Below are 57,671 nucleotides of genomic sequence, written 5' to 3' on the forward strand. Positions count from 1 at the left end.
ATGATGGCAAAGAGGACGGTCGTAATGACTAAAAACACTCAAAAAAGGGGAAAAAGTCCCTTTTTGAGGTCAAAAAAGCGGATTAACATTTGTTTTATTTCGGATGTCTTTCGAACCTGAAAAATACGTTTTTTACAATAAGCTCCCTCTGCCGCAGGCTCTCTTTTGCCAAATAATGAATTTATTTATCCCCAATGATTATCGGGTGAGCCGAAATAATCTCTGTTAGATAGACTAATTGCGTCATTTGGGATTATTCTCAAAAAGAGGTGAACAAAATAACCTCCACATACATTTACTGTAAAACAAGAATTATTTCAACACCTCATCTATGATCTTATGCTGTTTATTGAAAAACAGGCGCCTTTCGATACGTCCGCCTTCGGAGAGCAAGGTGGAAAGCTTACAGAATGACCGGACCCACTCCTGCATCTTCTTAAAGTTACCACTGGTATCTGTAGACATGGAAAAGCTGAAATTCGTTTTAAACAAGGCCAGTGACTGCTTTTCGGAAGTAAAATAACCGGTTGTAAACCCCAGGTTCATAGCTGAAACATAAAACTTATAATCCGGCGGCAAGGCAAATTCCGGAGTATAAGTCCCGTTCAAAAACATTTCTAACTTGACCAAAAACTCTTTGAGTTCATTTTTGATTTCGTCTTTCTCTTGCGTACTGATAATACGCATCCTATGGAAATTATATATTTCCGTACTTATATTCCATATCAAGGCATTATCCCAGACGTAAAAACCTTTCTGGAAATTATATATATCATAGAATTTCTCCACGATCTTAAGCAACCGGCCTGGTGGTTCCCTGCAGGCAAAATCACTGAATTCTTCCGATTGTACAAAATAACTGCCCCATTTGAAAAACACAAACTTCATAAGAATCGGAGAATGCACATAACATTCCAACGGCAAGGCATGGTACACATTGCCGGTTTCACTTTCTTCATCCTGACCGATTTCCCTCACTTTCTCGATATTGGAATCCAGCAAGTCATACAACGGATCCATAGATTGATATGCTGACGGCAGCCCCAAGATGACAGGCACCCATTGAAGTCCTAAATCCTGGTACAAAAGACTGTCCAAGGAAATGTTCAAAGCTTTAGCCAGGATCCCCATTTCCCTGACAGAGAAGTTTACTTTGCCTGCCAGCCTTCTATAGGCAGACTCCTTCTCCAGTTTGAGAATGTCAGATATGAGGTAGACAAGATCAGCTTTCTTTATTCCCCTATTCTGCAATTCTTCGATAAATATATCATGTAGATCTTTCTTTTTCATATTTGTTACATTATTATATATGAATAGAAAACACAAAATTACGGGTATCGAAATATAAGAAAAATTATCAAAAGGCACAAGGTCCAAACTGCTAAAAAAAGACAGAGTTTCAAACTTAGCCCCATCGCCCTGAGTTTTTCTCCTTTTCTGTCAATATCCGGACAGGCTTCCTCCAAAAAGTCCATAAACAACATCTTTATTCCCATCGTTTTGCAGAATAATCTATGTTCAAACATCTTCCTCCTCAAAAAAGGTTCTAACCCTTCATTTTCACCTGATAAAGTTGTCTTTTTTCGCACTTCACAATAGCTGAACTTTGCCCTTGAAAACAAAAAGAATTTTATGCGTATGCAAAAAGTTATATTATCATTTACTTAATCACAATTAAAAAAACAAGACAATGAAACTGAGAACTATTTTTATGTCAATGTTGGTGATAGCCGCCTTGACCAGTTGTAACAACGATGACGTAGATCATCACGGCGGTCCGCAGATGGCAGACGTAGACGTGGCGTATCTTTCCATCAAAATTGAAACGCAGCCGACGACCCGCGCTTCCGGTTCCACCGAAAGACCCGGGACAAACGAAAGCGATCTGAAAGCTCTTTACCTGATTACTTTTGATGAACATGGTATGGTTGTGGGAATCCCCGGAACGACCAATTATGTCACGATGCTCTCTACATCCTCGACAACACCAGAAGCGATCAAAGTGTCGAAAAACGCAAAACAACTATTGGTGATTGCCAATCCTGACGGAATGCTTAAAAACGCAATCAACAGTATCAGCGTGACATCGAGCTTCAGCTCTATCAATGCTGCAATCACCGGTACGACAAAAAACGAGGTTATAGACAACCCCAACAGTATCAGCAAAGGTTTCACGATGATCAACAGTGGCCCCGATGAAGAGGCAGAGGGTAAAGTAACCAACCTGCTCATCGACATCTCAAACAGTCTTAAAGATAATGAGGATGAAGCTGAAGCCAACAGAGTGCCTGTCAGCCTTGAGCGTCTGGCAGCCAAACTCGACTTGCAGGAAAAGCCGGGTGGAGCCACAACAAAACAAGAAGGAGCGTCTTTTACGTTCGGTCGATGAACACTCGACGCAGTGAACTCGACCTACTTCCCATGCGCCGAAAAATACATACTTGGAAGTACGCATACCCAGGGTACCTATAAAAAGAATTTCTACACATACGATCCAAACTTCAACGGAGCTTCCGGACTTGTATTTGCAACAATCGATACAAACAACGATTATAGCCCGTTGCTGGCTGAAACTTATAACTGGCAGGAGAAAAACACAACCGCTTATTGCATCGAAAATACAATGGATGCACAAGATCAGCTGTTTGGAAACGCAACCCGTCTGGTGATAAAAGCAACCTATTTTCCACAGGGTTTCAATACCGATGGTGACTGGTTCAACTATGCCGGTAAGAATTATAACGGTCTCGAGGAGTTGAAAGAGGCTTATAACGAAGCCGGAGATGACTCAAACTTAAAGAAGGCTTGTGACAAAATGTTTGATAAAATCAAAGCGTATCCAGGAAGCAATATCTCTGTGAGTAAATTCAGTGATCTTACAGAAGGTGATTTAAATGGGATACCTAACGGCGGACAAGTGATCAAAGATGGTAAGGACGACGTGATCCGCTGGTATCAGGAAGGCCTCTGTTACTACTACTACATGATCCGTCATGACAATACATTAAACGACGAAATGGTTTTTGGAAAATACGGTGTTGTGCGCAACAACTGGTATTCGCTGACATTGAATTCCGTCGGCGGACCTGGAAGCCCCTGGTATCCGGAAGCAAACAACCCGGGCCCGGGTGATCCGGACCCGAAAGATCCTATCGATGAAGCAGCAGGTTATCTGGGCATCACCGTATCGGTTGCTCCATGGATTGTATGGGAAAATGAGATTGATATTTAAGACTGTCAAGTCCTTGATGTAATAATAGTTTCATTCGGAAGAAACTTTAGTTCCACCCTCATGAAACAAAGGTTTCTTCCGAAAATACTTTTTAATAATAACACAGGAGTATGAACACGAACAGAACATATCGGAATTTTAGTGCATTGGCCTTGACAGTCTTCGTGTCTGTCTTCCTGTTGTCTTGCATCAGAGAGTATATAGATGAATGCAGGACATACCTCGAGTTTATCTACGACCATAATATGGAGTACACAGACTCTTTTGATCCGCATGTCGGCTCCGTCGACCTGTTTATCTTCGATGCGCAGGATAAATACCTGTTCACTATGAAATCTTCGCAGGAAGAACTTATTGGAAACAAAAGAATGCCTTTTGGCTACAACCTCCCTTTCGGGAAATATAAGATATTGACAGTCGGCGGACTTTCCGACAACTTCCGTGTCACAGGAAAAAACGGAAGCCGGCTTATTCCCGGAGAAACAACGCCATACGAAACACAAATAGCACTGGCGCGTAACTCGAATACCGTTTCCCATGAATTTCCTCCGTTATGGATCGGGACAACAAAGGAAATCGATTACCAGGCAAATGAGACCGTTCATCCCATACACCTCATAAAAGCAACCAATCTTTTCAATCTGGTGTTGGCAAGTTCGGACTACGGGCAAGAGACAAAAGCCGATACGAATGCTGCCGCTTATACATTCGAGATCATTACTCCCGAAGGCGCAGTCTACGGACATGACAACAGCCCGAAAAATAAAGAAACAGTGAAGTACACCCCCTATTCCCTGACAGCCGGCGATGCCGCATCCGGAGCAATAGCGGAAGCCCATATCAATACCGGGCGGCTACTTCATGAAGAAGAATATGATTACCGACTCACCGTCTGCAGTACGGAAACCGGAAAGGTCGTATGGGATTACGACCTGATGAATTTATTGGAACATACCAAGCCCGCTTCGCGCCCTGACGGCAGCCCGTTGCCCATGCAGGAATATCTGGACAGACAAAGCGAATGGCATATTGTAGTTATATATAAAGGAGATGAGCCGGGTGGTCCTGAGAACTTTGTCGCTGTCAAAGTGATTGTCAACGACTGGATCATATGGCTCAACGATATAGGAATTTGAATATTTGAAAAAGGAATTTTATGAAAACGATATTGAACCTGATATACATAGTTATTGCGACCATAACCCTTTATGCTTGCACAGCAGAGCACGCAATAGGCGAACCTGTCCTGCAAGATACAAAGGGGATGATGGCTATAAATATCATTACAGGCGATGTGCAGGTCGATGAGTATGTATATTCCGCCCGCTTTATTGTATTCGATAATGTATCGACTTATCCCACTGTCGATATCAACCAAATGGTAATACTGGACAAAAACAACGTCTGGTCATTCAATACCTATTTGAAAGTTCGCCATAACCAGGACAAAGCGCTCATCGTCATCCTGAACGAACCGGATGCATTAACCAGGACATTAGAGTCGGTAAGCTCTCCTTACGATCTGCATACGATAAAATTCCAAATGGCAGATATTTTCAATCAAAACCATACAGCTATCGGGACAAAAGGAATACCGATGACGGGCATCGTCCATAACATCTCCATAACAGAAAGTCATGCAGACGAAAACAGCGCCCTTGCACAAGAATTAAGGGTCGAACGTGCAGTCGCTCGGGTCGATATTTGGTTCAAAACCTATCCGTGGTTTGAAGCAGCTGTTACAGAGAATACTAAAATCACCTTGTCGAGATCATACGACGAAGGCTATCTGGTTGGTCCCGACATATTTTTCGGTTCCGATATGCAGACTGTCATACCCAATAAGGAGGTTGTCTGGCAGCATACGGGAGTTCCTTTGAATATCGGGTATGAAGCAAAACGATATTGTTCTTTCTATACACCGGAAAGAACCTGCGACGCGGCAAACCATAACGATAAACTAATCTTGACCATTGAGGGCATAGACACCGAAGAAGGACAAAGAAGAGCCGTTACGACCTTGTTGGACTTTACCGATATGACCAACTTAGAACCCCTGACCATGCGAGAGGTAAGGCGTAACTATGTCTATAAAACAACCGCAAATATACATAGAGAAAAGATAGAGTTTTACACCGCTATCAGTCCATGGACAAATGTCAAGCAAGACGTTATTCTCGATCCTCAATATTTCCTGACCGTAGATATAGATAACCTTTACTTGCCGAATTACCAAGATAGAGCCGAAGTGATTGCGACAACCAATTATGACCATTCCGACCGGGATTATCCGGATGGCATCTGTATTGGAGAAACACGATATTATACTAAAACAGGCGAACCGGTCACCGACACCAACAGCCTTTTATATGGTTGGCTGCAGGTAGCTCTTGACGAGAAGGAGGGCTATCTCCGCCGGGAAATAGAATACTCGAATATGCAAGAGATAAAAATTCCAGAGCATAACGGTTGCTATGCAATAGCAGAAGTCAAAGCCGGCAACCTGACAAAGCTGATCAGGATCAACCGCTAAAATGATTTACAATTAAATACATATAACAGTATGAAACAATATAATATCCTGACAAGAATAATAAGCGCAATCATCCTTTTGCTGTGCATAATGGGATGTACCGACGAGTCCATAATCAGTGGCGTTATACCGGCAGAAAATAAAATAACGGTAAAAATGACTATTCCCGGCTTGGAAATCCCTATGTTGACCCGTTCAGGTGAAGATAGAATTTGGGAAAGAAAAATTGAGGAGGTAGACCTGATGTTCTTCGACGATTCATCTCCAAGCGAATTAATCAAACACGTTCATATCAATCAATTTTCAGAGGAGACGTGGGGTGATGATCGCTTCGTCTTATTCCATTTGGCATTAGGAGAAAATGAAGATCTCAGCCATGCCCGCACCGTTGTCACAGTTGCCAACGCTCATGACAAAGTAATGGATGTATTGGGAAAATTCCCTCCCAATACCATATCCAAAACAGATTTATTGGATAATCTGATATTCCAGAGTTCCAGTCAATGGGACACTTCCGCCCTGATGCCTATGTATGGAGAAACATATGTATATGGCATCTATAAAGGAGTACCGGTACCCAATATCGAAATGAAACGTATGCTGGCGCGAATCGATGTAGAAAACAAGGTAAACGGAAGTATTTTCAAATTGGAAAAAATCCACTTGGCAAACTACCGTACAAGCGGATTTATCGCCCCCGCCTGGAGCCATCATACCGGACTGATAATCGGAGAATGGGAGCATACATATCCTTATTCGAGAAATATGGACCCGATGGTTCCGTCGGGCTTTACAGTAAATCCCCCTATCGAATACAGCTATTCGCAGTACGATAATCTCCCGGGACCGCTAATGGAAGGACTAATATATACATACGAAGCTCCAAAAGCTACTCCAAATGAAAAAGTATGCCTTGTGTTGGAAGGTCTTTATAAGGGAGTGCGCACCTATTACCGTGTCGATTTCACTTCAGACCGGGAGGCGCATGAAGATTATGAAGTCTTTCGCGGAGACGATGTCCCGCTATATCGCAACCATAAATATGTCGTAGCGATTACCGCTGCCGAAGGAATCGGTTACCCGAGTTTTGATGAGGCAATTAAGGCCTCATCCGTACTGTCGAACCTGAAGACCTCCATCCTGATTGTGGATATGGCAGGAATAAATAACATTGTTTACGACGGGCAATACTTCATGGGAACCGAAAAAAAGGTAATCGACGTGCCCTGGAAGACAAGCAAAGAATTAAAGGTCAAGATTGTTTCTGATTATCAAGGTAGCTGGGAAGCTGAAATCCTCGACCCGGAAAAAGCATACTGGCTAAAGTTTGCAAACGGCACGACTTCCGACAGAGGCGAGAATCTCTCCGGCTTGGACCTTCTTGTAGCAGAGTCTACCCCTCCTCTTGAAGATTATTATGCAACCGGCCAAGTCGTATTCTCTACCGGAAGACTCCGCGATACCCTTACTATCCGAAGAGTCACATTGGCAGAAATGTTTGCGCACAGTAATATTATGATTATCGACAAGAGTTTGACATTCGCCACTTCGGATATAGATAGAGAGAGACTTAGGCCGACTGCGCAAGGAGTACTCTTCAAATGGGGATCGCTTTATCCGATCAGACCGGCCGGCAATCCTTACGAATCGCACGAATACGAGAGGTGGGAGGATATACCCTATGCCCACTGGAGTTTCAATTTCACGACAACTCCGACAAATAACAAAGATGCCGATGCATTCAAAACATATAACAATAACCTGGGTTTCAAAAAGGAAGCCGATATTGGCGATATATGCCGCTATATTTCAAGCCAAAAGACCTGGGGCGGAGGCAAATGGCGTTTGCCGACTAATGAAGAGCTAAGGTCACTGCTTGCAGAAACGACAAAAGACCCTCATATATATCGTTTTGGTGAATTCGGAAATATAACGAATAGCCTCAACAATGCGGTCGACAGTGTGTTTTTCAATATGGTCATGACAGGTACTTTTACTTATTTGAGCGGATTACAATTAGGAATCACAGCAAAAGACCATGTTAATGATACAAATTATCCGCCCGCCGGATCTATTATGCTTCCTGCTTCCGGTGGCCGGTATTTAGACGGCGATGTTCAATATATTGGAGAGATAGGTGTTTACTGGTCTTCAACACCCGGCATTAATAATGAGACCGTCAGTTGCCTTCATTTCAAGCATGATGAGATTGAGTTTTACGATATAAACCGTTCATGTGCATTTCCGGTCCGCTGTGTCAGGGACTATTGATTGACGCATACGATTTTTCCAGCATCCGCGCCTGGAAATTTATTCCGTATTTCTCCGCTCCTGTCCCATATTTTCCCGGACAGGGGCGGTTTTTTTTCGGACAGGAATGAAAAAAGGGGCACGAGGGGCACGTTAAAAGGCTTTTTCCGTAACTTTTATAAATATACAAGACGAGATATACTCTTCTGTAGCATATCTCGTCTCGCGTTATGATAAATGTTTAGAAAAAGGCCTTTTAACGTGCCCCTCGTGCCCCTTTTTACTAAAATGGAATAGATGAATTTGAGTCAGCATGCTCTTTTTCAACAGTTTGACTAATCTCGTCTTTCGGTAGTGTTTCGTCTGTAATTCCCATCTGACGGGCCTAAACCTGGTCAAAAGTCATCTCTATGACCGCAAAAAGGCGTCTGACGTTCCGCTTTAACTGTTCAAAATCGCCCCTTTTTAGCATCTTGCCCAGGTTATTTACGTTCAGATTAGTGATAAACAGACGTGTTTTTCGGCTAATTTGGCCCATATTTCACTGCTCGAGAGATATAATGGCGCATCGAAACAAAAAGTGTATATTTGCAACAAAATATACAAATATGACCGCAAATAACAAGCAAATGTATCGCTTTCACTTTCTGGCAATCCTTACCGTTATAATATGGGGTACTACTTTTGTCTCGACTAAAATACTAATAGGCAACGGACTGACGCCGGTCGAGATTCTCCTCTACCGCTTTGCACTGGCGTACGCCGGTATCTGGTTCTTCTGCCCGCGTAAGCTACTGGCCAAATCCTGGCGGGACGAACTGCTCTTTCTCGGGTTAGGGCTTTGTGGTGGTTCCCTTTATTTCATTGCCGAGAACACGGCGTTAGGGATTACCCTTGCATCGAATGTGTCGCTGATTATTTGTACAACCCCTATCCTGACCGCTCTCCTTTCACGCCTGTTCAATAAAGGGGAACGGCTGAAAAGGCATTTGATATATGGCTCCCTGATGGCATTGCTCGGAGTGGCGCTCGTCGTTTTCAACGGTAGCTTTATCCTGCAAATTAACCCGCTGGGCGATATGTTGACCTTATTGGCTGCCCTGATGTGGGCGTTCTACGGGTTAATACTGAAACGGCTGGGAAACCGGTATCCGACTCTTTTTGTCACCCGGAAAGTATTCTTTTACGGAATCATCACCCTGATTCCCGTCTTGATAATCTCTCCTGTTCATCCGCAAATGGAAGTACTGACAGCGCCTGCCGTTATCGGAAACTTACTGTTCCTTGGCGTTATCGCTTCCCTGCTCTGCTATATCATGTGGAACACCGCCGTGAAAGAATTAGGGGTTGTCCGCACGACAAATTATATTTATGTCGTTCCCTTAGTCACCCTTCTGACTTCGGCCATCGTCATCAACGAAACCATTACGGTGATTGCGCTAATCGGTTCCGCTTTCATCCTTTCGGGTGTATATGTAGCAGAGAAAGGATTCACACTGCGGCGAAAGTGATTGAATCAAAATTAATTCACTATCTAAATATGACATCCATGGATTTAAACGCGGAACTGTTCCGCCAGCTAAGCATTATTGCAGAGGACGAAGGACTGATGAAGAAAGCAGTCAATGCCCTCAAAAGGATTACGGGCAATGGTAAGACAAAAACAGCTATTGCATCAAAAGAATTTGCACCATACACAATCAGTGAACTTCAGGCACGTATTGCACGTTCCGAAGCAGATATTGCAGAAGGACGTATATACACAGAAGATGAACTGGATGAAATTGAATTAAAAGAGATGCCATGGCTTACCGAATAGCATGGACTAATGAATAAGACGGTCTACGTTGTCGATGTTTGGGATACCCGTCGGGAACCCGATTCCCTTTCAAACCGAATCAAATAGCTGACAAAAAAAGGGGATGTGTCAAAAGTAAGTTCTAACGCTTTAGCGTGTCATTGCGGGCTTGACCCGCAACCTCATACTAAACTGATTGACAGCAATTAGGATGAGATGGCGGGTCAAGCCCGCCAGGACACAGACGCTATAAATAGGACTTTTGACACATCCTCTTTTTTATATATTATTGCAACCGACGAAGCCCCACAGCCTTGTTATATTGGGCAAGGGAGGCTTTCTGCTGGTACCAAGTTTGGATCAGGCTGCTGTAGGACTGAATCCAGGAGAGTTGGGCGGAAAGCACGTCGAGGATCGGAAGTTTACCTTCGTTGTAACTGAATGTATTCAGGTCGAGGTTTTCTTCGGCAATCTGACAGGCTTCTTCGGCCATATTGATCTGCTTGGTATTCTCCGTCAGGCTGGTCCAGGAGTTGGCCACTTCCTGCGAAATCTGGTCGCGGGTGTTGTCCATTGCATATTCCTTACTGCGCAGGATCGCTTTCTGCGAATTGACTTCCTTGAAACGGGCGCCCCAACGGAACAAAGGTATCTTCAACGAGGCAAATACGGCGGGTGTCCAAAGCTGGTCGGAACCTTTTACATTCAGCATCGGAGTACCCCAGGTTCCCTGGAAACCGATTGCCAGTGTCGGGTTGTATTTAGCCTTTGATAAATTGATCTGCCGCTTCTGGTACTCGATATTCAGTTTGGAGATCATAAAATCCGGACGGTTTTCCAAAGCAGCCTCCTCTCCTATATGCAACGGTAAAGGCTGAACCTTTGTGATGGAATCGGCTATATCCACCGGAGTCATAGGAGGAAGCCCCATCAGAATATTCAAGTTTTGCAGAGCAATCTGGTAATCCTTATATGCAGAACTTTTATTCAACTCGGCTTCTTTCAGGCGAGATTGAACTTGCAGCAGGTCTGTCTTACTGATCTGCCCGTCCTCAAAACGGGTAGTCAAGACATTCGCAAGCGTTTGCACAATATCAACATACTGGCACATCACATCGTACATGCCTTTACGGGCAGCGGCAGACCAATAGTTCAAGTCGGCGGCATAAATAACATTATCCGTCGTCAGTTCTTCGGCCTCGGAAGCGATCTGCCCCTGGACCTGGGCGGCTTTGTAGTTATTGTAAATCTGTCCGCCGGCATAGATCGGCTGGCTTACCGTAGCTCCCAGGCTATAGGTGTTATGGTCCATTTCAATACCGGGAATACCATCGCCCATTGCTAAGTCGTACTTATTGATACGATACTGATAACTGCCGGAGAAGTCCACAGCCGGGAAGAAACCCGTTTTGGCAGCTTTTACAGCCTGTTGCATCGCAATGCGTTCTTCGGCACTTTGTTTTATCTGGCGGCTATATTCAAGCACTTTCTGCTTGTAGTCTGCTACTGTGATGGGCTTTTCCTGTGCTCCCACAGACAAAGCCCCCAACAGCATACAACCGATAATTATTTTATTTCTCATATTATTCCGATTTAATCTTAAAGAATATACAATAGGTCACCGGAAGGACGAAGATGGTCAGGACTGTCGAGATAAACAAACCTCCCATAATCGTAGCAGCCATACCGGCAAACATGGCGTCGCCCAACAACGGCAACATACCTAAAATCGTCGTACCCGAAGCCATCGTCACCGGAACGATACGCGTCTTGGTAGCCTCGATAACAGCATTCACCGGCGCCAAGCCACTGTTGAGCTGCAAGCCGATTTCGTCCACCAGCACGATCGCATTCTTGATGTTCATACCGATCAAGCCCAGCAAGCCCAACATGGCAAAGAAGTCGAGCGATTTGCCGAACACCAGCAATCCCAATACCACACCGATAAAGATCAACGGCAACATACACATGATCAGCACCGGTTTCCGGTAGAATTTCGGGAAGAGGAACAACAGGGTAATGTAGATCAAACCGAACATCAACGGGATGTTGGCGGCGATCGCCTTGTTTCCTTTATCCTGTTCGGACTGTTCACCGAAGTATTGCAGTTTATAACCTTCGGGCACCTGTACTTCCTGCTGTATCTGTTGCCACAACTGGCTGAAGGCAGCCATCGTATTGGCTCCGCGTTTCGGTTCACACTGCATCATCATATAACGTTGGCGGTTATAACGCTTGACAACACTGAACTCGTAATCGAGTGAAAAATCGTCAATCACCTGTTCCACTTTTACGGAACGTCCTTTGGCGCTGTAAACCGGAAGCGTTTTAAGATCGTTCAGGTTCATGGAGTCGCGATCGGCATCTTTCATCAGGATCGGCATAAAGACGTCTCCTTCGCGGTATTCGCCCAGCGGCACACCGTTCGTGGCCGAACGGAGCGAATAGGCCATCTGCTGGCGCGTAATACCCAAGCGAAGCCCCTTCTCCTGCGAGTATAAGGGTTTCCATACCGGGACTTTATTTCCCCAGCTATTACGCACTTCCATCACCATCTCGTTCTTGCGTGCTATCTCCTGCGCCCGTTGCGTCAAAGCTACCAACGTGTCGATATTGTCACCCACAAAACCGATTTCAATAGCGGCATCCGGTACGGGAGACAAAGCGAACAAGGCTGAACGGGTCAGGATGTCCGGATAGTTGGCAACCATATATTCATAGAACTTGCTTTCCTCGCTTTGCGCATCCTTGGCATCCTTCGTTTCGATCAAGACATTGGCAAAGTTCGGCTTCGGACCGATAGAAGAACTTGCCAGATAATAACGGACCGGAGAGCCTCCCAAAGTGAACGAATAAGACTTGATCTTATCATTATTCTTCAGATAGTCTTCAATCTTGATCACGTTCTTCTCCACATCATCGATGCCATATCCTTCCGGGAAAATCAGGTCGGCACGGAAATAGGGCTTGCTCATGATCGGGAAGAAGCTCTGCGGCATGATGCTCATGATAAACAGAGACAGGAACAAGGTTGCGACAACCGAAGTAAGCGTGACATAACGGCGTTTGATCAAACGGCCCAATACCTTCTCGAACTTATGGTACAGTTTGGTATCGTACGGATCTTTGGATTCGCCCGGCTTTGCCTCTTTCAGGATGAAATTACCGAAAGTAGTCGTCTGTGTCAAAGCCAGCACCCAGCTTAACCCCAACGATACGGCCAAGACGATAAACAACGGTTTCACGATCTCGGCAACCGAAGCCGGAGCCAGATACATCGGCAGGAAAGAGCAAACGGCGATAAAGGTTGCGCCAAGCAGCGCCCACTGCGGTTTTGTCGCACCGTCGACCAAAGCCTGGTAACGGGAAAGACCGCGTTTGATGCCGACCTGTGCATTATCCGTCACCACAATCGCATTATCCACCAACATACCCATCGCGATAATAAAGGCTGCAAGCGAGGTTCGGTTCAGCCCGACGCCCCAGATCAACATGATCAGCAACGTACCGCCTACCGAGAAAAGCAACGAGCTTCCCACCAACATACCGGCCCGGGAGCCCATCACAAGGAAAATAATCACGATTACGATCAGCAACGATTCGATCAGATTCAGGATAAAACCGTTGTTCGCCTCGTCGGCAATCTGGTTTTCCGGATAGATCGTTTTCATCTCCATGCCGATCGGGAAAAGCTGCTCCATCTCTTTCAGATGGTCGGCAACAGCATTACCGACAGCCACTACGTCATCCTTTGCACCTGTAGCCACACCGATACCGATAGCCCGTTTACCGTCCACCCGCATCAGGTTGGAAGGTGGATCCATATAGCCGCGTTCGATAGTGGCGATATCGCCCAAACGAACTTCACCGCCTCCTTTAGTCACGATCAGCTGGTCGCGGATATCCTGTATGCTTTTATAAGTACCTTCGGCACGTACACGAAGCTGGTAAGTTCCCGTCAGGATCTCACCGGTATTGACCAAGAGGTTTTGTGTCTGGAGAACCTGCTGGATCGAATTGGGATCGATTCCCAGGTTTGCCAGCTTAGGAACAGAGATACGGACATTTACAACCTGTGTCTGTTCGGCAAACAGATAAACTTTCTGTACACCGGGGATAGGAGTCAGCTCCGTCTTGATCTTCTGCGCCCAGTCGCGCATATCGTCGTAGGTAAAACCATCGTCGGCCGTCAGGGCATAATAGATACCGAACACATCCCCGAAATCGTCACTCACATTAATAGCGGAAGCTCCACTCGGGAGGCGGGGTTGTATGTTGGCTACTTTACGGCGCAACTCGTCCCACTTGACGGGCATATAATCCGGCGACAGGGTCGGTTGCAGTTCGATCGAGATTTTCGACATGCCGAAATAAGATTCAGACTTGATCTGAAAAACATCAGACATAGACTGAATTTCCCGTTCGATAGGTTCCGTTATCAATTTCTCTACCTCTAAAGGAGTGGCGCCCGGATATTGTGTAACCAAAACAGCCTGTTTGATTACAAAGGGCGAGTCCTCCTTCTTCGGTAATTTGAAGAAAGAATATATACCTCCTATCAGCATCACTGCCAGAAAGAAATATATAATCTTCTTATTCTCTAAGGAATATTTTGGAAGATTCATTGTTTCTCAGCTTAATCTGTTAATACTTTTACCTGTTGTCCGTCTACCAGGCGGGTAGCTCCGGCCGAGACAACCTGGTCGCCGGCTTTCAGCCCTTCGGTAATGACAACATTGTCTTTCCCGACCAGTTCGACTTCCTTAATCTGGCAACGTTCCACTTTCTGCGTCTGGCTGTTGTAGACGAAGACATACTTATCTTGGTTCTCTTCGTTGGCAACAATTGCGGAAAGCGGCACCAATACGGCTCCTTCGTTAAAGCTTTCGCTTTCGATATGCAGAACCACACGGCAGGAAAAGCCGACAGCCACTTTATATTTCTTCAGATTAAACTCCGGATCATCTATGTACAGAAATACCGGTACACCGGAACCGTCGGGAGAAGCTTCCACGTATTCTTTTACCTTCGCTTTGAAACGGACGCCTTTGTAGTTGTCAAACTCTACGTATATATTATAAGGCGTAGAGAAATAAGTGATGTTTGTCTCCGGCATCGTAAACTGCACTTGCAGCTTGTTCGGGTTGATCAGGCAGACAATACCCTGCCCGGCCTGTACCTTTTGATAGTTTTCCACATATTTCTTCTGGATGAAACCATCGAAAGGTGCACGCAGTTTCGTTTGTTCCAATTGGTTCTGGGCATACTCGAAGGCTGCTTTGGCGTTTGAATAAGAGGCTTCGGTCGTTTCATATTCCTGCTTGGAAATAGCCTGTTTGGAAAGTAACTTCTTGGCACGCTGCAATTGCGCTTCGGCCGTTTGAAAAGAAGCTTTCTTTGCTTCATATTCCCATTTGAAGTCTTGTGGGTCGATTTCAGCTACGATCTGTCCCGTACGGACTTTCTGCCCTTCGTCTACATTCAGCGAGATCAGCGGTCCGGACATCTTAAAGGCCAGGTCACTGAACTGGTCCGGCGAAACCACGCCGCTAAACGACTTTTCCACAACATTCAAAGAGGTCACTTCCGCCAGTTTCACCGGACGGGGACCTTGCTCCTTCACCGGCGGCTGACTACATGACATCAATGCTGCCAATACAAAAACGGGGATTAATTTACCATTCATGATAACTTGCATTTAGTTATTTGTTATTACTATTTATAATCTGATTTGTAATTGCATAACTCTGGTTTATTATGCCATAGTTATACAACATCCTTTTAAATTCTATTGTTCCGATTCACATCGGATTTCAAAAAGACCAACTGTCCCAATCGACAGTCCGTTCCATTTCTTTTTCCTCTCCATCGGGGATGGATGGGAAAAAGTCAATACCTGCTACCCTCTCGACACTATCGATAGGAATTGCCATCGATTTCAACGAGTTTTCTTTATAGTCCCTATTTTCGAAAAGGAAAGCGATACCTTTATAACCGCTTCCCGTATGATAACATAATACTTTATAAAATGATTTAGGTATGGCTACCCTGTTTTTACCCAACCGTTTCATATCGTCTGTCATGACCGGGCCTGTAACGATCAGCAACGAACCGTTGTCCATTGCCCATAAACGGCACTGTTCTTCCAAGTCTTTCCAGATTCCCCGGTTCAGTTTCGGCTTTTGAGGACAGATATTACTCAGGTAGAAAGATTCACGCATGGCCTTTTCCGACCATTTCATATCGCCTGCCGGAGCCAGATGCCCCCGGTCGTAACCCGTACGGGAATAGTCTTCATTCGTCGCAGTCGCCCCTTTCACTAAGGGGTCGGGAACGAACTTGTTCGAACGTTCCGTCTTCCGGCTTTTGGCTTCCGTAGCGGTCAGCTCGTAGGCCACCCAGTTTGCGATACGATATTCGGAATTATAAGACACTGTGTATCCTTCATGCTTGATTACCTGCTCCTGACGTTTTGCCTTCAGGCGGGGAATCTCTGTATTGGCAGGGATTTTAAATGTCTTTGTGGAAGTAGCAACCGGAGCTTTACCGGCCGGTGTCTTTTTGGGCGTTTGCTGTTTCGGCGTTTGCTGCTGTTTCGGCGCATCCTTCTTGGGAGTAGTTACAGGTTTCCTGGCTGGGGCAGCCGTCCGTTCCTTCTTTTCCTCCACTGCCGGCTTTTGATTTGCGACAGCAAAGTAGTCATAAATAAACAGTACCCCTATCAAACAAGCAACCACGATAAAGGCACCGATAAACACCCGCTTCACCGTTGAAAGGAAAGCCGAAGTCTTTTGAGTCTTTTTTCGCGGTTTTCTTACACTCTTTCTTTTTGCCATTTCTCTTGATAAACCGATTCCTATTGGGCGCAAAAGTAGGCAATATCAATATTCTACACAATATCAAGAGAATAATTGTATTGGTCTGTATTGTTATAAAAAGTGCCCCGATTAAAAGGGGCACCTTCATTTATAACGTCCGGGATGAAATTGTCAATGTATGTTCTCCCGCCTCCAACCGCTTCACTTTCCCCTTTGAGACAGGGACTTCGGCGGTTGTTCCTGCCGGGACGGACAGTGTTATCCGAATCTTGCTGCCTTTCCGGTTCAAGGAAACCTGTATTTTACCGTAATGGGTGTCAACCGTTGCAGACGCATCGGTCAAGGTACCCATCTGCGGACAGACCTTGAATGAACGGAAACCGGGAGAGGTCGGTTCTATGCCGCATACTTTCTGGCTCAAGAGGGTAAGCGGCCCTCCACTCCAGGCATGATTAGTCGTTCCGCCTCCGAAACCATCCGGACCGATCCCCCAACCTTCGAACAAGGTGGTGCAATCAGGATACTGGTCGATCATCTTGGCATAACGCTGCCGGGTGCGTTCAAGGGCAAATGCCGGTTCATTCATCTGGAAAAGCGCTTCGAGCACATACTTCTCCATATAAGGGCTGGCATGGTATTCCTTTTTCAGCACCTTCACCAAAGCCGGGTATTTATCGGCGGAAGCCAGGCCGGAAACAACAGCCATCGCCTGTGCACGGTCGTCCGTCTCACCCTTATAGCCGGGAGAGCGGTAGGCGGTTCCTGTCCAGAACTTCGTATCGAAACATTTCTCTATGCTGTACATCATACGGCTTATGTCTTCAGCATCGGCCGTTTTACCCAATTGAAGGGCAAAAGCCTTTTCGGCTTTCAGCGCCAAGTAATACCAGCAGTTCGTGAGGACGCCCATATCGATCTCTTCGCCCCAGTCGCCCCAGCTCCAGTCGCCGTCGCGCTCAATAGCCAGGCCGCTCTTGTCGACCTGCCAAACCTGGTGCAGATAACGGTGCAGGCGGTCGTAGATACCGGCAACGAAACTACTGTCGCCACTATAATAATACTGCGTATAGAAACCATACCAGCCGACAGATGCCAACATCTGCAAAGGCAATTCCTTCCGCCAGTTTCCGGCAGGCGAAGGAGCGAAAATCACGCCATCCTCCCGTTGCCAGTTCATCAGCTCATGGATACCCTTCAGCGCCATTTTATGGCTGGACGGGGAAAGAGCATAGAAGGCTTCGCCTAACTCATTCACTTCATCGCCCCACCATTGTGCACGCTCGCGGTCCGGACAGTCCATATAGCTGTCGCGCATCGTTATGTACAAGGTACGTGCCGAACGCTTCCACAGCTCATTCATAAACGGATCGTTACACTGGAAAGAGCCGGTGAACTCCGTATTGTAGCCCGTCTCCCGGAACTTCACATCGAGCACCTTCACCCCTTCCGGCAGGATATACCGCATCTCGTGCCCATTCATCCAACCATAGCTCTCGTATTCCTGGACACCGTCGCGGGTGATATATTCGGCACGGACATTGTTCGCGCTGCCTCCTTCATAATTATCGGTCAGGATATGGACCGTCTTACCCGCCGGAGCTTCCACTTTCAGATAAGGCGTCACCTGGCAGTTATAAGGCAGGCGGCAATAAAGCGTATCGCCGGCAGCCGATTTACGGACATCGACATACGGCTTCAGGCCATAGTCTTTAAACAACGGGATCGGACGTTCCACCAGCTTACCTAACGGCGCCACTCCTACCTCGGAAATCACGACGGCAACTCCCATCCTACCCTTATAACCCGGCTGGTTCCAACCGGTCAATTCCATCCGTGCATCAAAACGGATATTACTTTCCGGCAAACGGTAGTTCGGGAAAGGAGCTTCCGTATTCTGATACGCATCATAGAGGGAACAGAACCAACTTGCATCGGACACGATCTCCACACCCGGCGCAACAGCTTCAAACAGCAGGGCGGCCAGTCCGCTGTTTACATGGCTGAACCCGCTCTTACCGAAATGCCAGACCAGAACGGCTATCGTATTCTCGCCGGCCGTCAAGTAGGGAGCGATCTCCACCGAATCATAATAAGTATCGTACAGAGACGGACCGCGCTTCAATCCACCTTCGAACACAACCAGCTTGCCATTGATCCACAGCCAGTATTTGCTATCGGCGGCAATATGGGCGGTAAGCGTCTGCGGCACCTTCTCTATATCGACAGTCTTACGGTACGCTAACCAGGTGTTTGCGGCACTCTGGCAACGCTCCGTATTGATCCAACGGGCTTTCCAGTCGGACTTGGCCTGAGCGGAGGCGAAGCATCCGATCAATAGCAGTATCAGAAAGTATTTTTTCATCGTATTCTTATTTATCAGGTTAATCAGTATATGTTGACGTGCGTACCGGAACCGACCTTCTTTGTCTGGTCGCCTACCCGGATATCGGCTGTACAGCCGGAGGGCACCGTAACCGTAAGCGTCACTTTTCCTCCTTCCCGCTTCCATTCGCTGGTAATCAGCCCGCGTACGGAATGGTATTCACCTTTCGCCCAGTCCAGCCCTTCCACAAAATGAGGGGTGATCAGGATATGGCTGAATCCCGGCCCTGCGGCGTCATGATTGATACCGGCAAGCTGGTTCATCATCCAGGCAGAAACATCGCCCATAAAGACATGGTTAAGGGAAGCATCCCGGAATTGCGGACTCAGCGTCCAGGTCTCGGCCAATGTCGAATAACCCATTGTTTCCACCCAATAACCCCATGAAGGCGCTTCTGTCTTGGTGACCATCTTCATGGCATCTTCCACATAGCCGTAGCGGGTCAGCATGGCTGGGACGGATTTACTGCCTAACAGGCCGAAATCGAGGAAATGATTGTTGCCACGTACAACCTCGCAAAGTTTATCTGCAACCAACTGTTCCTTGCCTTCGGGAACGATACCTAAATAGAGGGCGATGGCCTGTGCCGTCTGTGTCCCTTCCGCATAGATGCCTGTCTCCGGATTAAAGAATTTATTGTTGACCAAAGCCTTCAACTCATCCGCTTTCTGCTGGAAAGGAGTGGCATCCTTACCCAATAAGCGGGCAAAACGGGCCATCAGCGTATAATCCAGATAGTAGTAGGCTGTGGAAGTGTAGGTATTATTGGTGGTAGACTTCCAGTACACCCAGTCGCCCAATCCGAAAGTCAGGTAACCGTCTTTCTCCTTTGTCTTCAGATAATCCAGGTAGCGGAGCATGGTCGGATAGAGATTCTCGATACTGCGTGTCTCCCCATAATAATCATACAGGGCATTCGGAATGATGAACATGGCTGCATCCCAAACCGGACCGGGCCATTCGCCGTATCCCCAACCGCTGGACGGGATAATGCCGGAGATATCGCCGGCTTCACGCTGGTTATCGATAAAGTCGTTCATCCATTTCTCATACAACGTGATCCCGTCGAAGCCCCACAAACCGAGGTCGACTGCCACATGTGCATCGGCCGTCCATCCGTTCTTTTCGCGCTGCGGGCAATCGGTCGGAATGCTGTGCAGATTACTGCGATAGGCCTCCATCGTGGCGTTCCATATCTTATTCAGCAACGGGTCGGAGCAGGAGAACGAGCCGACCGGATCCACCGCCGTATGCATAAACAAACCGGTCAGGCTTTCTTTCGTCAGCTTGATGGGAGCGGAACTTTCCACTTCCACATACTGGAATCCGTGGTAGGCGAACGAAGGCATGAAGACTTCTTCCTCACCGGTTCCCTTCAGCGTGAAGACATCCATCTGGAACACTTCACCCGGTTTCACGGGATGATAGTAGACATTGATATTGCCCTGTTCCAGGCGGCCGTCAGCCTTTAACAGCTCGCCGTGCTTCAGCGTGATGCGTGTGCCGGGAGCGCCTTTCACCTTCAAGCGGGACAGGCCGGCAAAGTTCTTCTCGAAAGAGAATACATAGAGTTTGTCGCTGAATGCCTTCATCGAGACAGGAGACAGTTCTTCCGTAATCCGGATGCCGGGCATTTGCTGGGCGACCAACAGAGGAGCCGGAGCCTCAGTCACAACGGCCTGCGCCCATTTTGCGTCATCGAAACCGGCGGCATTCCAACCCGTCTCTTCTAAGGTGGCATCATACTTGTCACCGCTGTATATACTGTTATACGTGTATGGGCCTGTTGCCGTACGCCAGGTTCCGTCGGTAGCGATCACGTCTGTCGTTCCATCCGTATATTGGACGCGTAATTCGCAAAGCATCTCCGGACGATGACGCCAGCGTGCCGTCTCGAAATTCCAGACGGCAACGGACTGCTCGTTGAACCAACCGTTACCCAACACCGTTGCCACAGCGTTTTCACCCGTCTTCAGCAACGGGGTGACATCGTGCGTCACATACAGGATACGTTTGTCGAAATGCGTATAACCCGGATCGAGGTAGTTTTCCCCTACCCGCTTTCCGTTCACAAAGAGATCGTAATATCCGGCGGCGGCGATGTAAACGCGGGCATCCTTTACCTCCTTATCGAGTGTAAACGATTTCCGGAACATCGGGGCCGGTTCAAATTCCTTGTCATTATTATCGGTAATCCACTGGCCCGACCAGTCGGACGGTTCAAACTTGGCAGTCTCGAAAGTAGCCGTTTCGGATGTCTGGCAGACATTTCCACCTTTATCCCATACCGTGACATTCCAATAATAACGGGTATGCGGTGCTAACTTCATGCCGTCCGTATAGGGTTGCAGGTTGTCGGGGGAAGTACCGATCCTTATTTCCGAACGGGAGGCGAGGAAGTTGTCTTCATTTCCTTTATATTCCCAGGTAAAGCGCGGGCTTTTCGTGTCCAAACCGATCGGTTCGCGCAGGTACTCCGTACGCAGGTTAACCGGTACCGTCAACTCGTTCTTACCCTTGCAACCTAATAACGAGAGGAAGGCAAGCGAGCAAATAACTAATGTGTTTATCTTTCCCATATATCTTTATTTGATTTGATTATTGTATGATCTTTACTTCTGCCGGAGCGTCGATCCGGCTCTTTACCTGACCGTCGGCACCTATCTCGTGACGGATCGTAATGACGCCGTACGGAGTCGGGAAAGTACCTTCCACCCACTCCAGGTCACCCAGGTGAGGCGCGATCCGGACAGTTCGGCAACCCGGCTCCACAACCTGGACACCCAACACATATTCGCTCAGCCAGGAAGTCGGTCCGGAAGCCCAGCCATGACAAAGGCTATGGCGGAAACCCTTATAGCAATAAGCGCCGTAATCACCATGAATATCTTTCTTGCCCGCCGGAACCAATTCGTCTATGCGCGAGGCATCCGGCAACCATTCCATATTGAAATCTTCCCAGAAAGTAGTCGCTCCCAGATCGATCATCGCACCCCAATATTGGCGGATCACATCGATAGCACCCCGGTAATCGCCGGCGGCTGCCATTGCACGGAGCATATAGTAACCGTAAAAAGTGGAGAAGCCTTTCGCCCCGTTCACAGACAGGTATTTCCGGTTTGCCTCTTCCGGCTTCATCAGTCCGGCAAGCGCCAACAAGGAAGCGGCCTGCTTGGAACCGGGGGCATCCGGGGCAACACCAGACTTCAACAACGGTTTTGTTACTTTCGGTGCGGCTTTGACCATCTTGTCCATCATAGCCTGGCATTCGGAGGCGAGAGCGTTTTCCCCTAAGACTGTGCAAAGTTCGTTGCCCGCCTTCATCGCCTGCACCATCAAAGCCTGCAAGCCGGCGTTAATCGCCATCGGGTTCGCATTGGAAGGCCAGTCGAGGAAGCGGTTTCCGTCGAGTTTCTCCACCCCGTCCGCATCCACTTTGGAAATAAGGTGGCGGAGAAGGGCGGTCATATAGGGCTTTTGTTCTTTCAGGTAAACCAAGTCGCCATGGTAGTAATACCAGTCGCGGTGAATCAGCAGCCACCAGATCGAATAGGAACTGATGCCGTTCATCCATTCGGGCAGCGGGGTGATATCACGTATCAGATCGAGGCTCTTCGGAACCACTTCATTGTAACCGAAGACCGTATTCACCGTCATCACTTCCGGATGCAGGTCGCCTACCCAGACCAGGCGGTCGCGTTTGATCCCGTCCCACAGGTATTCCTGCATATTCAGATGCACGGTATAAGCGCCGGTTTGCCAGATTTTATTCAGCCGCTCGTCATTGCAACGGAAAGAACCTTTATACGGAATATCGCGGAAAGTCGATATGGCGCGGACCTCCTTCAAGTGCAGCTCGGCCGAATCATCCAACAGGTCGATGCGAACAAAACGGAAACCGGAATTACCCACTTCCATGACTCCCAACCAGGGAAGGCGGATCGTAAAATCGCGCATGGCATGATCGTTAGTAGCTCCGTTTACTCCGTCAATCTCGCACATGGCTTCGCTCACCGACTCGCCGAAACGGACACGGATGGCAACCGGCTCGTGTGAAGCCGGCATCCCGGTCACAATCTGCAAGCCGCCTTGCAGTTCCTTTCCGAAATCGAGCAGGATGGCAGGGTGTTGCTTGTCGGTACTGGTCATCTTACAAATAGTACGGTTTGCGAGGTCGGACTGCCCGTTACCGGGAAGAAGCAGATGGTCCGCCCCCCGGATCAATCCGCTTTCCTGTTGCCAGACAATACGCACAGGAGGAAGATATTCACGCACACGGCTGTCGCGCTGCTGTGCGGACAACGAAACGGCAAAGAACAGGGAGATGAGAATTAAATGTATTTTCATGGTAACATTATAGTATTTATATATAAATGATGATTTAACGGTGCGTCGCTATGTTTGTATTACCGGACGCAGATTTCGCAGACGACGCAGACGAACGCAGATCATTTATTGTTTTAAAAGAAAATAAGTCTGCGTTCCTCTGCGTAATCTGCGCCCGTCTGCGTCCGGTAAATACGAGCAAACGCACCCATAAATCATCATTTGCAATCGTATATTACAATCCGAACGCCGGCACCAAATCATCCAGCTGCTTGTCGGTCATGCCGGCGGGTTCGTATCCGGCCATGCGGGCGCTGAAATAAATCTGGGCGGATTTGCTCAGGGTGTCGATTGCGTCGAAACATTCGATCAGGTCTTCGCCCACCGCCAGGATTCCGTGTTTTTCCCAGAATACGACATCGTGTTTTTCCAACTGCTTGATAGTGGCACGCGCCAGGTCCAGTGTCCCCGGGATTTCGTACGGAACGATACCCACGCCTTTCGGAACGATGATACGGCATTCCGGAATCATGCTCCATAAAGTACGGGTGATCTTTTCCGAATCGAGGAACGGCTTGCAATGTGTCATGCCGATCAGGTCGGTCGGGTGCGTATGCAAAACGACTTTATTGTTACGTCTCAATCCACGCAGATAATTGTGCATCATCAGGTGGGAAGGCAGTTCGGAAGTCGGCAAGACCAACTGTTCGGCAATTATATCGTAGCTTTTCCCATCTTTAGCGATACGGATCAGGGAACCGTTGGCAAACGGGTCTTGCGCCACATAGCGCATCCGCTTTCCGGTTCCGGTGACATAGAAAATATCCCCTCCAAGAGCCGTCATCGCCTCTTGCAAAGGAATAGCCGGGCCTAATGCTGGCAGCGCTTTTTCGACATCGCTCATCAGGTCGGTCAAATTAACAGAGATGTTACCACCGTTGCGTTCCGCCCATCCTTTTGTCCAGAGATAGCCGGCAACTTCGGCGATACGGCCGATTTCGGCCATTAATTGTTCATTGTTTCTGATTCTTTCCATTTTACTTATTTGTACATTAATCAAACCAAATTAGGCAGCAAGAGCGAGAATATCAGGAGACACATACCGCAGATCAAAACGATGATCGTCTGCCGGCTCACTCCCTTCCATTCTTTCAGGATAATCCCCCAGACATTGCTGAAGATCACATTCAACGACATCAGGATGCTCCATGAAAAAGCTAACATCACCGGAGAATCGGCGAAATAGCTCTTTCCCATCCCCAACCCGAAGAATTGTGAATACCATAAAACCCCTGCCAACGCGCAAAATAAGACATTATTCAGCAAAGTACCACCCGATACCGAGAAATAATCTTTCCCTGTCTTATTCCGTATATTCTGAAATATGCAGTAAGAAGCATTCGTCAGAAAGCCTCCGATCGTCACCAACAGGATAACCGGGTTCAATGCGAACAGTTCGCTTGCGCCCGACTGCTTAGCCTTTTCAAGAATCGGAGCGCCGGATTCCAGCCCCAAATTGAAACAGGCGCTCATCACACCCGCCAACAGAGCGACCAGCAACCCTTTTGTCAGGGCAAAGTCTTTCACAGCCGCCTTCTTTTCCTCTTCCGTCATATTACGGGCACGAAGACTCCCGGCATATCCGATCACGGCAATACCGGCAAGCGTGATACACACGCCGATCAACAGGATCAACCCGTCGCCATGAAAGAGGTCCGTTCCCCCGAACACCGCCGGGAAAAGGGTACCGAAGCCGGCACAGGTGCCAAGCGCGATACTCTGACCGAGCGCAACACCCAAATAGCGCATACTAAGCCCGAAAGTCAGACCGCCTATCCCCCACAGGACACCGTAGATGACAGCTCCCGTAGCCCCGCCTGCATTCCACAGTTCGGCAAGGCTGCTCCCGTCGGGAATGGCAAGCTGCGCACCTAAGAACGGGAAAACGAGCCAGGCAAAGATACCCTGCACCAGCCAGAAGCTTTCCCAACTCCAGTCCTTAACCTTATTGATCGGGACGTACGAGCTGCTCTGCCCGAAACTCCCGATCGCTATAATGATTAAACCGATGATTATTTCCATAAATAATAATTTTTCAATGTGCTAATTTGCCAATAGAGGCACATTTAGCGAAGCGCCACATTGGCATATTGGCACATTATTAACGTTTGCTTGTGACTTCAGCCTCGTACTTCTCGATTTCAGCGATGTAATCTTCGCCTACAGGGACATCGTTTTGCAGGCAGAACATATCCCAAACGGCTGTCCAGGGCAGGCTCTTCAGCTCTTCCTGCAAAGCTAAGCGCTGGAAGTATTTGCCTTCGGCCTCGTACTGCTGCAGAGTGGCGGACGGCTCCAAAAGCGCCTGCATAAAGGCTTTCTGTGTAGCACGGCAACCGATCACATAGGCACCGATACGATTGATCGTCGCATCGAAGTAGTCCAACCCGATATGCACACGGTCCAGCGCCTCGCAGCGGATAATCTCGCGTGCCAGGTCGAGCAGGTCGTCGCTCAGGATCACAACGTGGTCACTGTCCCAACGAACCGGACGGCTCACGTGCAGCATGATCTCCGGCGTAAAGAGAAGAAGCGCGGAAACCTTGTCTGCGATGCTTTCCGTCAAATGGAAATGCCCCGTATCGAGCGTCACGATCTTATTCTTCTTCGCACCGTAGCCCAAATAGAAATCGTATGAACCGACGGTATAGCTTTCCAGACCGATACCGAACAGCTTGGCTTCGATACAGTCTTTCATATTGGCATACTTCGTAGCAAAAATCTCATCTAAAGATTGTTCCAATATCTGGCGGTATTTCAAGCGGTTGGCAGGGACTTCCTTGCTTCCGTCGTGAATCCAGAGGTTCATGATACAGGGATCATCCTGGTATTTACCCATCTCTTCACTGATCCAGCGGCAACGTTTCGTATGCTCGATCCAGAAGTTACGGATATCGTCGTCCGGGCTTGCCAGCGTCAGGTCGCCACTCTTCGGATGCGAGAAAGAGGTACTGTTGAAATCCAACTTCATCCCGTTTTCCTTCGCCCACTGCATCCAGCTTTCGAAATGGACAGGCTCCACTTCATCACGATCGACCTTCTTACCCTGGAAGTCGCCATATATTTCATGCAGGTTCAACCGGTGCCGGCCGGCGATCAGCGACGCCGCTTTCAATACGTCGGCACGTACTTCCTCGATCGTGCGGGCACGGCCGGGATAATTACCCGTTACCTGGATACCGCCTGTCAGCGAACCGCCCTGGTTCTCGAAACCGCTCACGTCGTCCGCCTGCCAGCAATGCATCGAAAGGGAAATCTTCTGCAATTTGTCCATTGCGTCTTTTACATCTACTCCAACTGCTGCATACCGTTCGGCAGCCGCATCATACGCTTGTTTGATAATGTTTTCTTTTGTCATGGCCTTATTTTTATGAGGTTACAGATTTATATTTCCTGAAAGCCTCTTCCCACTCGCCGCTGCCTTCCGGCTGGAAGACGGACGGTGAGAGGAAAGAGTTGATCATACGGCGCATCTCCCAACGGTCGGCCACCAGTCCGGCCGCCCTCGCCTGCACCATACAGTTGCCGATCGCCGTCGCCTCCGAAGGCCCTGCCACGACCGGCATATTAATTACATTCGCCGTAAATTGGTTGAGAAGATTATTCATCGAACCTCCGCCGATCACGTGCAATTTGCGGATCGGGAAAGGTGCTATTTCCGATAACAATGTCAGGACTTCCTTGTAACGGAACGCTAAGCTCTCGAAGATGCAGCGGATAAACTCGTCATCTTCGGCAGGCACCGGCTGCCCCGTTTCACGGCAGTATCCGGCAATCGCTTCCGTCATGCTTGCCGGGTTGGCAAAGCGCGGATCATCGGGATTCACAAAACTACGGAAAGGGGTCGCCCGTTCCGCCATCTTGACAATCGCCGGATAGGAATAATCGCGTCCGGCCTTCTCCCACTCTTTCCGGCATTGTTCGAGCAGCCACATTCCGGTGATATTCTTCAGAAAACGGGTTGTCCCGTCTATGCCGCCTTCGTTTGTGAAATTATGGCGGAAAGATTCTTCCGTGATAATCGGCTCTTCCGTCTCGATCCCCATCAGGCTCCAGGTTCCGCTACTCAGGTAGGCGAACTCTTTATCCTCGGCGGGGACGGCGGCAACGGCCGAAGCCGTATCATGTCCGGCAACCGCCACAACGGGCACCTTGCCTATCCCGGTTTCTTTAGCGAGCGCATCGGTCAGCTCTCCCACTAATGTACCCGGCATCACCACCTCCCGCATAAGGGAAGGCGAAACACCTGCTGCCTCCAACAAGGAAGCCTCGAACTTCTTCGTCACCGGATTCAATATCTGGGAAGTGGACGCATCCGTATATTCACATACCTTTTTGCCCGTCAACAGATAGGACAGCAGGTCGGGCATGAACAGAATCTCTTCGGCAGCCTCCAACGGGCCGAATCCTTCCTGCCCCGCGCGGAACAGTTGGAACAGGCTATTGAAGTTCATGATCTGGATACCAGTCAACCGGTACACTTCCGAGCGGGGAACGCGCTGGAAATACGCTTCCGGCGCCCCGTCCGTATAGGGATCGCGGTAAGCGCGCGGCAAGCCCAGCAAAGAACCGTCTTTTGCCAGATAACCGAAGTCTACGCCCCAGGTATCGATCCCGATCGAATCGGGAACAATCTGCCGGCGCGCACAAACCATAAGGCTTTCTTTCAAAGCATCATATAGCTGATATATGTTCCAGTAATATTTTCCGTGCAATTCCATGATTGCATTGGGGAAGCGGTGGAGTTCCTGCATTTCAAATTTGCCACCTGCCAGAGTGCCTAAAACGGCACGTCCGCTGGTTGCTCCAATATCGAAGGCTAAAAAGTTATATTTCTTCATGGTACAACAAAGTTCTTTATTTTATAATGACAAAAGTAATGGGTAAATGATTACCTTTGCTTTTGAAAATGATTTTAAACCTTTCAAATCTGACAGATGCGATGGAGAAACAAATTAGCGATCAATTAAGATATCTGGCGATAAGTGCGATGGATGAAGAATGGGGAATTGTCGTCACCACCGTCGGCTACCAGTTCATCCCTCCCAAAGGGAACTATCCTCTTTCCAAACACCCGGACAATTACAATTTCAAACCGCAGACCGGGCGCATCCTGAACGAGTACCAGCTGGTTTATATCACAAAGGGAAGCGGCTACTTCTCGTCCCAATCCTGCAAGGAGCAGAAGATCAGCGCCGGCACCATGATCCTGCTTTTCCCCGGCGAATGGCACAGTTACTATCCGGACAGCGAAACCGGCTGGGACGAATACTGGGTCGGTTTCCGGGGCATGCATATCGACAGGCGTGTGGAAAAACGTTTCTTTACCCGCGAAGAGCCGTTGCAGCATATCGGGCTGAGTGCGACCATTGTCGGGTTGTATGAAGATATCCTGAAGTTCGCCTCGCAGGAAAAGACCGGCTATCAGGAGATGATCTCGAGTATCGTGCTCCACATAATGGGGACGGTTTATTATAAAAGGCGGAACAACTCCTTTACCAATACATATGTGGTAGATAAAATCAACGAAGCCCGCATCCTGATGAAAGAAATGGTGGAAAACCCGCTGACACCGGAGGAAATCGCTTCCCAGTTAGGGCTTGGTTACTCCTGGTTCCGCCGTATGTTCAAAGAATACACGGGTGTCTCGCCCGCCCAGTACCAGTTACAGCAAAAGCTGCTGAAAGCGAAAGAGCTGCTGACCGGCAGCAGCCTGAACATCTCGGAAATAGCCTACAGCCTCAAATTCGAGAATGCCGGACAGTTCTCCACCTTCTTCAAAAAGAAAGAAGGCGTCACCCCCTCGGAGTTCCGGGAACGGGCACATTAAACGCCCGCTCCCGTCCGAAAAAAAACGGGACCTATAACATTCCCTTCGTGCTCGGGAGCTCATATTTATAGATATCGCGACGGATAGCCATTTTAATGGAGCGTGCCAGGGCTTTGAAGATTCCTTCTATCTTGTGGTGCTCATTGGCGCCTTCCGCTTTGATGTTCAGATTCATGCGGGCGGCATCACTGAGGCTTTTGAAGAAGTGGAGAAACATTTCGGTCGGCATATCCCCCACCTTCTCACGATGGAACTCGGCATCCCAGATGAGCCAGGGACGTCCCCCGAAATCGAGCGCCACACTGCACAGGCAGTCGTCCATCGGCAGGCAATAGCCATACCGTTCGATCCCCCGCTTGTCACCTAAGGCCTTCAGCAAAGCCTCTCCGAGCGCGATGGCCGTGTCTTCTATCGTATGATGTTCGTCCACCTCCAGGTCTCCTTTCACCTTAACGGTCAGGTCTATGCCGGAATGCTTGCCGATCTGGTCGAGCATGTGGTCGAAGAAGCCGAGACCGGTTGCAATCTCCGTCGCACCACGTCCGTCCAGGTTCACTTCCACATAGATATCCGTCTCCCTCGTCGTACGCTGGACTACGGCACGCCGTTCGCCGGCAAAAAGGTATTCGGTCACCCGGTCCCAGTCATCCGTAACCAGAACGGGGGAAATAGCGGGATTGGCGGTCAATAGTTGGCGGGCTTCGTCGTCATCGGCACGCAGCCAGATACCTTTAGCGCCCAGATTGACGGCCAACTGCATATCCGTCAGGCGGTCACCGATCACATAGCTGTTTGCCAGATCATATTCGCCGGACAGATACTTGCCCATCATTCCCGTACGGGGCTTGCGATTCGGCGAATTGTCTTCCGGAAAAGAACGATCGATCAGGATATCGTCGAAGCAGATGCCTTCGCCTTCAAGCGTTTTCAGCATCTTGTCGTGCGCCGGCCAGAACGTTTCTTCCGGAAAGGAAGCCGTTCCCAACCCATCCTGGTTCGTCACCATCACAAACTCGAAGTCCAACTGCTTCCGGATAAAATAGAGATTGCGAAAGACCTTCGGATAAAACTCCAACTTCTCCAAGCTATCTAACTGATAGTCCACAGGCGGCTCTATCACTAACGTGCCGTCACGGTCTATAAATAAAGCTCTTTTCATGCTTACATCTTTTTAAGGGCGTCCAGCAGGGCGTCGTTCTCGCCCGGTTTACCGACCGTGATGCGGAGGCAACCGTTGCACATCGTCACGTTCGTCCTGTTACGCACAATAATTCCATATTTCACCAGATTCTTATAGATCGTGTCCGCATTGGTCACTTCGACCAGGATGAAGTTTGCATCCGTAGGATAGACTTTAAGGACGCAGTTCAGCTCCGGCAATGCAGCCAGCAGACGGATACGTTCGGAAAGGATCGAACGAAGCTGGTTCTCCATGCGTTCCCGGTTTTCCAGCACATAGAGGGCGCGTTCCTGTGTCAGCAGGTTCACATTGTACGGATATTTGATCTTATTGAGAATCGCGATGATCTCGGGAGAGGCAAACGCCATTCCCAGGCGGATTCCGGCTGCTCCCCAGGCTTTCGACATGGTTTGCAGGACAATCAGGTTCGGGAACTTCTCCAACTCGGCAAGAAAAGAGGGTTCGATAGAGAAATCGACATACGCCTCGTCTATTACGACAATCCCCTGGAAAGTCTCCAATACCTTATAAAGCCGGTCGCGGCTCAGGTTGTTTCCCGTCGGGTTGTTCGGGGAACAGAGGAAGATCACCTTCACCCAATCGTTCGCCGCTTTCAGAAGGTTGTCCGTATCCAGATCGAACTTATCATCCAGCTTAACCTTCCGGAACTCTACGTTATTGACATTGGCCGCCACTTCATACATGCCGTAAGAGGGGTCTATGCTGACAATGCTGTCGATAGACGGCTCGCAGAAAGCACGGATGATCAGGTCGATCGGTTCGTCGCTGCCATTCCCCAAAAAGATCGATTCGCGGTTCACGCCTTTGATCTCCGCAATCTTCTTCTTCAGCTCCCATTGCATCGGGTCGGGATAGCGGTTGTACGGCCTGTTGAACGGATTCTCGTTCGCATCCAGGAAAACAGAGGCATTGCCCTGAAACTCATCACGTGCGGATGAATAGGGTTTCATGTTCCAGACGTTGGGTCTGACTAAGTCTTTTAAGTCTTTCATAATGTGTTCAATCTGATTGTTACTGCATTTCTGTGCGCCTCCAACTGTTCGTTGGCGGCCATTGTTTGGATCGTCCCTCCCAACTGCCGGATGCCGTCTGCCGTGATTTCCTGGAAGGTGATCTTCTTGATGAAGCTGTCCAGGTTGACACCGCTGTACGCCTTGGCATATCCGTTGGTCGGAAGCGTGTGGTTGGTTCCGGAAGCATAGTCGCCTGCGCTTTCCGGTGTGTAGGGGCCCATAAAGACACTGCCTGCGTTCTCGATCTGTCCGGCGATAGCGGCATAATCGACGGTCTGGATAATCAGGTGTTCCGGTGCATACAGGTTCGTGAAGTCGATCACTTCCTGCCGGTCCTTCAGCACGATGATACGGCTGTGGCTAAGGGACTTTTCCGTTATCTCCTTGCGGGGAAGGCGGTCCAGTTGCTCCTCGATGGCCTGCATGACACCTTCGACAATACCTTCGGAAGCTGTTACCAGCATGGCCTGGCTGTCTACGCCGTGTTCCGCCTGTGACAGGAAATCGGCTGCGATAAAGGCGGGGTTGGCCGATTCGTCGGCAATCACCTCCACTTCCGAAGGGCCGGCAGGCATATCGATCGCCACCTCTTTCAGGCTGACCAACTGCTTGGCTGCCGTCACATACTGGTTTCCGGGACCGAATATCTTATACACTTTCGGCACTGACTGCGTACCGTAGGCCATCGCCGCTATCGCCTGGATGCCTCCTGCCTTGAATATTTTGCTGACACCGGCCACCTTCGCGGCAAACAGGATGGCGGGATGTACCTTCCCGTCCTTGCCCGGAGGCGTACAAAGTACGATTTCCCTGCAACCGGCGATACGTGCCGGAACTGCTAACATCAGGACCGTTGAGAACAGCGGCGCCGTCCCTCCCGGAATATACAGCCCGACCTTCTCGATGGCGACCGCCTTCTGCCAGCAGGTGACACCCGGCGCCGTCTCCACTTTCTTACCGATGAAGCGCTGTGAAGCATGGAAGGTTTCTATGTTTTCCTTTGCCCGGCGGATAGCCTGTTTCAGGTCTTCGGCCACCAGGTCTTCGGCTTCGAGCAATTCCTGCTCCGACACCCGGAGGGATCGGAAGGTCAAAGGGTCTATCTTGTCGAACTTCTCTTCATACCGAATAACGGCTGCATCCCCTTCCCGGCGCACTTCATCCAACACCGTACGGACGGTGTCGAACAGAGCCGTCACATCCATAGCCGGCCGCTGGGCCAACGAAGCCCATTCTTCTCTTGACGGATATTTGATTACTTCCATGGCTTAGAGGATCATCTTTTCAATCGGTATGACTAATATGCCTTCGGCTCCCAATGACTTCAGCTTGCCGATGATTTCCCAGAAATGTTTCTCGGCGATCACGGACTGGACGGATACCCAGTTCTCGTCGGCAAGCGGCGTGATGGTCGGGCTCTTCATCCCCGGCAATACTTCGATGATCTCCTGCATCTTGTCTTTCGGGGCGTTCAGTAAGACGTATTTCTTACCTTCCGCCACCTGGATGGCTTCGAAGCGGAACAACAATTCATCCAGAATCGCCTGCTTTTCTTCGGACAGGTTGTTGTTGGCGATCAACAGGGCTTCGCTCTGCATGATCACTTCCACCTCTTTGAGCTGGTTGCTTACCAGCGTACTGCCGGAGCTGACGATATCGAAAATAGCGTCAGCCAGGCCGATACCCGGTGCGATCTCCACCGAACCGCTGATGACGTGCAAGTCTGCCTTCACCCCCTTTTCTGTCAGGTAAGCCTTCAGTATTTCGGGATACGAGGTGGCAATGGTCTTGCCCTCGAACCACTCCACGCCCTGATAGTCTTCATCCTTCGGGATCGCGAGCGAAAGGCGGCATTTACTGAATCCGAGGCGTTTGATCAACTTGGCTTCCTGCCCTTTCTCCACATACTCGTTTTCACCGACGATACCGATGTCGGACACGCCGTTTGCCACTGACTGGGGAATGTCGTCGTCGCGCAGGAACAGCACTTCCACCGGAAAACCTTTTGCCGACAACAGCAAAATGCGTTTTCCCCTGTTCAGTTTAATACCGGCTTCTTCCAACAGAAGCATTGTTTCATCGTAAAGACGACCTTTCGATTGTACTGCAATTCGTAACATGTTTATTTCGTTTATATATTATTGTCCGTTTCCAAAAACAAAATAAGGCTTACCGCATAACGGCAAGCCTTACTTATTTATCTTATATGTTTCTACATACCAAACAGCCCACCGAACTATTGCCCGTTGTAATGATGATGATGGTGATGCAGAACTGTTCTTTTCATTTGTTATTATTTTTACGTTGCAAAGTTACAATAATAATTGAAATAGCAAATAAAACTTACAAAAGATTACCCAAACAGGCCGTTTTTTCTACTTAATCGTGCAAACGGTACAGATGGTCCGCCTGTTGCCTGATTTTATTCGCGAGCAGAACCGGATAATCGGGATGGGCGGCAAAGAAGTCGTCCACCTCCTTCCGTGCTTCGGCCGAGGTATGTCCGCCAAGCAACGCGCTCGCCCAGTTGCGCGGGAAGAAAATATCGCCTGTTCGCTGTATCTCCTGCATCGCTTCGAGAGCGGGACGGATATACGCGACCGCTTCCTGCTGGCGCAGCGGACTGTTCAGGTTGGCTAAGGCAGCCGATGCCCACGGTTCGACACGGCGGTTTTCGGCGACAAGCAGGGAGGCAAACACGCTGTCGCGCACCTCCTTCCTCGGCGAGACAGAGGGCGAGATAAAGGCATACTGCCGCCGACGGTCCGGATTCGTGATGCGCGATTGCTGGGTAGCGACAATCTCGTCCGCCTTCTCCGGCATCAGCAGGGCCAACTGGTAGGAAAGGCCGATATAGTCGTTCTCGCTTAACGGACAGGCGGCCGGTGCTTTCCGGTCCTGCCAGAGTGCATACAAACGGTCGACGGCTTCCGGTGAACGGGCGATGGAGCGATACTGGCGGAATGCCTGCAAACGGTACTGGGGTTGTTCCGCCGTCGTCACGATCCGCCAAAGTACTTGTTCCAGTTTCTCCGGAGCGGACGGATACAGGCGTTGGCAGTTGCCGATATATCCCAAAGCGGCAGAGAACAACAAGCTGTTCTTCTCTCCCGGCAGGTAATCCAGCATGGCATCCATATAGCGGCCGGCGGGGATCGTCCGGTTCAACAGGTTCTCATATAAGGTAATCAACAGGGAACCGCGCAGCACTTCATCCGGGTGAGTCTTCAAGACGGACATCAGGCCGTCGAGCTCCTCCTCTTCCACACGGAAGAAACCGTAGCCCGTACCGTCGGCATTCGGAACCCAAACGGAACCGGCAGTATAAACAACTGATTGATCAGGGCTGTTCTTTTGCGGCCCCGCGTCAAGCGCGGGGACAAGGTTTTTTGAGACATTCCCATCGGATCCTAATGAAACGGATACCCTGTCCGTACGACTATCGGTAATAACAGCGTACGTCACCACCTGCGGCCAGCGCAATCCCCGTCCCCAGGGATCGGACTGGGTGACGATCAGGCTGTCTCCTTTCACCTCCGAACGGATTTCCGGCATGCCTTTCTCGTTTATCCAGACATGGCTCCAGGCTTTCAGGTCGCGGTCCGTATAGTTGTCCAGGATGGAGATCAGGCCGTCCCAGGTCGCATTGCCGTAGGCGTAGGTCTTCAGATATTCCTGTATGCCTTTCCGAAAGGTATCCTTTCCCATCATGCGGATCAGCATTGCCATGACGACGGGGGATTTATCGTAAATGATATTGCCGTACATCAGCCCGGCGTCGCGCATATTCGCCAAATCCTGCTTGACGGGGTTCGCCCCTGCCGTACGGTCTTCCGAGTAAGCGCCCGGAATATAATCGAGCATGAAATTGAGGGAATGGTTCACGTCGGGGAACAACGGCTCGACCATCTGTGAGGCATAGTAGTTGGCAAACACCTCCTTTGTCCAGACGTCATTGAACCACTCCATCGTGACGAAGTCTCCGAACCACATGTGTGAAGTCTCGTGTGCGATCAGGGCACTGCGCGAGAGGCGTTCGTTCAACGTCGGGTTCTCATTCAGGAACATGCGCCCATCCGTATAGAGGGTAGCTCCCGTATGTTCCATGCCGCCGAACTGGAAGCCTGGAAGGATAATCAGGTCGTATTTGGCGAAGGGATACGGGATGCCGGTATAGTTTTCCTGCCATTCAAGCGCGTCGAAGACTTCGGAGGCGATCTCCGGACACTGTGCCGCTTTCTTCGGATCAGTCTCACGGTGATAGATCGAGATATGCCGTCCGTCGCGCGAAAAGGTTTCCCGTGTCAGCTTCCCGGCTACAAAAGAGAAGAGATAGGTGCTGAGCGGCTCCGTCTCCCGGAAAAGAATCCGGCGGCGTCCGGCTATGGTCATCGAGTCGACCTGTTCGACCGCCCCATTGGCGACAGCCTGCCAAGCGGCGGGAACTTCCAAGGACAGGGTGAAGAGCGACTTCATATCCGGCTGGTCAAAACAGGGGAACAGCGTGCGGGCACGGTCGGGCACGAGCAAGGTGTACAGAAACTCGTCCCGCCGGTTGAGCGACTGGTCGTTTGCCGTAAATTCGATTGCGACACGGTTCTCACCTGCCGCCACCTCTCCGGCTTCGATCACGATATGTTCGTCTTTCACCGTATAAGGAGTTTGCTTGCCGTTCAGCAAGACAGATGCCACCTGCGCCGGTTCCCCACGAAAGTCTATGATAAGCGGTTGCTTTTCCCGGAGAGAAAGCGCGATCTCCGCTTTGCCGGTAACGGCTTCCCCACGGGATTCGGGGATCGAAATGAAGAGATGATAGCGGACATCCCCGAAATGTTCTTTCCTGTACTGCGCCAACTCACGGCTGACACCCGGTTGCAACAGCACGGCATCCGGTGCGGGGCTTCCGCAAGCCGTCAATAAACCGATAGCAACCACACCTAATAACTGTTTTATGTTCTTTGTCTTCATAGTGTTTATTCCCGTAAATATTCAGCGATGGACATGAAGTTGCGTTCCAACAGGTACATCTGGCTTGCCATAAACCCGAAGAACTCGCCCCAGTCCTGACGGCGATGGAAGTCGATTCCTAACTTTGCCGTGTAGATACGGGCGACCTGTTTGCCTGTGTCGCGCACAAAACATATATCCCATATCAACCCTTCCGGGAAATCCGTTTCCAGCGTCTCCTTATACCACGTCAGGCGTTCGAACATCTCCAACCGGGCTTCCTCGCTCCGGTGGTTTACTTCCAAAATGACAAATGCGCCTTCACGGTTGGCGTCAAATTTAAGTTCGACTCCCCTGACTTTCGTATCGTACAAGGTCCAGACCTTCTTGCGTCCTCTCAAATAGGGTTGTACTTCACAGAACGAGGCGAAACTTTCCCAAAATTCAAGTTTCAGGTTTTTGAGTTCGTCTTTACTATACATTATCTATATATGTCTTTCTTTTTTACTTTAACGATCGTACCGAATGCAGCCAGTTTCTTCATGTCGATACGCTTCTCATTCCCGGCGATCACGTAGACCACCGGACGGCCGCTGACCTGCTCCCGATAGAAGCGGGAAATATCCTGCATGTCCATTTTGGCGACATCCTGCAAAAAGGCTTCTCCCGGGTCCTGCTCGAAACCTTCCATCCTGAAGGCGGCCACTTTCTCGGATAGGTTACGGAAGGCAGGGTATTCGTTATTGGTCTGGTTGACCAGCGTCTGCCGGATTGCATCCACCCGTTCCGGTTTCAAAGGCATCTCGCGGATCAGCGAATCCAGTACGCCCAGCGCATCCAGCGTCTTGTCGCCCTGTGTGGAAAGCATTGCCGTAAAACTTCCGGCCGCTCCTTTATGCGCATGGCTCGGCAATTGGTAACGCCCGTTCGTCCGGTAGGCAAACGAACGGAACTCCCTTATCTCCTGGAACATCAACGACGACATATCGCCACCGAAATAGACGGAGAAAAGACGGGAGGCATGACGGGAAGCCGTGTCATCGACAGGATCGCCCTTTACATAGCTATAGACGATGCTCTGCGTCATATCCGGCATATTGATAAAGAAGACCATCGGCTTGTCGTATTCCCGCAGCTCGCGCCGGTAAGGCGAATTGGAGGCTACCGTAGCCCGTTCCAGCGGGATATGCCTCCGGACTGTCTCCACAACCTTTTCCGGGGGCAGCGTCCCGCAATAATGCAAGTCGCACTGTACATTCCGGACCTGGTCATAGACGGCCAGCAGGTCTTTCCCTTTCAGCTTCTTGATCTGCGAAAGCGGCAGTTTGCGCAGGTAGCGCGACTGGTCGCCATACTTGACCTGCTCCAACAAAGCCGCCGCGACATTATCGCTCGATTTGAAAAAGGCTTTTTCCGTCACCTTCGCATCGTCCACGATCTGGCGCATCTTCTTATCGTCGGCTTTGGCATGGCGGATAAAATCGCCCACCAGCTCCATTGTCTCGTCTATATGGTTGTCGAAACCGGTCACTTTCATCGTAAAAGCATCCGCCGTCGCATCGAAAGCAAGCGTACTCCCGATCGACTGCAAACGGGTACGGAACTGTTCAAACGGCATCGACTCCGTCCCCAAGAATTGCAGGTAATTGGCGAGCTGCATCAGGGCCGGTTGTTCCAAAGCGCCGATCCGATAGGTGATATTAAAAGTAAAGATATCGTTCAGCGGATTGGGGGTTGCATAGAGCGTCACTAAAGGGGTAAGCTCCAACGTCTGCACATCCTTCTTGAAATCGATAAAACGCGGAGTCACGGATTGCGCCGGCAACTGCTCCAACTGCTTGGCATAGGAAGACGAGGCATCCGCATGGCGGGGAACGACCGGAGCGAAGGAGGGCTTCGGCAGGTTGTCCTTCGGGTATTTCCCGGTGCTCTTGGTCACACACAAATAGTTATCGCTGAAATATTTTTGAGCGACACGCACAACATCTTCTTTCGTGATCGACTCGATCCGCGCCACTTCGTTCAGATAATCATCCCAACTCTTCCCTTGCGAGAAAAGATTCATCATGACCGTTGCACGCGAATCGATATTCTCCAAGGCGGAAGCATACTGCCGTTTCTGTTCGAGCTTCAGGCTGTTGAACACTTCATCGCTGAAATCGCCTTCTTTCACGCGGTCGATCTCATGCCAGACCATCTTCTCGGCAGAACTATAAGACTGGACAAGCAATTTGGGCATGATGGCAACCGCCAGAATCCCTGCCTCGTTCATGCTCTCGTTGATCGCGATAGCTCCCATCAGCTTGTGCTCCACCATCAGTTTGTCTAAATAGCCTGTCCCGTTGGCATTGTTCAACAAGTTGACCGCAATATTCAGTGCGACCTGGTCTTCGTGGTTGGCCGAAACTCCCCGGAACCCCAGTCCCATCGCTTTGATAAACGGGATCGGGAACTTCACTTTCATCTTCTCCCGCCCGTTAAACGGGGGCAGCATCACTTTATCCTGCTTCGGCACCTGTCCGCGACGGATGCGTGAAAAAGTCTTCTCCAACACCGGCATGACCTGCTCCGTATCGAAGTCTCCGCTAAGGATCAGGGCCATATTGGAGGCGACATAATAGTCTTCGAAGAACTTGCGCATCTCCGTCAACCGCGGGTTCTTCAGGTTCTTCGTGCTCCCGATAATCGGATAGGCGTACGGATGCGGACTGAAATAGCGTGACAAGAGCGTGTCCATCACCTGGCCGCCGATAAAGTCGCCATACATATTCTTCTCCTCATACACCGTTTCCAACTCGCTCTGGAAAAGACGGAAGACGGGATTAATCAGCCGTTCGCTGTTGATCTCCGCCCACTGGGCCATATATTGCGGGGAAAAGGTATTGAAATAAATGGTGGCATCGTATGAGGTAGCGGCATTCAGGCCGGAACCGCCAAAGCGGCTGATCAGCCGGTTGAACTCGTTGGGTATCACATATTCGGATGAACGGATGCTCAGCTCGTTGATTTCCTTCTGGAGGCGGATGCGGGCCGAAGGGTCTTCGGTAAGCGCCAGTTCGTCATATTTCATAGCAATGGAATCCAGCAAGACTTTCTCGGCTCCGTAGTCGAGCGTCCCGATACGGTCTGTCCCCTTAAACATCATATGCTCGAAATAGTGGGCGATGCCCGTATCCGGACAATCTTTCGCGCCTGCCTTTACCACAACGGCACCAAAGACTTTCGGTTGGCTGTGGTCTTCATTCAGCCAAACGGTCAATCCGTTTTCCAGTTTATATTCTTTTACTTTGAGAGCGTTCAGGTCCTCTGCCCGCAATTGATAAGAACAACATGCGAATACCATCATCAATACTTTTAGTTTCACGGTCATGTTATATATTTGCAATATAATTGACAAAGATAATAATTTTAATGAGAACCAACGATAGTAGGAATTGAGGATAAACCAAAAGGATAATTAATTGTTATCCCTATAAAGCAGATACGATATGATAAACTTAGGCAGCTGGATGAATGGCATCCTGACCGGTTGGGGAATAGATCCCAAAGTTGCAAATACATTCGACGAGATAATTATTGCCGTACTGTTGGTCATGCTGGCAGTCGGAGTGGACTATCTATGCCAGGCCATCTTTGTCGGCAGCATGAAGAAACTGGCGCAACACACGCATTACCAATGGGACACGCTTCTTATCAAACGGAAGGTCGTCCACCACCTGGTCCATACGATACCGGGCATTTTGGTCTATGCCCTGCTCCCGCTCGCCTTTATCAAGGGGAAAGGACTCCTGTTGTTATCCCAGAAAATATGCGCGGTCTATATCGTGTTCGCCCTGTTGCTGGCGATCAACGGTTTCATCCTTGTCTTCCTGGACATGTACAACCTGCGGCCCGTCAGCAAGAACCGCCCGATAAAAGGCTTCATGCAGGTCTTGCAGGTGCTGGTCTTTTTCATCGGGGGAATCGTTATGATCAGTGTCCTGATCGGCAAATCGCCGGCTACCCTGCTTGCCGGCTTGGGTGCTTCGGCAGCCATCCTGATGTTGGTATTCAAAGACTCGATCCTGGGTTTTGTGGCGGGCATACAGCTTTCCGCCAATGATATGCTCCGGCCGGGCGACTGGATTACGGTGCCCGGTTCCAATGCGAATGGCATCGTACAGGAGATCACATTGAACACGGTCAAGATCCAGAACTTCGACAATACGATCTCCACCATTCCCCCCTATACGCTCGTCAACGGTTCCTTCCAGAACTGGCGGGGAATGACTGAGTCGGGAGGCCGCCGCGTGATGAAATCCATCTATCTCGACCTGAACACCATCAAGTTCTGCACGCCGGAAATGCTGGACACATTCCGTAAAGAGATCCCGCTGCTTGCCGATTATAAGCCGGATGAAGGCGTCGTGCCCACCAACTCACAAGTGTTCCGCGTCTATGTGGAAAAATACCTGACCAGCCTTCCGGTTGTCAATACCGATCTGGATTTAATCATCAGCCAGTTGCAGTCGACCGAGTACGGCGTCCCGATCCAAATCTATTTCTTTTCCCGCAATAAAGTATGGAAAGAATACGAACGCATCCAGTCGGACATATTCGACCACTTCTTCGCGATGGTCCCTAAGTTCGAGTTGAAAGTTTACCAGTATTCGGAATAATGCTGAATTTTTGTAGCTTTGTAGACCAAACAATAATAATTTATTTATGCACGCAATACAAGAATGGGTTAACAGTCATTTGATTGAATGGGGTATCATCAGCAGTTCGGCAACCGAGATAGACAATCTGATCGTCCTTCTGCTCATAATCCTGGCAACAGTAGCTATCGATTATATCTGCCGTTACATCTTCCTGAATATGTTCAAACGCCTGGCGAAGCGGACACGCAACCAATGGGACGACCTGATCGTTGAGCGCAAGATCATCAACAAGCTGATGCACATGATACCGGCCATACTGGTATATGCGCTGTTGCCGTTGGCCTTCCCGCCTGACGAAACGCCCAAGCTTCTGGGAATCCTGCAAATGATATGCCAGATTTATATTATTGCCGTTTCCCTGCGCTTCATCAACGCGTCCCTGAATGTCGTACACGAGATATACAACCGGAAAGAGTCCCTTAAGAACAAACCGCTGAAAGGATTCATCCAACTGTTGCAGGTGGCAGTCTTCTTTATCGGCTTTATACTGATTATCAGCATCCTGATCGGGAAATCACCCACGACGCTATTTGCCGGATTAGGTGCTTCGGCAGCCATCCTGATGTTGGTATTCAAAGACACGATCCTGGGATTCGTTGCCGGCATACAACTGTCGGCCAACGACATGCTCCGTCCGGGCGACTGGATCACGATGGCCAAATACGGTGCGGACGGAACAGTTATCGAAGTGACGCTGAATGCCGTCAAAGTAAAGAATTTCGATAATACCATCACGACTATCCCGCCCTATGCCTTGGTGAGCGACGCCTTCCAGAACTGGCGCGGCATGTCCGAATCTCCCGGACGACGGATCAAGCGCTCCATCAATATCGACATGAACAGTGTTTGTTTCTGTACCCCGGAGATGCTGTCCAAATTCCGCAAGATATCTTTGCTGACAGACTATATCGATGAAAAGGAAAAAGAGCTAAAGGCATACAACGAAGAGCACCATATCGATGCTTCCATCCTGGTCAACGGACGGAGGCAGACCAATATCGGCGTCTTCCGGGCCTATCTGGTAAACTACCTGAGAAGCCTGCCCGCAGTAAGCAAAGAACTGACCTGCATGGTCCGCCAGTTGCAACCGACCGAAACAGGTATTCCCATCGAACTGTATTTCTTCTCTTCCATAAAAGAGTGGGTCTTGTACGAAGGCATCCAGGCCGACGTATTCGACCATGTGATGGCCGTTATCCCGGAATTCGGTCTAAGCGTATTCCAGAATGTATCAGGCAGCGACCTGCGTAGCCTGAGAGTTCCCCAATAGCCATTCGGATTACCGGCAGCATCCTCACGGGTTAGTTGTGCCGTAGAGGAACGGATAACCCGGCGAACGGAGTGTCTCATATGGAATGCCTTGTACCTATGCACTTCTCCGCTATTCATGTCACAACTGTAAAACAAAAGAAATCCAACTGTAACATAGAAGGTAGACAGCCGTGACATGAAAAGAATACGGTTGTGACATACAATAGAAGAAAGCGATTATATACAAAAAGCGAGCTGATATAAATTATATCAGCTCGCTTTTTGTGTCGGGGTACCAAGATTCGAACTTGGGACCCCCTGCTCCCAAAGCAGGTGCGCTAACCGGACTGCGCTACACCCCGTTTTTTTTGCAACCCCTTTATTTTCGATTGCGGTGCAAAGGTACGTATTTATTTTTAACTACCAAATATTTCATTGTCTTTTTTATTTGCGTACATTCGCAACAGAATAGGAGATGATTACAGCAACATGTATACCACCTTTATTAATTTTAGAATGAACATATTACAAACCAATCTGTTATATACCATAAGGTAAAACAAAAATTTAATAATTAAGAAGTATGACAATCGCTTATATACGTACATATTCTAATAAACAACAAACAGAGAGTCAAAAAAATGCAATCGAACAATTTGCTAAAGCAAAAAAAATTAAGATTGATAAGTGGTTGAAAGATGCTAAAAATTCTCCAAAGGGGAAAAACAAGCTCGAAGACGTAATAAAAAATCTGCAGGAAGGAGATATCCTCATTGTTTCCGACGTCACTCGCCTTAGCCGGAAATTGATGGAGATAATGCATTTGATATTATTATGTATAGAGAAAAAAGTAACGCTTTACTGCATCAAGGAAGGATATTCGTTTGAAGATAACGTAGACAGCAAAACGCTTGCCTTTACATTCGGGCTTGTCTCCGAAATAGAAAGTAAACTTATCTCCGCCCGGACAAAAGAAGCATTGACGGCCAGCAAAAACAGCGGAACAAAATTAGGACGCCCATTGGGAAGCCCCAAAACAGAATTTCTTCTCTCCCAGAAAAGCCGGATTGAAAGAGAACTGAAAGAAGAAAACGCAACATACGCCGAACTGGCTGACTACTATAAAGTATCTTTGAGCGGCTTCAAACGCTTCGTTCGGGAAAACATTCCGGATGTACCTTCAAGAAGAAAGAAAAAGAATATTGAATAAACATAGAACAAGGACGATACTAAACATAGATAACTCGAATAGTATCGTCCTTTTTTCACAGTAATTCCATTCTTATTTCAGAGCTGCAAGCACTTGTGGCATCATCGTCCAGACACTGTTTTCGTCTTGGGCTGTATAAATGTTTCCATCTATTTCCGATTTATTGTCTGTCGCCTTTCCTTTCTGGATAGCCGGTTTTGCAAGCGGATGAACAGCAACGGTCTTTCCATCAACAGCACCTGCCATATCAAAAAGCATGGCAGCCGCACAATGTCCAATCATGATTTTACCTTTCTGACCGAATGCAGCAATGACAGCCATCAGATCCTGATTATAAAGTTCGCCGGCATGTTGTGCAAACTGTGGGATGGCATCACCACAGGAAAAGACCATCGCATCAAACTCATCTTCATGTCCCTTCAGGTTTGCAATGACATCGTCTGCAAACAAGGTGATACCCGAGTTGGTTTTGATCTCCTTTGTGCTGCTGACTGCAAACACTTTGTAAGATATTCCATTTTCAAAAAACGCTTCCAGATACTGGAATAAACCAAATCCGTTTACCGGATTCACTGCCAAAACGGCGACTTTCTTTGCCATGATAATAATAATTTTAGTGAGACAATAGTTCTTTTTCGTAACTTTATTACTTTTGTACAGCAAAGATAAGCAGTCTGATTCGGTAAAACAAGAAGGCACCTCTGAATAAGCTACTTACATCGATGTAACCATTGTTGATATACAAGACACTACATACAAGAAAAAAATGAAAGATTTTCATCCTACCGGAACTTGTCCCATCCGGGACATCTTGTGCAGGCTCGGCGACAAGTGGTCGATGCTTGTTATGATCACGCTGAACACGAATGGAACAATGCGTTTCAGCGATATCCAAAAGACAATCTCCGACATCTCCCAGCGTATGCTGACCGTAACGCTGCGGACATTGGAGACCGACGGACTTGTTTCGAGGACAGTCTATGCCGAAGTACCTCCCCGCGTAGAATACCAGCTGACGGAAACAGGCAAAACCTTGATGCCTCACATCGAAAATCTTGTCGGATGGGCATTGGAACACATGACGGATATATTCGACAACCGGAAAAAAACAGAACGGCAGCAACCGGCATAAGTCACGAGAGCCGTTTTCTTTCATTTTTTATCTTTATCTTTGCGCCAAACTAATAATTAATCATCTTGGCAAGAAATAAGAAACAGTTGCCTTTATTAGAAAAGGTAACGATAACAGATGTAGCCGCAGAAGGAAAGGCTATCGCGAGGGTTAACGACATGGTGGTATTTGTACCTTTCGTCGCACCCGGAGACGTCATTGACATACAATTGACACGCAAGAAACATAGTTACGCAGAAGGAAAAGCGGTGCATTTCCATGAATATTCCTCCCAACGGGCAGTGCCGTTCTGTGAACATTTCGGTGTATGCGGCGGCTGTAAATGGCAACACCTTCCGTATGAGGAACAGATACGTTATAAACACAAACAGGTAATTGACAACCTGACGCGCATCGGCAAGATCGAGATGGAAGAAGTCCTACCGATCAAGGGTTCCAAACATACGACCTTCTACCGCAACAAACTCGAATTTACCTTCTCCAACAAGAAATGGCTGACGGAAGAAGAGGTGAAAACCGGAGCCAAGTTCGATTGCATGAATGCCGTCGGATTCCACATTCCCGGTATGTTCGATAAGGTGCTCGATATTCACAAGTGCTGGCTACAGAATGAGATTTCCAACCGCATCCGTTTGGCTGTCAAAGATTACTGCCTGACGCACGAGGGCTATCCGTTCTTCGACCTCCGCAACCAGGAAGGGTTCGTCCGTACGCTGATGATCCGCACTGCTTCGACGGGTGATCTTATGGTTGTGCTGGTATTCTTCTACGAGGATACGGAACGCCGTGAAGCGCTCCTCTCCTACGTGGCTGAGCAATTCCCGGAGATCACTTCGTTGATGTATGTGATCAATGAGAAATGCAACGATACGATTACCGACCAGGAAGTAATTGTCTTTCGCGGAAAGGATCATATCATTGAAGAGATGGAGGGACTTCAGTTCAAGGTCGGCCCGAAATCATTCTACCAGACCAACAGTGAGCAGGCTTACGAGCTGTATAAGGTAGCACGCGAGTTTGCCGGATTGACCGGTAATGAGATGGTTTACGACCTCTACACCGGAACCGGAACAATCGCCAACTTCGTTTCCCGCCAGGCAAAGAAAGTGATCGGCATCGAATACGTGCCCGAAGCGATTGAAGACGCCAAGGTCAATTCGGCACTGAATAAGATCGAAAACACATTGTTCTATGCCGGCGATATGAAGGATATCCTGACACAGGACTTCATCAACCAACACGGCCGTCCGGATGTTATTATCACAGACCCGCCCCGTGCCGGTATGCATGACGACGTGATCAACACGATCCTCTTTGCCGAACCGGAACGTATCGTCTACGTAAGCTGCAACCCGGCGACACAGGCCCGCGACCTGAGCTTGCTCAGCGTGAAATATGCTGTCAAGAAGGTTCAGCCGGTGGATATGTTCCCACATACGCATCATGTGGAGAATGTCGTGCTGCTGGAGAAATTAAAAAGTAAGAATTAATAAGTAAGAAAGAAATGAATAAGGTTGTCCTTCTGTTTTTTGCGACGCTGTTGTTGTCGGGCTGTAATCGTGCCAGGCAGCAAGAGAAGCAGGAGGATAATGTCACGATCGACCTGCCGCAACTCAAGGCGCAGGGCGAGATAACCGCCGTCACGCTCTACAGCTCGACCTCCTATTTCCAGTACAAGATGCAGCCGATGGGTTACGAATACGAACTGATCAAGGACTTCGCCCGCTCGGAAGGCTTGAAGCTGAATATGAAAGTAGCCGAAAGCCCGGCGCGGCTGATCGAGATGCTGGAAGCAGGCGAAGCCGACGTCGTGGCTTATCCGATCCAGATCAGTAACCAGCTGAAAGACCAGGTGATCTATTGCGGCCGGGAGGAACAGGACAGCCAGGTGCTTATCCAGCGTGCCAACAAAGGCGACAAGGTGATTACCGACGTAACGGAATTGCTTGGAAAAGAGGTCTACGTGAAACCGGGGACCCGTTATTACGAACGCCTGAAGAATCTGGATGAGGAATTGGGCGGCGGTATTCATATCCACATAGTAGATGCCGACACGGTGACAGCGGAAGACCTCATCAGTATGGTTTCACAGGGAGAAATACCCTACACCGTGAGCGACGAGAATATTGCCCGCCTGAACAAGACCTATTTCTGGAACCTGAACGTCTCCTTAAAGATCAGTTTCCTGCAACGCTCTTCGTGGGTAGTTCGCAAAAGCAGTCCCAAACTGGCCAAGGCGATCGACGACTGGGCGTCCGACAAGGCGGGGACACATGTCTACAAGGCATTGATCAAACGCTACTTCGAACTCAGCAAGCAACCCATAACCGCCGAACTGCCGGAAGTCAAGAACGGCCATATCTCCCCTTACGACGACCTCTTCCGCAAACATGCCAAGAACATCGGTTGGGACTGGCAGTTGTTAGCCTCCATCGGTTACCAGGAATCCCGTTTCAATCCGGATGTCGTCTCATGGGCCGGCGCCGAAGGGTTGATGGGAATCATGCCGAACACAGCCAAGGCATTGGGCGTAACGCCTCATGAACTGAAAGAGCCGGATACCGGCATCCGTACGGGTGTGGATTGCCTGCGCCGCTTCCGCCAGGGTTTCGGGAAGGTGACAGACCCGGTCGAGAAGATCAAGTTTACGTTGGCTTCCTACAATGCCGGCATCGGGCATATCTACGACGCACAGCGGTTGGCAGAGAAGTACGGCAAGAATCCATATGTCTGGGATGACAATGTGGCCGAATATATCCGCCTGAAGAACGATCCGGAATACTACAATGATCCGGTCTGCAAGCACGGTTACCTGCGTGGCTCGGAAACCTTCAATTATGTGCGCGAGGTGATGGAACGTTACCATTATTATTTGGGCAAAACGAAGGGAAAATAAGATATCCGTATTGCTCCCAAGTAATCGTACCCGATTACACCTAACTAATCGCATCCGATTACTTACCACTAATCGCACCCGATTGCTTCTAAGTAATCGCACCCGATTAGTTCAGCCCCCGATATTCTCCTTTATCATCTCCTTTATAAGCAACATTACTTTCGGATGGCTAAGCGGAATGCCGTCCAGGATTTCCATGATCTCACCGGTGCTGACAGAGAAGTCCGCATCGTCCGACTGATATTCGAAAGAGACGTTGACCGCCGGATTGCCCGTGATCAGCATCGCAACCGTCCCCGACAGGTCGCCCCAGGGCGGACAGTCGATATTGTCCGAACGGAAACGGGCCGTTACCTCCGTCCCCTTTCCCGGCTCTGAGGTGATCGTGACAGAGCCGCCCGTCTGCTCGGCGTTCTGGATCAGGAAAGGGATGCCGAGGCCCACTTTACGCGTCGTCCGCGTGGTGTAGAACGGGTTCGTGACACGGGCCAGCGTCTCGCGGTCCATCCCGCAGCCATTGTCGGTGATGCGGATGACGATCTCGCCGTTTCCTACATATATATATAGCTTTATTTCCGAAGCGTTCGCCCGGATACTGTTCGCGGTGATATCGGTGATATGGAAAGATAGATTATTCATGCTGTCTGAATCGTGTGGCCGTTTTCCTGCCGGAAAGCCATGGCCAGATGTGAGAATGTGAGCGCATCGGCTTTCAGTAAGGCGTATTTTGTTCCGATCTGCCCGGGGTAATGCGCATCGGAGGCGGCGTAGCGGACATAGCGGCTTAGATATGTGTGGAGCGTGGCAAGCTGCTCGTATCGCCCCCGGTCGTTATACTCGATTGCATCCAGCGGCAGATAGGGATCTATAAACCCCAACTGGCTGATCAGGCTGAACGAAGGGCGTTCCACATGTGCCGCAATAAACAGCCCGCCCAGCCGCCGGACCTCCGCCGCAATCTGTTCCACACGCTGGTCGAGAGCGGAAATGAGCAGATACGGGGCTTCGCCAAGTATCTCACCCTGGCCGTTCACCCAGACCTGATCACCAAAGCGTTCGGGATCGTTCGGGACGGGCGGCAGGTGGGCATCGAGATAGTCCTGGAAGGCGGCACGGGCCTCATCGTCGGCAAAGAGGGCGACGCAATGCGCCTCCTCGCGGGTGGTGACTTCCGCTCCGGCAAAGACCGTCAATCCCCTCTCCTTTCCCAACGCCTGGATAGCGGGACATTGCAGCGTGCTGTTATGGTCCGTGATGGCGATTGCATCCAGGCCCTGCGCAAGGGCGGTGTCCACAATCCGCTCCGGACTCATCTCTAAGCTTCCGCAGGGCGAAAGACAGGTATGGATATGCAAGTCTACCCGGTATTCGTTCATGCCTTGTGCAACAGTTGATAGATTCTGCCGTTTGCCTCGAATGCGGAAAGCGTAGTTCCCAACAGCGGGACATCCTCTTCTTTCCCTTTTGCCAACGTCTCTTCGTCCGGCACAGCCCCGTTTACAATCAGGACGGCGGCGGCATCTTTCAGCGTGGCGACAGCCAGGATATTCTGGTGGGTCTGCATCGTAATCCAGAGCATTCCTTCCTCCATGTGTCCCATTACATCACTCAGCAGATCGCTGGTGTAGCCGCCGGATATCTCCGCAGCTAACCCGGCCTCGCCACAAAACACCGTCAACCTCAACTCACGTACTAAATCACTGACCTTCATATTTAGCTCCTTTCTTATAACAATCTTTATTCAGACGATCCTTCCCCCAGGTCTTTTCGATCAGGCGGAAGGCGTGTTCCTTATCTAACTTACCGTGCTTTTCCATGTTGCGCTGCATGAAGACGCAACTGCTGAACTGGGCTTCGTGGCGCACAATGTCCTCTGCCAACGCCTGGCAGTTAGGCGAACCGCAGGCGCCGCAGTCGATGCCCGGCAGGTAACACATCAGCTTGCGCACCTGCTCCATCTTGCTCAGCACTTCCTCGATATTGCCTTCGAACTTCAACTTCGGGTTAGGTTCGAGCGGACGGATCGTGATGTGTTGCTTCAGATAAGCCAACGCCTCTATCCGGTCGGAATAGATCAGCGGCGCCTTGTCGCGCTTCATCGAACGCTTCATAACCCGCTCGGCCGTCAGGAAACGGTTGGCCACGGCCAGTACGCCGCCGGCACAGCTACGGTCGCAGGCGCGAAGTTCGAGGAAGTCCACGTTGCGCACTTCGGTCGTCGTCTCCATCCGCTCCAGAAACTCGATGACATTATGAATCTCGTCGATCGCCAGGCAGCGGCCGGAGAATTGTTTGGCTTCGCCCCCGGTCTGGCTCCAGCGCATTTCCTTCTTGGTCAATGCCGGCGGAAGGACGCATTCGGGCTTATAGTCTTTCGGGCGGTTCTTGAGGATATGATATACCTTATTATATAGGGTGTCCATATTGATCACGCCTTTGATCGTGGACGAATAACCTTCCGCCCCTTTCAGCGCAGCGATCTTCGCGGCACAAGGCGTCACGTAGAAGATACCGATCTCGTCGGAGAGGAAGCCGTCTTCTTCCAATACCTTATGATAGTAAGTGGCCGTCGCGTTGACCGGCGACTTGACCAGCAGGATATTATCGACCAGCGCCGGGAAGCGCACCTGTATCAGCCGGACGATAGCCGGGCAGAAAGAACTGATCACGGGCTTTTCCTCCGCCTGCTCCATCTGCCGGAGCATCTCGCGGTGGATCATATCCGCCGTAAACTCGACCTGATAGACGTGCGTAAAGCCCAACTCGTAGAGCGCACTGAAGATTTCCTCCTCCGTCTTATATTTGGAGAACTGCCCGATAAAGACCGTCGGAACCAGTACGACACGAGCTTTATAATCGAATATCTTCTGAAAGTCGTCCTGCTCCACGTAGATCGCTTCCGTCGGACAGGCTTTCAGGCATTCGCCGCAGTCCACACACCAATCCTTGCGGATGGAGGCTTTCCCGTCGCGGATGCGGACGGCTCCCGTCGGACACTTTGTCATGCAATGGGTGCAGCCGACACAGCGCTCCTCCTCTATCTTTAATGCGTGATAAAACTTTGTCTCTTCCATGGCTTAGTTGTTTTTCATGGCGAAATAGGTCAGCATACGAACGGTCGTGCCTTTCCCTACTTTGCTTTCTATCGTTAACTCGTCTACATTCTTCTTCATATTGGGCAGTCCCATTCCGGCACCGAACCCCATTTCACGTACGGCGGGCGACGCCGTGGAATAGCCCTCCTGCATGGCCTGGTCGATATCGGGAATGCCGGGCCCTTCGTCCTGCAACAGAAGGCCGATCTTGTCTGCATCGATATCCGCCTGCACCGTCCCGCGCCAGGCGTGGGCCACGACGTTGACTTCTGCTTCGTACAAGGCGACCACCACCCGTTTGATCACGCGCGGGTCGACGGACAATTGCTTCAACACTTTCTTTATCTGGCTTGAAGCATAGCCGGCTTTCGAGAAGTTTCCTCCTTCCAGTTCAAATCTGAATTGCATATCCGCACCTCCTTCATTTTAATAGACCGGCAGAAGACCGCGACTATACAGTTCACCCACTGCGTGGTACATGGAATGGTCCGTCTCCATCAGGATCATATCGTTCTCCGCCGCCAGTTGCAGCATGTCCGATGTGATCTTCTTCCCCCGCACGAACAGGATGCAGGGAATATCCGCCATCTCTGCCGTCCGTATCGTCTGCGTATTGCACAAGCCGGTGACAAGAAGCACGTCGCTACAGTCCGTCGTCAGGACGTCACTCATCAAATCGCTGGCGAAAGCGCATTGCACCTCATAATCCTCCCGGTCGCCTCCACAGACGACTGTTGCGTCGGTAAGTGCTTTTATCTGCCGTATCTTCATACTATATAAAGGTTATATTTGCCGGGACAATGTAAGAAATAGTTATAACTTTGCAAGCGAAAAGAAGCAGAAAGTTTACATTAAAAGCGTAATAATATGGGTGTAGTAATAGGTATTGATGTGGGAGGCAGCACAACCAAGATTGTCGGGATAGAAAACAAGACCGTGAAATCGCCGATGTTCGTCAAGGCGACCGATCCGGTCACATCCCTGTTCGGCGCATTCGGCAAATACATCTACGACAACGGGATCACGCTGTCCGAAATAGAAATGGTGATGCTTACCGGCGTGGGAAGCGCCTATATAGACCAACCGCTATACGGTCTGCCGACAGCCAAGGCCGACGAGTTTATGGCGAACGGCCTCGGCGCCCGATACGCCATCCCGCAGGAGAACCTGATCGTGGTGAGCATGGGCACCGGCACTTCCTTCGTTAAGGTGGAAGGACAGCAGATCCGGCACATCGGCGGACTCGGTGTCGGCGGCGGAACCCTGCTGGGCTTGTCGCGCCTGCTCCTGAAGACACAAGACATTCATCTGATTGCCGAAATGGCGCAAAAGGGGACGTTGACCAACATCGACCTCCAGATACAAGACATCTGTAACAGGCCGCTGCCGGACCTGCCATTAGATGCCACGGCTTCCAACTTCGGAAAGGCGGACGGCAATGCGTCGCCCGAAGACATTGCTTCCGGCATTATCCACATGGTCCTGCAATCCATCGGTCAGGCAGCCTTCCTGGCGTCTCTGAACAGTTCGATAAAAGACTTCGTACTGATCGGCAACCTGACACAACTGCCCCAATGCAAGGAAGTCTTTCCGAAGATGGAAAAAATGTACGGCGTCCGTTTCCTGATCCCCAAATATTCGGAATACCGGACGGCTATAGGCGCCGCCCTGACCTATATCAACCGATCGACAATCTATCCGGTCAAGTAAAAAAACGGCTCGGCATCTGTGAAAAGTTTCACGGCAGGGAACTAAAGTTTCTTCCCGATGGAACTAAAGTTTCCCCGGCATGAAACTTTAGTTTCAAAGGTAGGGACACCTTGAAACTATTTAAGGAATTTTTAGATAGAAGCAGGGACGCCTGTAAAAATAATAGGACCCTGTTAGGTAGGGATGACAATTTATGCCTATCTTTGGTAGCATTAAACCAAATTTATAATATCATGTTTGCAAAAGAAACTTATATCGCCCGCAGGGCTAAATTGAAACAAACGATAGGTTCCGGCCTGCTGTTGTTTCTGGGTAACGACGAGTCCGGTATGAATTATGCCGATAACACATATCATTTCCGCCAGGACTCCACTTTTCTGTATTTCTTCGGACTCCCCTACGCCGGACTGTCCGCCATTATCGATATAGACAACAACCGCGAGATTATCTTCGGAGACGAGTTGACCATCGATGCAATCGTTTGGATGGGCACGCAACCGACATTGAAAGAGAAGAGCGAAGCGGCCGGTATCACCGAAGTGCGTCCGTTCAACGAAATCGAGGCCTACCTGAAGAATGCACAGCAGAAAGGCCAGCCGGTTCATTACCTGCCGACTTACCGTGCCGAGCATCAGATCAAGCTGTTCCAATGGTTAGGCGTCGTTCCGGGAGCCGAAAAGCCATCTGTTCCGTTCATCATGGGCGTTGTCAACCAGCGTAATTATAAGAGCGAAGAAGAGATTGCCGAGATTGAAAAGGCATGTATCGTGACTGCCGATATGCACCTGGCCGCCATGCGCACCGTTCGTCCGGGTATCCGCGAATGTGAAGTGGCCGCCGCTGTTGCGGAAGTGGCTTATGCCAACAACTACGAGCTCTCCTTCCCGATCATTGCCACGATCAACGGACAGACGTTGCACAACCATGACCATAGCAACAGGATCAAGAGCGGCGATATGTTGCTGCTCGACGCCGGTGCCGAAACGGAGATGGGATATGCCGGCGATATGTCGTCCACGATTCCGGCGGACTCCAAGTTTACTACCCGCCAACGCGAGATCTATGATATCCAGGTGGCATCGCATGAAGCAGCCGTTGCAGCTTTGCGTCCGGGCGTTCCTTTCGTAGATGTGTACGAACTGTCCTGCAAAGTGATTATGGAAGGCCTCAAAGACCTGGGCTTCGTAAAGGGTGACCCGATGGAAGCGGTGAAAGCCGGTGCCCATGCGATGTTCATGCCTTGTGGACTGGGCCACATGATGGGGCTGGATGTCCACGACATGGAAAACTTAGGTGAAATGTATGTCGGCTATGACGGCCAGCCCAAGAGCACGGAGTTCGGCCGCAAGTCTTTGCGCCTGGGCCGCAAGCTCGAACCGGGCTTTGTCCTGACGATCGAACCGGGTGTCTATTTCATCCCCGAACTGATGGACTTGTGGAGAAGCCAGAACAAGTTTACTGAGTTTATCAACTACGAAAAGCTGTTTACTTACAAAGACTTCGGCGGCATCCGCAACGAAGAGGACTATCTGATCACAGAGAATGGGGCCCGCCTGTTAGGTAAGAAGATTCCTATTCATGCAGAAGATGTGGAAGCGCTAAGATAAGTTTATGTATTCAGACAAGAAAAACATCCAGCAGCTCGTAGCGCTGCTCATCGAGCATAACATTAAGAAAATAGTTTTGTGTCCCGGTAGCCGCAACTCGCCTATCGTGCACACGCTTGCCAACCATCCGTTTTTCTCCTGTTATCCGGTGACGGACGAACGGAGCGCGTCGTTCTTTGCCCTCGGGTTAGCGTTGCATGGCGGACAGCCGGCGGCCATCTGTTGCACATCGGGCAGTGCGCTGCTGAACATCCATCCGGCTGTGTCGGAAGCCTTCTACCAGCAAGTGCCGCTGGTCGTAATCTCGGCTGACCGTCCCGGCGCGTGGATCGGACAGATGGACGGGCAGACGCTTCCGCAACCGGGTGTTTTCGGCTCGCTGGTCAAGAAATCCGTCAACCTGCCGGAGATACATACCGACGAAGACGAGTGGTATTGCAACCGCCTGATCAACGAAGCCTTGCTCGAACTCAACCATCACGGGAAAGGACCGGTACACATCAATGTACCGGTTTCCGAACCCCTGTTCCGTTTCACGGCAGAGGAGCTGCCCAAGGTGCGCGTCATCACCCGCTACCAGGGGCTGAATGTCTACGACCGTGAGTACGGCGGACTGATCGAACGGCTGAACAACTACAATCGCCGCATGATCATCGCCGGACAGATGAGCCTGATCTATCTCTTCGAAAAGAAAATCTCCAAACTGCTCTATAAGCATTTCGCCTGGCTGACGGAACATACCGGAAACAAGACCGTTCCGGGCATACCGGTAAAGAACTTCGACGCGGCTCTCTACGCCTTGCCGGAGGAGACGCAGGAGAAGATGATGCCCGATCTGGTGATTACCTACGGCGGACATATCGTATCGAAGCGCCTCAAGCAATTCCTCCGCAAACATCCGCCCCGCGAACACTGGCACGTCTCGCTCGACGGCGAAGTGGCGGACCTCTACGGCTCGCTGACGACGGTGATCGAGATGGACCCGTTCGAGTTCCTCGAAAAGATCGCCTATCTGTTGGAGAACCGGACGACGGAGTTCCCGCGCGTTTGGGAAAACAATACCCGAAACCTGCCGGAACCGGAGTTCGCCTATTCGGAGATGGCGGCTATCGGAGCGCTGATCAAGTCGCTCCCCACACCGGCTGCACTGCATTTGGGGAACAGTTCGACCGTACGTTATGCACAACTGTACACGCTTCCTGAGGAGATCGAAGTCTGCTGCAACCGCGGGACAAGCGGTATCGAAGGATCGCTTTCGACTGCCATCGGCTACTCTGTCTGCTCGGACAAGCTAAACTTTGTGGTGCTCGGCGACCTGAGTTTCTTCTACGACATGAACGCTCTTTGGAACGTCAACTACGGATGTAACCTGCGCATTCTCCTGCTCAACAACGGAGGGGGCGAGATATTCCAAGCCTTACCCGGTCTGAAGATGGAGGACAAGACGCACCGCTTTGTAACGGCCACGCACAAGACTTCCGCGAAAGGCTGGGCCGAAGAACGAGGCTTCGCCTACTTCCCCGTGCACAACGCCGAAGAACTGACGGAAGCCATGCCGACCTTCACACAGCCTACGCCTTACAGCCAACCGATGCTGATGGAGGTATTTACGGATGCGGCGGAAGATGTGCGGTTGCTCAAAGAGTATTATCATCAACTAAAAGGAAATAATTCATAACTCATAATTCATAATTCGTAATGAGAGAATGGACAACAATCAAAGAATATGAAGACATCCTGTTCGATTTCTACAATGGGATTGCCCGTATAACTATCAACCGTGAACGCTATCGCAATGCTTTCACTCCGACGACGACAACGGAGATGAGCGATGCTCTGTATATCTGCCGCGAACGTCCCGATATTAACGTAATCGTGCTGACAGGCGCCGGCGACACAGCCTTCTGTGCCGGAGGCGATATGAACGTGAAAGGCCACGGCGGTTATGTCGGCAAAGACGGCGTAGCCCGCCTGAACGTGCTCGATGTGCAAAAGCAGATACGCTCGATCCCGAAGCCGGTGATTGCGGCGGTAAACGGTTTTGCTATTGGAGGCGGCCATGTGCTGCACGTAGTCTGCGACCTGACGATCGCTTCCGAAAATGCGATCTTCGGGCAGACCGGACCTCGTGTGGGTAGCTTCGATGCCGGATTCGGTTCTTCTTACCTGGCCCGTATCGTCGGACAGAAGAAGGCGCGCGAAATCTGGTTCCTCTGCCGCAAATACAATGCGCAGGAAGCACTCGACATGGGATTGGTCAACAAAGTCGTACCCTTGGATAAGCTCGAAGACGAATACGTCGGCTGGGCCGAAGAGATGATGCTGCTCAGCCCGCTCGCCCTCCGCATGATCAAAGCCGGCCTCAACGCCGAACTGGACGGGCAAGCCGGAATCCAGGAGCTTGCCGGCGACGCCACCATGCTCTATTACATGACCGACGAAGCCCAGGAAGGCGGCAAAGCCTTCCTCGAGAAACGCCGTCCCCGCTTCGAGGATTATCCTAAATTTCCGTAAGCCGAATACATTATGCATTATAAATTAGAAGTCTACCCCAGAGATCTGCATTTCAAGAAACCGGCAGGCACTTCACGCGGGACTTACACGACACGGAAAAGCTGGTTCCTGATGCTAAGTTCCAAAGATGCTCCCGAACGTTGGGGATGCGGAGAGTGTGCCCCACTGCCCAACCTTAGCTGTGACGATGTTCCCGAATACGAAGAGGTACTGGCTAAAGCCTGCCAGAAGTTCACCAATACAGGCCAAATAGACATCGAATGCCTGCGTAACTATCCTTCGATCCTGTTCGGACTGGAAACAGCTTTGCTGCAATTCGAGGCGAACAGCTTTGCCTTGTGGGACACGCCTTTCTCACGGGGTGAAACGGGTATTCCTATAAACGGGCTGATCTGGATGGGAAGCTATAAGGAAATGACAGAACAAGTGGCTGAGAAGATCGAGACTGGTTACCGTTGTATCAAACTGAAGATCGGGGCAATCGACTTCGAGAAGGAACTGAATATCCTGCGTATCATCCGCGAACAGTTCTCCGCCCGCGACATCGAGCTGCGTGTCGATGCCAACGGCGCCTTCTCGCCCAACGAGGCAATGGAGAAACTGGACCGCCTGGCCAAATTCGACCTGCACTCGATCGAGCAGCCGATCCGTGCCGGACAATGGGACGATATGGCACAGTTAGCAGCCACCTCACCGATTCCGATCGCCCTCGACGAAGAGCTGATCGGCTGTAACACGCCGGAGAAGAAGAAGGAACTGCTCTCCTATATCCGTCCGCAATACATCGTCCTGAAACCCTCCCTGCACGGCGGCCTATATGGTGGAAGCGAATGGCTAAAGGAGGCGGAAGAGCAACAGATCGGCTGGTGGATTACCTCCGCACTGGAGTCGAACATCGGCTTGAACGCTATCGCACAATGGTGTGCCACGTTCAACAACCCGTTGCCACAGGGCTTAGGCACCGGGGCACTTTTCACCGACAATATCGACGCACCACTGGAGCTTCGGGACAACCGCCTCTGGTTTATCCCCGAAAGCAAATGATCAGAGACGACCTCGACCTGTTCCTGTCCGAATGGCATAACGACTCGCCCGTGCTGGAAGTGCAAACTTCCGGTTCGACGGGTACACCCAAGCGGATCACGGTTCGCAAGAAGCAGATGGA

Annotated in this window: 46 protein-coding genes, 1 tRNA gene and 1 pseudogene (1 of these 48 only partly in view); 20 read left to right on the forward strand and 28 right to left on the reverse strand. The window is 49.9% G+C overall.

The window, feature by feature from the left end:
• Window positions 1-312 precede the first annotated feature (312 nt).
• Complete coding sequence (locus DWW90_RS04285; RefSeq protein WP_122344120.1) at window positions 313-1,290, reverse strand: helix-turn-helix domain-containing protein; 978 nt, start codon at window positions 1,288-1,290, stop codon at window positions 313-315.
• Window positions 1,291-1,690: 400 nt separating this feature from the next.
• On the opposite strand from DWW90_RS04285, the gene DWW90_RS04295 reads away from it, so the two are divergent.
• From DWW90_RS04295 to DWW90_RS04325, 7 genes are all read left to right on the forward strand, one after another.
• Window positions 1,691-2,389: a fimbrial protein gene (locus DWW90_RS04295; protein ID WP_122344122.1), complete on the forward strand. Its 699-nt coding sequence runs from the start codon at window positions 1,691-1,693 to the stop codon at window positions 2,387-2,389.
• A gap of 12 nt (window positions 2,390-2,401) precedes the next feature.
• A complete protein-coding gene (locus DWW90_RS04300) occupies window positions 2,402-3,232 on the forward strand; it encodes an Mfa1 family fimbria major subunit (protein WP_122344123.1) in 831 nt (276 codons plus the stop codon).
• Between the two features lie 110 nt (window positions 3,233-3,342).
• Window positions 3,343-4,368: a FimB/Mfa2 family fimbrial subunit gene (locus DWW90_RS04305; RefSeq protein ID WP_122344124.1), complete on the forward strand. Its 1,026-nt coding sequence runs from the start codon at window positions 3,343-3,345 to the stop codon at window positions 4,366-4,368.
• A 20-nt stretch (window positions 4,369-4,388) separates the two neighbouring features.
• Window positions 4,389-5,765 (forward strand): hypothetical protein, encoded by a 1,377-nt coding sequence (locus DWW90_RS04310; RefSeq protein ID WP_122344125.1) that lies wholly within the window; start codon window positions 4,389-4,391, stop codon window positions 5,763-5,765.
• Between the two features lie 30 nt (window positions 5,766-5,795).
• Complete coding sequence (locus DWW90_RS04315) at window positions 5,796-8,036, forward strand: DUF1566 domain-containing protein (RefSeq protein WP_122344126.1); 2,241 nt, start codon at window positions 5,796-5,798, stop codon at window positions 8,034-8,036.
• Window positions 8,037-8,623: 587 nt separating this feature from the next.
• Window positions 8,624-9,526: a DMT family transporter gene (locus tag DWW90_RS04320; protein ID WP_122344127.1), complete on the forward strand. Its 903-nt coding sequence runs from the start codon at window positions 8,624-8,626 to the stop codon at window positions 9,524-9,526.
• Between the two features lie 38 nt (window positions 9,527-9,564).
• Window positions 9,565-9,834, forward strand: a complete 270-nt coding sequence (locus DWW90_RS04325; protein WP_199659177.1) for a hypothetical protein — start codon at window positions 9,565-9,567, stop codon at window positions 9,832-9,834.
• A 265-nt stretch (window positions 9,835-10,099) separates the two neighbouring features.
• On the opposite strand, the gene DWW90_RS04330 is transcribed toward DWW90_RS04325, so the two are convergent.
• The 11 genes from DWW90_RS04330 to DWW90_RS04385 all read right to left on the reverse strand — a co-directional run bounded on the left by DWW90_RS04330 (window position 10,100) and on the right by DWW90_RS04385 (window position 28,241).
• Window positions 10,100-11,395 carry a TolC family protein gene (locus tag DWW90_RS04330; RefSeq protein ID WP_122344128.1) on the reverse strand — a complete coding sequence of 432 codons (1,296 nt, stop codon included), beginning with the start codon at window positions 11,393-11,395 and terminating at the stop codon, window positions 10,100-10,102.
• Window position 11,396: 1 nt separating this feature from the next.
• The gene (locus DWW90_RS04335) at window positions 11,397-14,438 is read right to left on the reverse strand and encodes an efflux RND transporter permease subunit (RefSeq protein WP_122344129.1); all 3,042 of its coding nucleotides are present in this window, start codon (window positions 14,436-14,438) and stop codon (window positions 11,397-11,399) included.
• A gap of 11 nt (window positions 14,439-14,449) precedes the next feature.
• Window positions 14,450-15,499 carry an efflux RND transporter periplasmic adaptor subunit gene (locus tag DWW90_RS04340; protein WP_122344182.1) on the reverse strand — a complete coding sequence of 350 codons (1,050 nt, stop codon included), beginning with the start codon at window positions 15,497-15,499 and terminating at the stop codon, window positions 14,450-14,452.
• A 127-nt stretch (window positions 15,500-15,626) separates the two neighbouring features.
• Window positions 15,627-16,649, reverse strand: a complete 1,023-nt coding sequence (locus DWW90_RS04345) for a DNA/RNA non-specific endonuclease (RefSeq protein WP_122344130.1) — start codon at window positions 16,647-16,649, stop codon at window positions 15,627-15,629.
• A gap of 130 nt (window positions 16,650-16,779) precedes the next feature.
• Complete coding sequence (locus DWW90_RS04350) at window positions 16,780-18,993, reverse strand: alpha-L-rhamnosidase C-terminal domain-containing protein (RefSeq protein WP_122344131.1); 2,214 nt, start codon at window positions 18,991-18,993, stop codon at window positions 16,780-16,782.
• Window positions 18,994-19,016: 23 nt separating this feature from the next.
• Complete coding sequence (locus tag DWW90_RS04355; protein WP_122344132.1) at window positions 19,017-21,593, reverse strand: family 78 glycoside hydrolase catalytic domain; 2,577 nt, start codon at window positions 21,591-21,593, stop codon at window positions 19,017-19,019.
• A gap of 19 nt (window positions 21,594-21,612) precedes the next feature.
• Window positions 21,613-23,361, reverse strand: a complete 1,749-nt coding sequence (locus DWW90_RS04360; protein WP_122344133.1) for an alpha-L-rhamnosidase C-terminal domain-containing protein — start codon at window positions 23,359-23,361, stop codon at window positions 21,613-21,615.
• A 214-nt stretch (window positions 23,362-23,575) separates the two neighbouring features.
• A complete protein-coding gene (gene rhaD, locus DWW90_RS04370; protein ID WP_122344135.1) occupies window positions 23,576-24,376 on the reverse strand; it encodes a rhamnulose-1-phosphate aldolase in 801 nt (266 codons plus the stop codon).
• Between the two features lie 20 nt (window positions 24,377-24,396).
• The gene (rhaT, locus tag DWW90_RS04375; RefSeq protein ID WP_115497789.1) at window positions 24,397-25,422 is read right to left on the reverse strand and encodes an L-rhamnose/proton symporter RhaT; all 1,026 of its coding nucleotides are present in this window, start codon (window positions 25,420-25,422) and stop codon (window positions 24,397-24,399) included.
• A 79-nt stretch (window positions 25,423-25,501) separates the two neighbouring features.
• Window positions 25,502-26,758 (reverse strand): L-rhamnose isomerase, encoded by a 1,257-nt coding sequence (locus tag DWW90_RS04380; RefSeq protein ID WP_122332674.1) that lies wholly within the window; start codon window positions 26,756-26,758, stop codon window positions 25,502-25,504.
• A 10-nt stretch (window positions 26,759-26,768) separates the two neighbouring features.
• Window positions 26,769-28,241, reverse strand: a complete 1,473-nt coding sequence (locus tag DWW90_RS04385) for a rhamnulokinase family protein (RefSeq protein ID WP_122344136.1) — start codon at window positions 28,239-28,241, stop codon at window positions 26,769-26,771.
• A 101-nt stretch (window positions 28,242-28,342) separates the two neighbouring features.
• Between DWW90_RS04385 and DWW90_RS04390 the strand changes: the two genes are divergently transcribed.
• Complete coding sequence (locus tag DWW90_RS04390) at window positions 28,343-29,230, forward strand: AraC family transcriptional regulator (RefSeq protein ID WP_115497815.1); 888 nt, start codon at window positions 28,343-28,345, stop codon at window positions 29,228-29,230.
• A 31-nt stretch (window positions 29,231-29,261) separates the two neighbouring features.
• Here the strand turns inward: DWW90_RS04390 and hisB are convergent, their stop codons facing one another.
• The 7 genes from hisB to DWW90_RS04425 all read right to left on the reverse strand — a co-directional run bounded on the left by hisB (window position 29,262) and on the right by DWW90_RS04425 (window position 39,734).
• On the reverse strand, window positions 29,262-30,389 hold the full coding sequence (gene hisB / locus DWW90_RS04395) for a bifunctional histidinol-phosphatase/imidazoleglycerol-phosphate dehydratase HisB (protein ID WP_122344137.1): 1,128 nt from the start codon (window positions 30,387-30,389) through the stop codon (window positions 29,262-29,264).
• 2 nt (window positions 30,390-30,391) lie between these two features.
• Window positions 30,392-31,423 (reverse strand): histidinol-phosphate transaminase, encoded by a 1,032-nt coding sequence (hisC, locus tag DWW90_RS04400; RefSeq protein WP_122344138.1) that lies wholly within the window; start codon window positions 31,421-31,423, stop codon window positions 30,392-30,394.
• Entirely contained in the window at window positions 31,420-32,709 is a 1,290-nt protein-coding gene (gene hisD, locus DWW90_RS04405) for a histidinol dehydrogenase (RefSeq protein ID WP_122344139.1), read from the reverse strand. The genes hisC and hisD overlap by 4 nt, the downstream gene beginning before the upstream one ends.
• 3 nt (window positions 32,710-32,712) lie before the next feature.
• Entirely contained in the window at window positions 32,713-33,564 is an 852-nt protein-coding gene (hisG, locus tag DWW90_RS04410; protein WP_122332677.1) for an ATP phosphoribosyltransferase, read from the reverse strand.
• Window positions 33,565-33,823: 259 nt separating this feature from the next.
• Window positions 33,824-36,412, reverse strand: coding sequence for a M1 family aminopeptidase (locus tag DWW90_RS04415; protein WP_122344140.1), 2,589 nt, complete (start codon window positions 36,410-36,412; stop codon window positions 33,824-33,826).
• Between the two features lie 5 nt (window positions 36,413-36,417).
• Window positions 36,418-36,873: a DUF4268 domain-containing protein gene (locus DWW90_RS04420; RefSeq protein WP_115497797.1), complete on the reverse strand. Its 456-nt coding sequence runs from the start codon at window positions 36,871-36,873 to the stop codon at window positions 36,418-36,420.
• Window positions 36,873-39,734 (reverse strand): pitrilysin family protein, encoded by a 2,862-nt coding sequence (locus tag DWW90_RS04425; protein WP_233547644.1) that lies wholly within the window; start codon window positions 39,732-39,734, stop codon window positions 36,873-36,875. The genes DWW90_RS04420 and DWW90_RS04425 overlap by 1 nt, the downstream gene beginning before the upstream one ends.
• 145 nt (window positions 39,735-39,879) lie before the next feature.
• Here DWW90_RS04425 and DWW90_RS04430 point away from each other — a divergent pair, with 145 nt between their 5' ends.
• Window positions 39,880-41,049, forward strand: coding sequence for a mechanosensitive ion channel family protein (locus DWW90_RS04430; protein ID WP_115497798.1), 1,170 nt, complete (start codon window positions 39,880-39,882; stop codon window positions 41,047-41,049).
• A 46-nt stretch (window positions 41,050-41,095) separates the two neighbouring features.
• Window positions 41,096-42,361 (forward strand): mechanosensitive ion channel family protein, encoded by a 1,266-nt coding sequence (locus DWW90_RS04435; RefSeq protein WP_122344141.1) that lies wholly within the window; start codon window positions 41,096-41,098, stop codon window positions 42,359-42,361.
• A 268-nt stretch (window positions 42,362-42,629) separates the two neighbouring features.
• On the opposite strand, the gene DWW90_RS04440 is transcribed toward DWW90_RS04435, so the two are convergent.
• Window positions 42,630-42,704 (reverse strand) — tRNA-Pro (locus DWW90_RS04440).
• 221 nt (window positions 42,705-42,925) lie between these two features.
• On the opposite strand from DWW90_RS04440, the gene DWW90_RS04445 reads away from it, so the two are divergent.
• Window positions 42,926-43,552 carry a recombinase family protein gene (locus DWW90_RS04445; protein WP_115501414.1) on the forward strand — a complete coding sequence of 209 codons (627 nt, stop codon included), beginning with the start codon at window positions 42,926-42,928 and terminating at the stop codon, window positions 43,550-43,552.
• A gap of 72 nt (window positions 43,553-43,624) precedes the next feature.
• Here the strand turns inward: DWW90_RS04445 and DWW90_RS04450 are convergent, their stop codons facing one another.
• Window positions 43,625-44,152, reverse strand: a complete 528-nt coding sequence (locus tag DWW90_RS04450; RefSeq protein WP_122344142.1) for a DJ-1/PfpI family protein — start codon at window positions 44,150-44,152, stop codon at window positions 43,625-43,627.
• Window positions 44,153-44,318: 166 nt separating this feature from the next.
• On the opposite strand from DWW90_RS04450, the gene DWW90_RS04455 reads away from it, so the two are divergent.
• From DWW90_RS04455 to DWW90_RS04465, 3 genes are all read left to right on the forward strand, one after another.
• The gene (locus DWW90_RS04455) at window positions 44,319-44,684 is read left to right on the forward strand and encodes a helix-turn-helix domain-containing protein (protein ID WP_115501416.1); all 366 of its coding nucleotides are present in this window, start codon (window positions 44,319-44,321) and stop codon (window positions 44,682-44,684) included.
• A gap of 65 nt (window positions 44,685-44,749) precedes the next feature.
• The gene (rlmD, locus tag DWW90_RS04460; protein ID WP_122344143.1) at window positions 44,750-46,174 is read left to right on the forward strand and encodes a 23S rRNA (uracil(1939)-C(5))-methyltransferase RlmD; all 1,425 of its coding nucleotides are present in this window, start codon (window positions 44,750-44,752) and stop codon (window positions 46,172-46,174) included.
• Between the two features lie 14 nt (window positions 46,175-46,188).
• Window positions 46,189-47,580 (forward strand): transglycosylase SLT domain-containing protein, encoded by a 1,392-nt coding sequence (locus DWW90_RS04465; RefSeq protein WP_122344144.1) that lies wholly within the window; start codon window positions 46,189-46,191, stop codon window positions 47,578-47,580.
• 111 nt (window positions 47,581-47,691) lie between these two features.
• Here DWW90_RS04465 and DWW90_RS04470 read toward each other — a convergent pair whose 3' ends face one another.
• The 7 genes and pseudogenes from DWW90_RS04470 to DWW90_RS04495 all read right to left on the reverse strand — a co-directional run bounded on the left by DWW90_RS04470 (window position 47,692) and on the right by DWW90_RS04495 (window position 51,446).
• Window positions 47,692-48,219 (reverse strand): HAMP domain-containing sensor histidine kinase, encoded by a 528-nt coding sequence (locus tag DWW90_RS04470; RefSeq protein ID WP_122344145.1) that lies wholly within the window; start codon window positions 48,217-48,219, stop codon window positions 47,692-47,694.
• Window positions 48,216-48,614 (reverse strand): hypothetical protein, encoded by a 399-nt coding sequence (locus DWW90_RS20715; protein WP_233547645.1) that lies wholly within the window; start codon window positions 48,612-48,614, stop codon window positions 48,216-48,218. The genes DWW90_RS04470 and DWW90_RS20715 overlap by 4 nt, the downstream gene beginning before the upstream one ends.
• Before the next feature lie 150 nt (window positions 48,615-48,764).
• A pseudogene (locus tag DWW90_RS21005) lies at window positions 48,765-48,956 on the reverse strand (PHP domain-containing protein); the annotation flags it as partial.
• Window positions 48,953-49,291, reverse strand: coding sequence for a DRTGG domain-containing protein (locus tag DWW90_RS04480; protein ID WP_122344147.1), 339 nt, complete (start codon window positions 49,289-49,291; stop codon window positions 48,953-48,955). The pseudogene DWW90_RS21005 and the gene DWW90_RS04480, both read right to left, overlap by 4 nt.
• Window positions 49,278-50,654 (reverse strand): [Fe-Fe] hydrogenase large subunit C-terminal domain-containing protein, encoded by a 1,377-nt coding sequence (locus DWW90_RS04485; protein WP_122332687.1) that lies wholly within the window; start codon window positions 50,652-50,654, stop codon window positions 49,278-49,280. The genes DWW90_RS04480 and DWW90_RS04485 overlap by 14 nt, the downstream gene beginning before the upstream one ends.
• A 3-nt stretch (window positions 50,655-50,657) precedes the next feature.
• Window positions 50,658-51,083, reverse strand: a complete 426-nt coding sequence (locus tag DWW90_RS04490; protein WP_115501292.1) for an ATP-binding protein — start codon at window positions 51,081-51,083, stop codon at window positions 50,658-50,660.
• A gap of 18 nt (window positions 51,084-51,101) precedes the next feature.
• Window positions 51,102-51,446, reverse strand: a complete 345-nt coding sequence (locus tag DWW90_RS04495) for a hypothetical protein (RefSeq protein ID WP_122344148.1) — start codon at window positions 51,444-51,446, stop codon at window positions 51,102-51,104.
• A 96-nt stretch (window positions 51,447-51,542) separates the two neighbouring features.
• Between DWW90_RS04495 and coaW the strand changes: the two genes are divergently transcribed.
• From coaW to DWW90_RS04525, 6 genes are all read left to right on the forward strand, one after another.
• On the forward strand, window positions 51,543-52,385 hold the full coding sequence (coaW, locus tag DWW90_RS04500) for a type II pantothenate kinase (RefSeq protein ID WP_122344149.1): 843 nt from the start codon (window positions 51,543-51,545) through the stop codon (window positions 52,383-52,385).
• Between the two features lie 233 nt (window positions 52,386-52,618).
• The gene (locus DWW90_RS04505; RefSeq protein ID WP_122344150.1) at window positions 52,619-53,992 is read left to right on the forward strand and encodes an aminopeptidase P family protein; all 1,374 of its coding nucleotides are present in this window, start codon (window positions 52,619-52,621) and stop codon (window positions 53,990-53,992) included.
• Between the two features lie 4 nt (window positions 53,993-53,996).
• Window positions 53,997-55,670, forward strand: a complete 1,674-nt coding sequence (gene menD, locus DWW90_RS04510; RefSeq protein ID WP_122344151.1) for a 2-succinyl-5-enolpyruvyl-6-hydroxy-3-cyclohexene-1-carboxylic-acid synthase — start codon at window positions 53,997-53,999, stop codon at window positions 55,668-55,670.
• 20 nt (window positions 55,671-55,690) lie between these two features.
• Window positions 55,691-56,506 (forward strand): 1,4-dihydroxy-2-naphthoyl-CoA synthase, encoded by an 816-nt coding sequence (gene menB, locus DWW90_RS04515; RefSeq protein ID WP_122344152.1) that lies wholly within the window; start codon window positions 55,691-55,693, stop codon window positions 56,504-56,506.
• A gap of 12 nt (window positions 56,507-56,518) precedes the next feature.
• Window positions 56,519-57,550, forward strand: coding sequence for an o-succinylbenzoate synthase (locus DWW90_RS04520; protein WP_122344153.1), 1,032 nt, complete (start codon window positions 56,519-56,521; stop codon window positions 57,548-57,550).
• Window positions 57,547-57,671, forward strand: partial view of an AMP-binding protein gene (locus DWW90_RS04525; protein ID WP_122344154.1) — the beginning only. Its footprint extends 868 nt past the window's final position; 125 of the gene's 993 nt are visible here — the first part of the coding sequence; it begins with the start codon at window positions 57,547-57,549; its stop codon lies beyond the right edge, outside the window. The genes DWW90_RS04520 and DWW90_RS04525 overlap by 4 nt, the downstream gene beginning before the upstream one ends.

Source organism: Parabacteroides sp. AF17-28 (assembly GCF_003479205.1).
Lineage (GTDB): Bacteria > Bacteroidota > Bacteroidia > Bacteroidales > Tannerellaceae > Parabacteroides > Parabacteroides acidifaciens.

Bases quoted from the DNA above. Each gene is read 5' to 3' on its own strand.
- menD (WP_122344151.1), top strand. From the start codon at position 53,997: ATGTATTCAGACAAGAAAAACATCCAGCAGCTCGTAGCGCTGCTCATC.
- coaW (WP_122344149.1), top strand. From the start codon at position 51,543: ATGGGTGTAGTAATAGGTATTGATGTGGGAGGCAGCACAACCAAGATT.
- DWW90_RS04340 (WP_122344182.1), bottom strand. From the start codon at position 15,499: ATGAATGGTAAATTAATCCCCGTTTTTGTATTGGCAGCATTGATGTCA.
- DWW90_RS04330 (WP_122344128.1), bottom strand. From the start codon at position 11,395: ATGAGAAATAAAATAATTATCGGTTGTATGCTGTTGGGGGCTTTGTCT.
- DWW90_RS04465 (WP_122344144.1), top strand. From the start codon at position 46,189: ATGAATAAGGTTGTCCTTCTGTTTTTTGCGACGCTGTTGTTGTCGGGC.
- DWW90_RS04495 (WP_122344148.1), bottom strand. From the start codon at position 51,446: ATGAAGATACGGCAGATAAAAGCACTTACCGACGCAACAGTCGTCTGT.
- DWW90_RS04450 (WP_122344142.1), bottom strand. From the start codon at position 44,152: ATGGCAAAGAAAGTCGCCGTTTTGGCAGTGAATCCGGTAAACGGATTT.
- DWW90_RS04355 (WP_122344132.1), bottom strand. From the start codon at position 21,593: ATGGGAAAGATAAACACATTAGTTATTTGCTCGCTTGCCTTCCTCTCG.
- DWW90_RS04470 (WP_122344145.1), bottom strand. From the start codon at position 48,219: ATGAATAATCTATCTTTCCATATCACCGATATCACCGCGAACAGTATC.
- DWW90_RS04320 (WP_122344127.1), top strand. From the start codon at position 8,624: ATGACCGCAAATAACAAGCAAATGTATCGCTTTCACTTTCTGGCAATC.
- DWW90_RS04335 (WP_122344129.1), bottom strand. From the start codon at position 14,438: ATGAATCTTCCAAAATATTCCTTAGAGAATAAGAAGATTATATATTTC.
- DWW90_RS04305 (WP_122344124.1), top strand. From the start codon at position 3,343: ATGAACACGAACAGAACATATCGGAATTTTAGTGCATTGGCCTTGACA.
- DWW90_RS04285 (WP_122344120.1), bottom strand. From the start codon at position 1,290: ATGAAAAAGAAAGATCTACATGATATATTTATCGAAGAATTGCAGAAT.
- DWW90_RS04390 (WP_115497815.1), top strand. From the start codon at position 28,343: ATGGAGAAACAAATTAGCGATCAATTAAGATATCTGGCGATAAGTGCG.
- DWW90_RS04385 (WP_122344136.1), bottom strand. From the start codon at position 28,241: ATGAAGAAATATAACTTTTTAGCCTTCGATATTGGAGCAACCAGCGGA.
- DWW90_RS04295 (WP_122344122.1), top strand. From the start codon at position 1,691: ATGAAACTGAGAACTATTTTTATGTCAATGTTGGTGATAGCCGCCTTG.
- DWW90_RS04485 (WP_122332687.1), bottom strand. From the start codon at position 50,654: ATGGAAGAGACAAAGTTTTATCACGCATTAAAGATAGAGGAGGAGCGC.
- rhaD (WP_122344135.1), bottom strand. From the start codon at position 24,376: ATGGAAAGAATCAGAAACAATGAACAATTAATGGCCGAAATCGGCCGT.
- DWW90_RS04360 (WP_122344133.1), bottom strand. From the start codon at position 23,361: ATGAAAATACATTTAATTCTCATCTCCCTGTTCTTTGCCGTTTCGTTG.
- menB (WP_122344152.1), top strand. From the start codon at position 55,691: ATGAGAGAATGGACAACAATCAAAGAATATGAAGACATCCTGTTCGAT.
- DWW90_RS04415 (WP_122344140.1), bottom strand. From the start codon at position 36,412: ATGAAGACAAAGAACATAAAACAGTTATTAGGTGTGGTTGCTATCGGT.
- DWW90_RS04425 (WP_233547644.1), bottom strand. From the start codon at position 39,734: ATGGTATTCGCATGTTGTTCTTATCAATTGCGGGCAGAGGACCTGAAC.
- DWW90_RS04380 (WP_122332674.1), bottom strand. From the start codon at position 26,758: ATGACAAAAGAAAACATTATCAAACAAGCGTATGATGCGGCTGCCGAA.
- DWW90_RS04480 (WP_122344147.1), bottom strand. From the start codon at position 49,291: ATGAAGGTCAGTGATTTAGTACGTGAGTTGAGGTTGACGGTGTTTTGT.
- DWW90_RS04455 (WP_115501416.1), top strand. From the start codon at position 44,319: ATGAAAGATTTTCATCCTACCGGAACTTGTCCCATCCGGGACATCTTG.
- DWW90_RS04420 (WP_115497797.1), bottom strand. From the start codon at position 36,873: ATGTATAGTAAAGACGAACTCAAAAACCTGAAACTTGAATTTTGGGAA.
- DWW90_RS04345 (WP_122344130.1), bottom strand. From the start codon at position 16,649: ATGGCAAAAAGAAAGAGTGTAAGAAAACCGCGAAAAAAGACTCAAAAG.
- DWW90_RS04315 (WP_122344126.1), top strand. From the start codon at position 5,796: ATGAAACAATATAATATCCTGACAAGAATAATAAGCGCAATCATCCTT.
- DWW90_RS04350 (WP_122344131.1), bottom strand. From the start codon at position 18,993: ATGAAAAAATACTTTCTGATACTGCTATTGATCGGATGCTTCGCCTCC.
- hisG (WP_122332677.1), bottom strand. From the start codon at position 33,564: ATGTTACGAATTGCAGTACAATCGAAAGGTCGTCTTTACGATGAAACA.
- DWW90_RS04430 (WP_115497798.1), top strand. From the start codon at position 39,880: ATGATAAACTTAGGCAGCTGGATGAATGGCATCCTGACCGGTTGGGGA.
- DWW90_RS04505 (WP_122344150.1), top strand. From the start codon at position 52,619: ATGTTTGCAAAAGAAACTTATATCGCCCGCAGGGCTAAATTGAAACAA.
- DWW90_RS04490 (WP_115501292.1), bottom strand. From the start codon at position 51,083: ATGCAATTCAGATTTGAACTGGAAGGAGGAAACTTCTCGAAAGCCGGC.
- DWW90_RS04325 (WP_199659177.1), top strand. From the start codon at position 9,565: ATGGATTTAAACGCGGAACTGTTCCGCCAGCTAAGCATTATTGCAGAG.
- hisB (WP_122344137.1), bottom strand. From the start codon at position 30,389: ATGAAAAGAGCTTTATTTATAGACCGTGACGGCACGTTAGTGATAGAG.
- hisC (WP_122344138.1), bottom strand. From the start codon at position 31,423: ATGAAAGACTTAAAAGACTTAGTCAGACCCAACGTCTGGAACATGAAA.
- DWW90_RS04445 (WP_115501414.1), top strand. From the start codon at position 42,926: ATGACAATCGCTTATATACGTACATATTCTAATAAACAACAAACAGAG.
- DWW90_RS04520 (WP_122344153.1), top strand. From the start codon at position 56,519: ATGCATTATAAATTAGAAGTCTACCCCAGAGATCTGCATTTCAAGAAA.
- rhaT (WP_115497789.1), bottom strand. From the start codon at position 25,422: ATGGAAATAATCATCGGTTTAATCATTATAGCGATCGGGAGTTTCGGG.
- hisD (WP_122344139.1), bottom strand. From the start codon at position 32,709: ATGGAAGTAATCAAATATCCGTCAAGAGAAGAATGGGCTTCGTTGGCC.
- DWW90_RS04310 (WP_122344125.1), top strand. From the start codon at position 4,389: ATGAAAACGATATTGAACCTGATATACATAGTTATTGCGACCATAACC.
- DWW90_RS04435 (WP_122344141.1), top strand. From the start codon at position 41,096: ATGCACGCAATACAAGAATGGGTTAACAGTCATTTGATTGAATGGGGT.